Source organism: Catenuloplanes sp. NPDC051500 (genome assembly GCF_044454585.1).
Classification (GTDB): domain Bacteria; phylum Actinomycetota; class Actinomycetes; order Mycobacteriales; family Micromonosporaceae; genus Catenuloplanes.
Genome location: NZ_JBITDX010000006.1, coordinates 1 through 57,671 on the forward strand (window position 1 = coordinate 1; position 57,671 = coordinate 57,671).

The 57,671-nt window shown below is 71.0% G+C and carries 49 protein-coding genes and 1 pseudogene (1 of these 50 running past the window's edge); 17 read left to right on the plus strand and 33 right to left on the minus strand.

From position 1 onward, the window contains the following. The 9 genes from ACIA8K_RS13840 to ACIA8K_RS13880 form a co-directional block, all read right to left on the minus strand. Positions 1-2,003: ATP-dependent Clp protease ATP-binding subunit (locus ACIA8K_RS13840; protein WP_396058541.1), on the minus strand; the 2,003-nt coding region annotated here is incomplete at its 3' end. 417 nt (positions 2,004-2,420) lie between these two features. Beyond that, positions 2,421-2,774, minus strand: a complete 354-nt coding sequence (locus ACIA8K_RS13845) for an Lsr2 family protein (protein WP_033343563.1) — start codon at positions 2,772-2,774, stop codon at positions 2,421-2,423. A gap of 549 nt (positions 2,775-3,323) precedes the next feature. Then, positions 3,324-4,082 carry a type III pantothenate kinase gene (locus tag ACIA8K_RS13850; protein ID WP_396058543.1) on the minus strand — a complete coding sequence of 253 codons (759 nt, stop codon included), beginning with the start codon at positions 4,080-4,082 and terminating at the stop codon, positions 3,324-3,326. Between the two features lie 16 nt (positions 4,083-4,098). Continuing rightward, on the minus strand, positions 4,099-4,995 hold the full coding sequence (gene nadC / locus ACIA8K_RS13855; protein ID WP_396058545.1) for a carboxylating nicotinate-nucleotide diphosphorylase: 897 nt from the start codon (positions 4,993-4,995) through the stop codon (positions 4,099-4,101). Then, on the minus strand, positions 4,992-6,638 hold the full coding sequence (locus tag ACIA8K_RS13860) for an L-aspartate oxidase (protein WP_396058547.1): 1,647 nt from the start codon (positions 6,636-6,638) through the stop codon (positions 4,992-4,994). The genes nadC and ACIA8K_RS13860 overlap by 4 nt, the downstream gene beginning before the upstream one ends. Before the next feature lie 84 nt (positions 6,639-6,722). Further along, entirely contained in the window at positions 6,723-7,637 is a 915-nt protein-coding gene (locus ACIA8K_RS13865) for a septum formation family protein (RefSeq protein ID WP_396058549.1), read from the minus strand. A 146-nt stretch (positions 7,638-7,783) separates the two neighbouring features. Beyond that, entirely contained in the window at positions 7,784-8,626 is an 843-nt protein-coding gene (gene panC / locus ACIA8K_RS13870; RefSeq protein ID WP_396058551.1) for a pantoate--beta-alanine ligase, read from the minus strand. Beyond that, positions 8,613-9,557, minus strand: coding sequence for a Rossmann-like and DUF2520 domain-containing protein (locus tag ACIA8K_RS13875; RefSeq protein WP_396058553.1), 945 nt, complete (start codon positions 9,555-9,557; stop codon positions 8,613-8,615). The genes panC and ACIA8K_RS13875 overlap by 14 nt, the downstream gene beginning before the upstream one ends. A gap of 134 nt (positions 9,558-9,691) precedes the next feature. Next, on the minus strand, positions 9,692-9,916 hold the full coding sequence (locus ACIA8K_RS13880) for a phytase (RefSeq protein WP_396058555.1): 225 nt from the start codon (positions 9,914-9,916) through the stop codon (positions 9,692-9,694). Between the two features lies 1 nt (position 9,917). On the opposite strand from ACIA8K_RS13880, the gene ACIA8K_RS13885 reads away from it, so the two are divergent. Then, a complete protein-coding gene (locus tag ACIA8K_RS13885) occupies positions 9,918-10,961 on the plus strand; it encodes an SAM-dependent methyltransferase (RefSeq protein WP_396058557.1) in 1,044 nt (347 codons plus the stop codon). Further along, positions 10,958-12,121: an NADH-quinone oxidoreductase subunit D gene (locus ACIA8K_RS13890; protein ID WP_396058559.1), complete on the plus strand. Its 1,164-nt coding sequence runs from the start codon at positions 10,958-10,960 to the stop codon at positions 12,119-12,121. Before ACIA8K_RS13885 ends, ACIA8K_RS13890 begins: the two co-directional genes overlap by 4 nt. A 6-nt stretch (positions 12,122-12,127) precedes the next feature. Here ACIA8K_RS13890 and ACIA8K_RS13895 read toward each other — a convergent pair whose 3' ends face one another. The 4 genes from ACIA8K_RS13895 to ACIA8K_RS13910 form a co-directional block, all read right to left on the minus strand. Continuing rightward, positions 12,128-14,521 carry a hypothetical protein gene (locus tag ACIA8K_RS13895; protein ID WP_396058561.1) on the minus strand — a complete coding sequence of 798 codons (2,394 nt, stop codon included), beginning with the start codon at positions 14,519-14,521 and terminating at the stop codon, positions 12,128-12,130. Positions 14,522-14,635: 114 nt separating this feature from the next. After that, entirely contained in the window at positions 14,636-15,637 is a 1,002-nt protein-coding gene (locus ACIA8K_RS13900) for a glycine betaine ABC transporter substrate-binding protein (protein WP_396058563.1), read from the minus strand. Positions 15,638-15,893: 256 nt separating this feature from the next. Then, entirely contained in the window at positions 15,894-16,622 is a 729-nt protein-coding gene (locus ACIA8K_RS13905) for an ABC transporter permease (RefSeq protein WP_396058565.1), read from the minus strand. After that, a complete protein-coding gene (locus tag ACIA8K_RS13910) occupies positions 16,598-17,305 on the minus strand; it encodes an ABC transporter permease (protein ID WP_396058567.1) in 708 nt (235 codons plus the stop codon). Before ACIA8K_RS13910 ends, ACIA8K_RS13905 begins: the two co-directional genes overlap by 25 nt. Positions 17,306-17,307: 2 nt before the next feature. On the opposite strand from ACIA8K_RS13910, the gene ACIA8K_RS13915 reads away from it, so the two are divergent. After that, positions 17,308-18,291, plus strand: coding sequence for an ABC transporter ATP-binding protein (locus tag ACIA8K_RS13915; RefSeq protein ID WP_396058569.1), 984 nt, complete (start codon positions 17,308-17,310; stop codon positions 18,289-18,291). 41 nt (positions 18,292-18,332) lie between these two features. On the opposite strand, the gene ACIA8K_RS13920 is transcribed toward ACIA8K_RS13915, so the two are convergent. The 7 genes from ACIA8K_RS13920 to folP all read right to left on the minus strand — a co-directional run bounded on the left by ACIA8K_RS13920 (position 18,333) and on the right by folP (position 22,987). Further along, entirely contained in the window at positions 18,333-18,827 is a 495-nt protein-coding gene (locus ACIA8K_RS13920; RefSeq protein ID WP_396058571.1) for a hypothetical protein, read from the minus strand. A gap of 58 nt (positions 18,828-18,885) precedes the next feature. Then, positions 18,886-19,215, minus strand: coding sequence for a hypothetical protein (locus ACIA8K_RS13925; protein WP_396058573.1), 330 nt, complete (start codon positions 19,213-19,215; stop codon positions 18,886-18,888). 34 nt (positions 19,216-19,249) lie between these two features. Next, a complete protein-coding gene (locus ACIA8K_RS13930) occupies positions 19,250-20,467 on the minus strand; it encodes an ABC transporter permease (protein ID WP_396058575.1) in 1,218 nt (405 codons plus the stop codon). 152 nt (positions 20,468-20,619) lie between these two features. Then, positions 20,620-21,075 carry a DUF3180 domain-containing protein gene (locus tag ACIA8K_RS13935; protein WP_396059210.1) on the minus strand — a complete coding sequence of 152 codons (456 nt, stop codon included), beginning with the start codon at positions 21,073-21,075 and terminating at the stop codon, positions 20,620-20,622. A 210-nt stretch (positions 21,076-21,285) separates the two neighbouring features. After that, positions 21,286-21,807: a 2-amino-4-hydroxy-6-hydroxymethyldihydropteridine diphosphokinase gene (gene folK, locus ACIA8K_RS13940; protein WP_396058577.1), complete on the minus strand. Its 522-nt coding sequence runs from the start codon at positions 21,805-21,807 to the stop codon at positions 21,286-21,288. Then, complete coding sequence (gene folB / locus ACIA8K_RS13945) at positions 21,804-22,181, minus strand: dihydroneopterin aldolase (protein ID WP_396058579.1); 378 nt, start codon at positions 22,179-22,181, stop codon at positions 21,804-21,806. The genes folK and folB overlap by 4 nt, the downstream gene beginning before the upstream one ends. Further along, complete coding sequence (gene folP / locus ACIA8K_RS13950; protein WP_396059212.1) at positions 22,178-22,987, minus strand: dihydropteroate synthase; 810 nt, start codon at positions 22,985-22,987, stop codon at positions 22,178-22,180. The genes folB and folP overlap by 4 nt, the downstream gene beginning before the upstream one ends. Positions 22,988-23,430: 443 nt before the next feature. Here folP and ACIA8K_RS13955 point away from each other — a divergent pair, with 443 nt between their 5' ends. Genes ACIA8K_RS13955 through ACIA8K_RS13985 form a run of 7 tightly spaced genes read left to right on the plus strand, consistent with a single transcriptional unit; the run spans position 23,431 to position 31,868 of the window. After that, positions 23,431-23,727 (plus strand): hypothetical protein, encoded by a 297-nt coding sequence (locus ACIA8K_RS13955; RefSeq protein WP_396058581.1) that lies wholly within the window; start codon positions 23,431-23,433, stop codon positions 23,725-23,727. A 15-nt stretch (positions 23,728-23,742) separates the two neighbouring features. Further along, positions 23,743-24,105 carry a hypothetical protein gene (locus ACIA8K_RS13960; protein WP_396058583.1) on the plus strand — a complete coding sequence of 121 codons (363 nt, stop codon included), beginning with the start codon at positions 23,743-23,745 and terminating at the stop codon, positions 24,103-24,105. Between the two features lie 46 nt (positions 24,106-24,151). Next, entirely contained in the window at positions 24,152-27,622 is a 3,471-nt protein-coding gene (locus ACIA8K_RS13965) for an ATP-binding protein (RefSeq protein WP_396058585.1), read from the plus strand. Between the two features lies 1 nt (position 27,623). Then, complete coding sequence (locus tag ACIA8K_RS13970) at positions 27,624-29,561, plus strand: MFS transporter (RefSeq protein WP_396058586.1); 1,938 nt, start codon at positions 27,624-27,626, stop codon at positions 29,559-29,561. An 11-nt stretch (positions 29,562-29,572) separates the two neighbouring features. Further along, positions 29,573-30,130: a hypothetical protein gene (locus tag ACIA8K_RS13975; RefSeq protein WP_396058588.1), complete on the plus strand. Its 558-nt coding sequence runs from the start codon at positions 29,573-29,575 to the stop codon at positions 30,128-30,130. Next, positions 30,127-31,266 (plus strand): M23 family metallopeptidase, encoded by a 1,140-nt coding sequence (locus ACIA8K_RS13980; protein ID WP_396058590.1) that lies wholly within the window; start codon positions 30,127-30,129, stop codon positions 31,264-31,266. The genes ACIA8K_RS13975 and ACIA8K_RS13980 overlap by 4 nt, the downstream gene beginning before the upstream one ends. Next, positions 31,263-31,868 (plus strand): hypothetical protein, encoded by a 606-nt coding sequence (locus ACIA8K_RS13985; RefSeq protein WP_396058592.1) that lies wholly within the window; start codon positions 31,263-31,265, stop codon positions 31,866-31,868. The genes ACIA8K_RS13980 and ACIA8K_RS13985 overlap by 4 nt, the downstream gene beginning before the upstream one ends. Before the next feature lie 2 nt (positions 31,869-31,870). On the opposite strand, the gene ACIA8K_RS13990 is transcribed toward ACIA8K_RS13985, so the two are convergent. Next, a complete protein-coding gene (locus tag ACIA8K_RS13990) occupies positions 31,871-32,446 on the minus strand; it encodes a hypothetical protein (RefSeq protein ID WP_396058594.1) in 576 nt (191 codons plus the stop codon). 175 nt (positions 32,447-32,621) lie between these two features. Between ACIA8K_RS13990 and ACIA8K_RS13995 the strand changes: the two genes are divergently transcribed. Both ACIA8K_RS13995 and ACIA8K_RS14000 read left to right on the plus strand, forming a co-directional pair. Beyond that, a complete protein-coding gene (locus ACIA8K_RS13995) occupies positions 32,622-35,375 on the plus strand; it encodes an FtsK/SpoIIIE domain-containing protein (protein ID WP_396058596.1) in 2,754 nt (917 codons plus the stop codon). Further along, on the plus strand, positions 35,372-36,007 hold the full coding sequence (locus ACIA8K_RS14000; RefSeq protein ID WP_396058598.1) for a hypothetical protein: 636 nt from the start codon (positions 35,372-35,374) through the stop codon (positions 36,005-36,007). The genes ACIA8K_RS13995 and ACIA8K_RS14000 overlap by 4 nt, the downstream gene beginning before the upstream one ends. Positions 36,008-36,110: 103 nt before the next feature. Here the strand turns inward: ACIA8K_RS14000 and folE are convergent, their stop codons facing one another. The 6 genes and pseudogenes from folE to dacB form a co-directional block, all read right to left on the minus strand. Beyond that, positions 36,111-36,737 (minus strand): GTP cyclohydrolase I FolE, encoded by a 627-nt coding sequence (folE, locus tag ACIA8K_RS14005; RefSeq protein WP_396058600.1) that lies wholly within the window; start codon positions 36,735-36,737, stop codon positions 36,111-36,113. 53 nt (positions 36,738-36,790) lie between these two features. Further along, positions 36,791-38,818, minus strand: coding sequence for an ATP-dependent zinc metalloprotease FtsH (gene ftsH / locus ACIA8K_RS14010; protein WP_396058602.1), 2,028 nt, complete (start codon positions 38,816-38,818; stop codon positions 36,791-36,793). A gap of 290 nt (positions 38,819-39,108) precedes the next feature. Further along, positions 39,109-39,684: a hypoxanthine phosphoribosyltransferase gene (gene hpt, locus ACIA8K_RS14015; protein WP_396058604.1), complete on the minus strand. Its 576-nt coding sequence runs from the start codon at positions 39,682-39,684 to the stop codon at positions 39,109-39,111. 159 nt (positions 39,685-39,843) lie between these two features. After that, positions 39,844-40,869 (minus strand): tRNA lysidine(34) synthetase TilS, encoded by a 1,026-nt coding sequence (gene tilS / locus ACIA8K_RS14020; RefSeq protein WP_396058606.1) that lies wholly within the window; start codon positions 40,867-40,869, stop codon positions 39,844-39,846. Between the two features lie 104 nt (positions 40,870-40,973). Beyond that, positions 40,974-42,023 (minus strand): annotated as a pseudogene (locus ACIA8K_RS14025) (zinc-dependent metalloprotease); the annotation flags it as partial. 83 nt (positions 42,024-42,106) lie between these two features. Continuing rightward, positions 42,107-43,582: a D-alanyl-D-alanine carboxypeptidase/D-alanyl-D-alanine-endopeptidase gene (gene dacB, locus ACIA8K_RS14030; RefSeq protein ID WP_396058608.1), complete on the minus strand. Its 1,476-nt coding sequence runs from the start codon at positions 43,580-43,582 to the stop codon at positions 42,107-42,109. Positions 43,583-43,940: 358 nt separating this feature from the next. Between dacB and ACIA8K_RS14035 the strand changes: the two genes are divergently transcribed. Together ACIA8K_RS14035 and ACIA8K_RS14040 are read left to right on the plus strand one after the other, a co-directional pair. Beyond that, complete coding sequence (locus ACIA8K_RS14035; RefSeq protein WP_396058610.1) at positions 43,941-44,351, plus strand: hypothetical protein; 411 nt, start codon at positions 43,941-43,943, stop codon at positions 44,349-44,351. A gap of 1,112 nt (positions 44,352-45,463) precedes the next feature. Beyond that, the gene (locus ACIA8K_RS14040) at positions 45,464-45,970 is read left to right on the plus strand and encodes an inorganic diphosphatase (RefSeq protein ID WP_033343530.1); all 507 of its coding nucleotides are present in this window, start codon (positions 45,464-45,466) and stop codon (positions 45,968-45,970) included. Between the two features lie 65 nt (positions 45,971-46,035). Here ACIA8K_RS14040 and eccD read toward each other — a convergent pair whose 3' ends face one another. Continuing rightward, positions 46,036-47,370, minus strand: coding sequence for a type VII secretion integral membrane protein EccD (gene eccD / locus ACIA8K_RS14045; RefSeq protein ID WP_396058612.1), 1,335 nt, complete (start codon positions 47,368-47,370; stop codon positions 46,036-46,038). A gap of 108 nt (positions 47,371-47,478) precedes the next feature. Between eccD and eccCa the strand changes: the two genes are divergently transcribed. Together eccCa and mycP are read left to right on the plus strand one after the other, a co-directional pair. Further along, complete coding sequence (gene eccCa / locus ACIA8K_RS14050; protein ID WP_396058614.1) at positions 47,479-51,297, plus strand: type VII secretion protein EccCa; 3,819 nt, start codon at positions 47,479-47,481, stop codon at positions 51,295-51,297. A gap of 72 nt (positions 51,298-51,369) precedes the next feature. After that, positions 51,370-52,701, plus strand: a complete 1,332-nt coding sequence (mycP, locus tag ACIA8K_RS14055; protein ID WP_396058616.1) for a type VII secretion-associated serine protease mycosin — start codon at positions 51,370-51,372, stop codon at positions 52,699-52,701. 189 nt (positions 52,702-52,890) lie between these two features. Here mycP and ACIA8K_RS14060 read toward each other — a convergent pair whose 3' ends face one another. The 5 genes from ACIA8K_RS14060 to ACIA8K_RS14080 form a co-directional block, all read right to left on the minus strand. Continuing rightward, on the minus strand, positions 52,891-54,075 hold the full coding sequence (locus ACIA8K_RS14060) for a MarP family serine protease (protein WP_396058618.1): 1,185 nt from the start codon (positions 54,073-54,075) through the stop codon (positions 52,891-52,893). Between the two features lie 52 nt (positions 54,076-54,127). After that, positions 54,128-54,847: an NUDIX hydrolase gene (locus ACIA8K_RS14065; protein WP_396058620.1), complete on the minus strand. Its 720-nt coding sequence runs from the start codon at positions 54,845-54,847 to the stop codon at positions 54,128-54,130. A gap of 61 nt (positions 54,848-54,908) precedes the next feature. Beyond that, on the minus strand, positions 54,909-55,520 hold the full coding sequence (locus ACIA8K_RS14070; RefSeq protein WP_396058622.1) for a TlpA family protein disulfide reductase: 612 nt from the start codon (positions 55,518-55,520) through the stop codon (positions 54,909-54,911). Then, the gene (nth, locus tag ACIA8K_RS14075; protein ID WP_396058624.1) at positions 55,517-56,296 is read right to left on the minus strand and encodes an endonuclease III; all 780 of its coding nucleotides are present in this window, start codon (positions 56,294-56,296) and stop codon (positions 55,517-55,519) included. Before nth ends, ACIA8K_RS14070 begins: the two co-directional genes overlap by 4 nt. Positions 56,297-56,333: 37 nt before the next feature. Beyond that, the gene (locus ACIA8K_RS14080) at positions 56,334-57,236 is read right to left on the minus strand and encodes a CapA family protein (protein WP_396058626.1); all 903 of its coding nucleotides are present in this window, start codon (positions 57,234-57,236) and stop codon (positions 56,334-56,336) included. Positions 57,237-57,520: 284 nt separating this feature from the next. Here ACIA8K_RS14080 and ACIA8K_RS14085 point away from each other — a divergent pair, with 284 nt between their 5' ends. Further along, a protein-coding gene (locus tag ACIA8K_RS14085) for a Crp/Fnr family transcriptional regulator (RefSeq protein WP_396058628.1) crosses the window boundary here: on the plus strand, positions 57,521-57,671 show its 5' end (the start). It continues 527 nt past the right edge of the window; only the first 151 of its 678 coding nucleotides appear in the window; the start codon lies at positions 57,521-57,523; its stop codon lies beyond the right edge, outside the window.

A 57,671-nucleotide genomic window follows, 5' to 3' on the forward strand; every position in this document is an offset into this window, starting at 1 on the left:
CGCGTACCCAGGTTCGTGGTCAGGATGATGACCGTGTTCTTGAAGTCCACGATCCTCCCCTGACCATCCGTCAGACGACCATCCTCCAAAATCTGGAGCAACGTGTTGAAGACGTCCGGGTGAGCCTTCTCGATCTCGTCGAAGAGCACCACGGAGAACGGCTTACGACGCACCTTCTCCGTCAGCTGACCACCCTCGTCGTAACCGACGTAACCGGGAGGCGCACCCACCAGACGCGACACCGTGTACCTGTCGTGGAACTCCGACATGTCCAGCTGGATCAGCGCATCTTCCGAGCCGAACAGGAACTCGGCAAGCGCCTTGGAGAGCTCCGTCTTACCCACGCCCGAGGGGCCGGCGAAGATGAACGAGCCGGACGGGCGCTTCGGGTCTTTCAGGCCCGCACGCGTACGCCGGATCGCCTTGGAGACGGCCTTGACCGCGTCCGACTGGCCGACGACGCGCTTGTGCAGCTCGTCCTCCATGCGCAGCAGGCGCGAGGTCTCCTCCTCGGTGAGCTTGTAGACCGGGATGCCGGTCCAGTTACCGAGCACCTCAGCGATCTGCTCGTCGTCGACCTCGCTGACGACGTCCAGATCGCCGGCCTTCCACTGCTTCTCCCGCTGTGCCTTCTGGGAGAGCAGTTGCTTCTCCTTGTCGCGCAGCTGGGCGGCACGCTCGAAGTCCTGCGCGTCGATCGCGGACTCCTTGCCGCGGCGTACCTCGGCGATCTTCTCGTCGAACTCGCGGAGGTCCGGCGGCGCGGTCATCCGGCGGATGCGCATCCGTGCGCCGGCCTCGTCGATCAGGTCGATCGCCTTGTCCGGCAGGTAGCGGTCGGAGATGTACCGGTCGGCAAGCGTGGCGGCCGCGACAAGCGCCGCGTCCGTGATCGAGACCCGGTGGTGGGCCTCGTAACGGTCGCGCAGACCCTTGAGGATCTCGATGGTGTGGGCCAGCGACGGCTCACCGACCTGGATGGGCTGGAAGCGGCGTTCGAGGGCCGCGTCCTTCTCCAGGTGCTTGCGGTACTCATCAAGCGTGGTGGCGCCGATGGTCTGCAGCTCGCCGCGGGCCAGCATCGGCTTGAGGATGCTCGCGGCGTCGATCGCGCCCTCGGCCGCGCCCGCGCCGACCAGGGTGTGGATCTCGTCGATGAACAGGATGATGTCGCCGCGCGTGCGGATCTCCTTGAGCACCTTCTTCAGGCGCTCCTCGAAATCACCGCGGTACCGCGAGCCGGCCACGAGCGCGCCGAGGTCAAGCGTGTAGAGCTGCTTGTCCTTAAGCGTCTCCGGCACCTCGCCCTTGATGATCTTCTGCGAGAGGCCCTCGACCACTGCGGTCTTGCCCACGCCGGGCTCGCCGATCAGGACCGGGTTGTTCTTGGTGCGGCGGGACAGCACCTGCATGACCCGCTCGATCTCCTTGTCCCGGCCGATGACCGGGTCGAGCTTGCCCTCGCGGGCGGCCTGGGTGAGGTTCCGCCCGAACTGGTCGAGCACCAGGCTTGTGGACGGGGCCGCCTCGCCGGTGGCCGTGGTGGCCGCGGTGGCGCCCTTGTCCTGGTAGCCGGAGAGGAGCTGGATGACCTGCTGGCGCACCCGGTTGAGGTCGGCACCCAGCTTGACCAGGACCTGCGCGGCGACGCCCTCGCCCTCGCGGATCAGGCCGAGCAGGATGTGCTCGGTGCCGATGTAGTTGTGGCCGAGCTGCAGCGCCTCGCGCAGGGACAGCTCCAGGACCTTCTTGGCCCGGGGCGTGAAGGGGATGTGTCCGCTGGGGGCTTGCTGGCCCTGACCAATGATTTCTTCGACCTGCTGGCGCACGCCTTCAAGCGAGATGCCCAGGCTTTCCAGGGCCTTGGCGGCGACGCCCTCACCCTCGTGGATGAGGCCCAGCAGGATGTGCTCGGTGCCGATGTAGTTGTGGTTGAGCATCCGGGCTTCTTCTTGAGCCAGGACGACAACCCGACGCGCTCGGTCGGTGAATCGCTCGAACATATCCCTTGTGCTCCTCACGTGCCGTGCGCACTCGATCTTGTGAGTCGAGCAACGTGGCGGCGCCACGTCCGGACCAACACGAGGAGGGTCCGTGCCATCACTCTATCGCCGCCGACCGACTTCGCCGCTCCTCGAAGCGGCCCCATCGTTTCTGGAAAGCTCCTGAGTAACAGCGGTCAGCGACGTCTCTACCAACCTGCCACGGCGAACGCCTGTTCCCCCGCCGGCGGCAGTACGCGGAGAGCGAAATCCACAGGTCCACAGAGTTATCCACAAGGCCTGTGGTTATACACAGGTGCCTGTGGATAACGCTGTAAGCAGGTAAAACATGCACGAAGGCCCGCGACGCGGTGTGCGTCGCGGGCCTTCGACCATGTCAAGACTCCGGAGAGCCCGGACAGTGAAGCTACCGGCCGGTCAGCGCCCGGGGCCCTTCGCGTGAAACTCGTCGACGATCTCCTGCGGGATGCGCCCGCGGTCGGAGATCTCCTTGCCCGAGTTCTTGGCCCAAAGACGAATTGCCTTGTTCTGCTCCCGGTCCGCCGCCGCACCGCCACGGCCTCGTGCGGCGCGCCCACCGACAACGACACCGCCCCGGCCGACCTTAGTGCCGGCGCCCAGGTACGGCTCGAAAAGCGTCCGCAATTTCTCAGCGTTCTTCTTCGAGAGGTCGATCTCGTACTGCACACCGTCGAGGGCGAACTTGACCGTCTCGTCCGCGTCGCCGCCGTCGATGTCGTCGACCAGCTTGTGAATGATCTGCTTGGCCACGGGCCGTTATCCTTCCGAGCAAGTTTCTCCCGCAATACCTGAACAATAACTCAAAAGATGCGTCGCCCGTCAATAGGATGGGCAAGGGTCTTGTGGCGTGCCGTGCGGGGAACCGTCCAGCGGCTTTCCACAATGCCGAAGTTGAACGGATTACCTGGTCAAGCCGGTGACATGGCACCGAAGCGACATTCTCGACTGCTCGCTTGGAAGGTATTCACCCTCGATACGAGGCCGGATCGTGACCGGAAATCCGCGAGGCGCTCAAGTGCTACCTGGCGACCTGCTAGGTGGATGTTGTGTCCGCAGTCACGCCCCGTCACACCGGAACACGGAGAACGGAGCATTTCGGACTCTACTCCGCAGTGATGCCACCGGCCCGGCGGGTACCACTCTCCACGTCGCGGCAAGGATAAAGGCCGACGCCGATTCACCCCGCTTGCGTGTCCGACGGATTGCTGTCCGTCACGGAATGGGGCTAAATATCAACTCGGCGAGCGACGGGTGCACGCGAGGTCACGTACACCCGCCTGTTCTTTGGAACCGGGCCAATTAAACGTTGCGCTCGAAGACCATGCGAAGGCCGATCAACGTGATCATGGGTTCATGGTGCGTGATCGTGCGGCACTCCGCGACCACAAGCGGCGCCAGGCCGCCGGTCGCGATCACGGCCTTGACCTCACCGATCTCCTCGGTCATCCGCTCCACGATCCGGTCGACCTGACCCGCGAAACCGAAGTAGAGACCGGATTGGAGGCATTCCACCGTGTTCTTGCCGATCACCGACCGCGGCTTGGTGGCCTCCACCTTCCGCAGCTGCGCGGCGCGGGCCGCGAGCGCGTCGAACGAGATCTCGATTCCGGGCGCGAACGCACCACCGAGGAACTCGCCTCGCGCACTGATCACGTCGAAGTTCGTGGTGGTGCCGAAGTCGACAACGATCGACGGACCGCCGTAGAGGCTGTGCGCGGCGAGCGTGTTGACCACGCGGTCCGCGCCGACCTCCTTGGGATTGTCGATCGCCAGCTGCACGCCGGTGCGCACGCCCGGCTCCACGATCACGTGCGGGACCGCGTCGTAGTACTTGGCCAGCATCGTGCGCAGGTTGCGGAGGGCGGCCGGCACTGTCGAGCAGGCCGCCACCCCGGTGATCTCCACGGCATCACCGGCCAGCAGCCCGCGGAACATCAGCCCCAGCTCGTCGGCGGTGGACCGGGCGTCGGTCTTGATCCGCCAGGAGTGCCGGAGCTGGTCACCGTCGAACGTGGCCAGAACGGTGTTCGTGTTTCCGATGTCGATGCAGAGCAGCACGGTGGAAGCCTAGCGATCAGGCATTCTTCCCCGGTCGCAGGTCCATGGCGATGTCCAGGATCGGCGACGAGTGGGTCAGGCCGCCGACCGACAGGTAGTCCACGCCGGTCGCGCCGTACTCGGCCGCCACCGCAAGCGTCAGCCCGCCGGTCGCCTCCAGCTCGGCCCGGTCCCCGACCGCGGCCACCACCTCGCGCAGCAGCGCCGGGCTCATGTTGTCGCACAGCAGGAAGTCCGCGCCGGCCTCGACCGACTCGACCGCCTCCGCGACAGTGGTCACCTCCACCTGCACCGGCACGTCCGGGAACGTCTCCCGCACCCGCCGGTAGGCCGCGGTGAGTCCACCGGCCGCAAGCTTGTGGTTGTCCTTGATCATGGCGACGTCGTAGAGGCCCATCCGCTTGTTCGTGCCGCCGCCGGCCCGCACCGCGTACTTCTCCAGCACCCGCAGGCCCGGCGTGGTCTTCCGGGTGTCAAGCACCGTCGCCTTCGTGCCGGCCAGCTCGTTCGCCCAGGCCCTCGTGTGCGTCGCCACGCCGGAGGCCCGGCAGAGCAGGTTGAGCGCGGTGCGCTCCGCCGTCAGCAGCGCGCGGGTGGGTCCGGTCACGGTGGCCAGCACATCGCCCCGCTTCACAGGCGTGCCGTCTTTCGAGATCAACACCACCTCGGCGGTACGGCCGGAGGAGAGCTCGAAGACCGCGGCGGCGACCGCGAGCCCGGCCACCACGCCGTCCGCGCGCGCCACCAGGTCCGCCGTGTCGGTCTGCCCAGCCGGAATCGTGGACTCGCTTGTCACGTCGCGGTGCTCCGGGCCGAGATCCTCGTCGAGCGCGGTCCGGACGATCCGCTCGATCTCCGCGACCGGCAGCCCGGCCTCGTCGAGCGCTTTCACTGTTGCCTCAGAAAAGCTCATGATGCGATCGGCTCCCAGGTGTGGGTGGGTCTTCCGTCCTCGGCAAGTGCGGCGATCAGGTGGCCGCGCCACTCGTCCTCCGCCACGCCGAAATCCTCCCGCCAGTGGCAGCCGCGGGTCTCCTGCCGGGCGTACGCCGCGCCGGTCAGTGCGGTCGCCACGGTCAGCAGGTTCGTCGCCTCCCAGCTGGCGGTGCGCGGCGTGCCACGGCGGCCGGCCGTGGCGGTGAGCGCGGCGGCCGTGCCGACAAGCGAACCACCGGAACGCAGCACGCCCGCGCCGCGGCTCATCGCGCGCTGCAGGTCCGGCCGCGCGTTCTCGTCCACCACCCAGCCCGGCGCCGCGTCCGGGATCACCGGCTCGGACTGCGGCGGCAGCTCACGGCGGATGTCGTCGGCGATTCGGCGGGAGAAGACCAGGCCCTCCAGCAGCGAGTTGCTGGCCAGCCGGTTCGCACCGTGCACGCCGGTGCAGGCGACCTCACCACAGGCGTAGAGCCCGGGGATGCTGGTGCGGCCGTGCAGGTCGGTGCGGACGCCGCCGGAGGCATAGTGGGCGGCCGGTGCGACCGGGATCAGGTCGGTCACCGGGTCCACGCCGGCCGCACGGCAGGACGCCAGGATCGTCGGGAACCTGTGCTCCAGGAACTCCCGGCCCAGGTGCCGGGCGTCCAGGTAGACGTGGTCCGAGCCCTCGGACAGCAGCACCCGGTGGATGCCCTTCGCCACCACGTCGCGCGGGGCCAGCTCGGCAAGCTCGTGCTGGCCGACCATGAACCGCTTGCCGTCGCCGTCGACCAGGTGCGCGCCCTCACCCCGAAGCGCCTCGGAGATCAGCGGGCGCTGTACCGAGCTGACCGCGCCGCTGACGAACGAGGTCGGGTGGAACTGGACGAATTCGACGTCGGTGACCTCGGCGCCGGCCCGCAGCGCGAGCGCCACGCCGTCGCCGGTCGAGACGGACGGGTTCGTGGTGGACGCGAAGATCTGGCCCATCCCGCCGGTGGCCAGGACCACCGCGCGGCCCAGGATGGCACCGACGCCGTCCTCCTCGCCCTCGCCGAGCACGTGAAGCGTGATGCCGCAGGCCCGGCCGGACGCGTCCGTGAGCAGGTCGAGGACAAGCGCGTGCTCGACCATCCGGATCCACGGGTCACGGCCGACAGCGGCATGCAGTGCGCGCTGGACCTCCGCACCGGTGGCGTCGCCGCCCGCGTGGATGATCCGGTTGGCCCGGTGGCCGCCCTCCCGGGTGAGCAGCAGCGCACCCTCGTCGTCGCGGTCGAACTCGGCGCCGATCCGGATCAGCTCACGGACCCGGGCCGGGCCCTCCTCCACGAGCGCCCGCACCGCGTCCTCGTCACAGAGGCCGACGCCGGCCAGCTCCGTGTCGTACGCGTGCGCATCCGGCGTGTCAAGCGGATCCAGCACCGCGGCGATGCCGCCCTGCGCCCACCTGGTCGACCCGTCATCGATGTTGACCTTGGTAACCACCGTGACGTGAATTCCGCCTTCGCGAAGATGCAACGCGGCGGTAAGCCCGGCGATACCGGAACCCACCACGATGACGTCGGTGGTCTCGGTCCAGCCCGGCGCCGGGGCGGCAAGACGCGTCGGCAGAGCCGGAAGATCGAGTGGACGCATCCCTCCAGTCAACTCGACGCGCCCGCACTTGGGGAGCGCCGTCGGCGAAAAGTGGGCCTAATCGCTCGCGCTCCCCGGCCGCGGTCAGTCCGTGACCGGCAGCGCGTTCGGACCGGCGGCACGCAGCGTCTTGCTGATCTTGAGGTCCTGGAGCCAGATGTAGCAGCGGGCGCCGCGGTCACCGGTCTTCCAGTCGGCCTCGTTGGCCAGGACCGGCGCGACGCCGCTGCGGGCCGCGAGGTCGTCGTCCTTCGGCACCTTGACGTAGTCGGCGATGCGCTGGCGGCAGTTGTTGTAGAAGGTCTGCCAGGCCGCGACGTCGGTGACCTGCGGGTACTTCGTGTTGGCCGGGGCCTGCCAGACACCGACGAACTCGCCGTTGTGCTCCTTCGTACAGTCGGCCGCGGCCATCTTGGTGATCTCGAGCGTGCTCTGCACATCCATCGTGTAGCAGCCGAGACGCAGCGGCGCGTCCTCCGCCTTGAGCCCGTCCTTGGCCGAGCCCTTGCGGACCACAGTGGTGCCGTTCTCCTCGACGTTCGACCGCTCGGTCACGTCGCAGCGGTACCAGCGGGCGCCACCGGCCCAGGCCTTGTCGGACGGGAGCGCCAGGCCGAGTGCGAGACGCCCGAGCCGCCAGTCCGCACCCAGGTACGTGGCCGACTGCTTGTCACACTCGGCGAACGCGGCCTGCGCACCGCCCGCGTCCCTGGCCGGCGGCTTGTCCGCCGCGGCGGTCTCGCCGGTGAACGTCCCGACGAACGCGGTCTCGGTACGGTGATCCTGGGCGCAGTCCACAGGCGTGGAGAGCGTGCGCAACGCGACCGGCGCGAAGTCCGTCGAGTAGCAGACCCCGGCGGACGGCACGAACGACGCCGGCGCCGCGATCGCACCCCAGTCGTCGGTCAGCTCGCCGTCAACGCCCTCCGGCATGCCACAACCGGCCAGTCCGGCCGTCATCAGGGCGCCGAGCGCCAGCGCCGCCACCGAGCGTCGCATCCGAGAAACCTCCCCACGTAACCGCGCCGGTCGACCTACCCGGCGCGTGGCCCGAAACGGACCCGGATGCCTAACGTAACGTCCGGAGGGAAACCCGGCATGCCGCGTGCTCGATCGAGCATCCGGCCTGCCCGGGTTTCCGCAGCTCAGCGCAGTTCTATCGGAATGTTGTCGATCAGCCGGGTGGTGCCGGCCTTCGCGGCGACAAGCAGTCGGGCCGGGCCGTGCTCCGGCGCCGGGCCGAGATCAGGGGCGAGCAGGACCAGATAGTCCAGGCGTACCCCCGGCTCGTTCGTGATCTTCGCGTGCGCGACGGCGAGCGCGTCCGCCACCGAGCTGCCCGCGGCGGCGGCCTCCGCTGCGGCACGCAGGCCTGCGGAGAGCGCAAGCGCGGCCGACCGCTCCGCCGCGGAGAGGTACCGGTTGCGGCTGGACAGCGCCAGGCCGTCCGGCTCGCGCACGGTCGGCACGCCGATCACCTCCACCGGCACGTTCAGGTCCCGGACCATTCGCCTGACCAGCGTGAGCTGCTGGTAGTCCTTCTCGCCGAAAAATGTCAGGTCCGGGCGGGTGAGCTGGAGCAGCTTGAGCACCACTGTGAGCACGCCGTGGAAGAAGCCGGGCCGGCTCGCCCCTTCCAACTCCTCGCCGAGCGGACCCGGGTTGAGGCGGACCTGCGGCGGGCCGTCCGGGTACATCTCCCGGGCGGACGGCGCGAAGACCAGGTCGACCCCGGCCCGCGCGCAGATCTCCAGGTCGGAGTCGAGCGTGCGCGGATAGCGGTCCAGGTCCTCGGTAGGGCCGAACTGCAGCGGGTTCACGAAGATGGTGACGATCACCCGGTCGGCACGCTCCCGGGCCGCGCGCATCAGCGCCTCGTGGCCCTCGTGCAGCGCGCCCATGGTCATCACCACGGCGACGCGGCCGGCCAGCTTCGCCCGGGCGTCGGCCAGGTCCGCGACGCTGTTCACCAGCTCAGAGGTCGTCATGCGGGATGCCCTCCCGGGCGTCGGCGAGGACGTCGAGCAGCGGCTCGGCGTCGACGGGGCGGAGCCGGCCGGCGGAGATCGCCCGGTCGGCGGTGCGCCGGGCCAGCGCCCGGTAGACCGCGACGGAGTCCGGCGCGACCTCGGTCAGTTCCGCGAGGTGGCGGGCGACAGTGCCGGCGTCGCCCCGGGAGACCGGGCCGGTCAGCGCCGCATCGCCGAACGCCAGCGCGTTCTCGAGCGAGGCGCGCAGCAGCGGCGCCAGCACCCGCTCCGGATGCCGCACGCCGGCGTCGCGCAGCCGGTCCAGCGCGTCGTTGACAAGCGTGATCAGGTGGTTGGCGCCGTGTGCGAGCGACGCGTGGTAGAGCGCGCGATCGTCCTCGCGGATCCACTCGACCGCGCCGCCGAGCTGCTCGACGAGCCGGGCCGCGAACGGGCGGACGTCCGCGCGAGCGGTCACGCCGTAGGAGATGCCGCGCAGCCGGGCCAGATCCTCCGCGCGGCCGGTGAACGTCATCGCCGGATGCAGCGCGAGCGGGCGGGCGCCGCGCGCGACTGCCGCATCAAGCGTCGCGAGCCCGTGCGCACCGGACGTGTGCGCGACGACCTGGCCGGGGCGTAGCGCGCCGTCGTCCGCGAGCCCGCGGGCAACTGCCGCGATCGCGTCGTCCGGCACCGCGATCAGCAGCAGGTCGGTGGCCGCGCGGGCGACCCGGGTGGGTGGCAGGTGGGCGGCGTCCGGCAGCAGCCTGTCGATCCGCTCGGTGGTGGCGTCCGAGGCGCCGGACGCGGCGATCACCTGGTGTCCGGCCGCGGCGAGCGCGGCGCCGAGCGTGGCGCCCACCCGGCCCGCGCCGACGATCCCGACGGCAAGCGTGGCGGCTGGGGATACAGGCTTTGAGATGGCGGAGCGGCGCATCGATGCGGCCATGTCAGCGATCCAGTCCTCGAAAGGTGGGTACCGGTCGGGGCCAGTATGCGCCAGTGTTTCAGAGCTGATACAAGCGTGTGTGAAAACCTTCACCACGACCGCCCGGGACCGACCCGGACGGTCGTCGCACCCGGTCAGCGCAGGAAGCCCGCATCGACGAACGTGACGTTCGACGGGTGCACCCAGATCGCCGGGTCGTCCGCGTCGCCACTCGCCTCGTCGTCGTGCCACGCCGGCGTCTCCACGGACGCGTTAAGTCTCGCGAGCCGTTGCGGCCCATGGGCGGCCGCCGGAACCGCGGTCGTCGTCAGGAGCAGCAGGGGTACGGCCAGAGCAGCGCCCGACCGTAGGGTGTCCACGATGACGTCCCCTGAACTCGGCATGAACAGCCTTCGATGGCGTCCGGCGATGGAGACCGCGCTCTACGGGCCGGGCGGCTTCTTCACCCGGCCGGGAACCGCCGGCCCCGGCGCGCACTTCCGGACCAGCGTGCATGCGACGCCCGCGTTCGCCGACGCGCTCGCCCGGCTTCTCCTGCGGGTGGACGAGGCGCTCGGCCGGCCTGACCCTTTCCTTCTCGTGGACGTCGGCGCCGGGCGTGGTGAGCTGCTGCTGGCCGTCGCCCGGAGGCAGGGGGCAGAGTTCGGGGGGCGGCTGCGCCCGGTCGCCGTCGACCTGGCCGGGCGGCCCGAGGCGCTTCCGCCGGACATCGGCTGGGCGCACCGCATTCCGGACGCGATCGTCGGCGCGCTGATCTCCACCGAGTGGCTGGACAACGTGCCGTGCGACGTGGTCGAGGCGACCGGCGCGGGCCTTCGCTACGTACTCACCGACGACTCGCTCGGGCCGCCGGTGGCCGACGAGGACGCGGCCTGGCTGGCGCGCTGGTATCCGCCGCTGCCGCCGGGCGCGCGGGCCGAGGTCGGGCACACCCGCGATCGGGCCTGGGCCGCGGCGGTACGACAGGTCGACCGCGGCATCGCCCTGACGATCGACTATGGACATCTGCGGGACGGGCGCCCGCTGGACGGCACGCTGACCGGGTACCGGGACGGGCGGCAGGTGGCGCCGCGGGCGGACGGCAGCACTGACATCACCGCTCATGTCGCGATGGACGCGGTGGCCGACGCCGGGACCGCATCCCTCGTAGGAGCGAAGAGGGACGGGGACCCGTACCAGCTGATTGTGCAAAGAAAAGCGCTGCAGGCGCTCGGGGCCGATGCGACGCGACCACCGATCGGCCTGGCCTCCACCGACCCCGGCGGCTACCTGCGCGGGCTGGCACGCGCGTCCGAGGTGGGTGAGCTGCTCGATCCGGCCGGGCTGGGCGGGCACCTGTGGCTGGTGCAGGCGATCGGCGTGGCGCACCCATTCAGCGATGAAGATGGCAGCATGAGGGCATGAGCGAGCCTGCGAGCGAATCATCGGAGCTGCGCGAGGTGACGGTCGGGACGCAGGCCGGGCTGGACACCGCGGACATGGTGCTCAACATCGGGCCGCAGCATCCGTCCACGCACGGCGTGCTGCGGCTCAAGCTGCGGCTCGACGGCGAGCGGGTGGTCGACTGCGAGCCGATCGTCGGCTACATGCACCGCGGCGCGGAGAAGCTGTTCGAGGTGCGCGACTACCGGCAGATCATCGTGCTGGCGAACCGGCACGACTGGCTCTCCGCGTTCTCCAACGAGCTCGGCGTGGTGCTCGCGGTCGAGCGGCTGATGGGCCTGGAGGTGCCGGAGCGGGCGGTCTGGCTGCGCACCGCGCTCGCCGAGCTGAACCGGGTGCTCAACCACCTGATGTTCCTCGGCTCGTACCCGCTTGAGATCGGCGCGATCACGCCGATGTTCTACGCCTTCCGCGAGCGGGAGGTGCTGCAGGCCGTGATGGAGGAGGTCTCCGGCGGGCGCATGCACTTCATGTTCAACCGGGTCGGCGGGCTGAAGGAGGAGGTCCCGTACGGCTGGACCGGGCGGGCGAGAGACGCGATCGACGCGGTACGCAGGCGCATGCCGGACCTGGACCACCTGATCCGGCGCAACGAGATCTTCCTGGCCCGGACCGTGGGCGTGGGCGTGCTCAGCGCGGAGGACGCGGCCGCGTTCGGCGCGTCCGGACCTGTCGCGCGCGCCTCCGGGCTCGACCTGGACCTGCGGCGGGACGAGCCGTACCTGGCCTACGGGGAGCTTTCCGTGCCAGTGGTGACACGCACGACCGGCGACTGCCACGCGCGCTTCGAGGTGCTGCTGGACCAGGTGTACGCGTCACTCGACCTCGCCCGGACGTGCCTGGACCGGGTGGACCGGATCACCGGGCCGGTAAACGTGCGGCTGCCGAAGGTGGTCAAGGCGCCGGAGGGGCACACCTACGCGTGGACCGAGAACCCGCTCGGCATCAACGGCTACTACCTGGTGTCGCGCGGCGAGAAGACGCCCTGGCGGCTCAAGCTGCGGACCGCGTCGTACGCGAACGTGCAGGCGCTGTCCACGCTGCTCCAGGGGTGCCTGGTGCCGGACCTGATCGCAATCCTCGGCTCGATGTTCTTCGTGGTCGGGGACATCGACAAGTAAGGCGGGCTACCGGCGGCGGTAGTCCTCCCGGTCCCACTCGATCGCGGAGATCGCACGCTGGTCGCCGGTGAACTGGCTGACCTCGCCGTACAGGCTGGACGGGTCGAACCGCTGGGGTTCGCGCGCGGGCGGCTCGCGGTAGTCCCCACGGTCACGCTCGGCCCGCCAGTCGTCGCCGTACCGGCCGCGCGGCTCCTCATAGCGGTCCTGCGGCTCCTCGTACCGGCCCCGGGGCTCCTCGTAGCGGCCCTTGGGTTCGTCGTAACGGCCCTTGGGTTCCTCGTAACGGCCCTTGGGCTCCTCGTAGCGGCCGCGCGGCTCGTCGTAGCGGCCGGAGTCCTGGGTGCCCGGTGGCGCTTCCGCGGGACCGACGCGCCACGGCTCGTCCCGGCGGCCGCCACGCTGCTGGGTGCGCCACGGCTGCGGGTCCTCGCCCGCGACGCGGGGTATCTGGCCGGTGCGCGGGCCCTGGTCGATCGCGCGCGGGATCTGGCCGGTGCGCGGGCCTTGATCAACGACCCGGCGCATCTGCCCGGTGTGCGAACCCTGATCAGGAGCGCCGCGGTCGTACGGGTTCGGGGCGCGGTCGTCGCGGCGGACCGAGGACCAGCGGTCCTCGACGCGCATCTCCGTGCCGCTCTCGTCGGACCGGACGCTTGACCGTCGCTCGCCGACGCGCAGCTCCTGGCCCCTGTCGTCCTGGCGGACCGCCGCGTAACGGTCGCCCTCCTGGCGCACCTGTGACCAACTCGGTTCCGCGGACGCCTCAAGCGCGGGACGGTCGTACGGGTTGACCTGGTCCCGGCGGTCGTAGGGGTTCGGCTCGTCGCGATCGTTCTGCCCACCCCAGCTCGGCTGGCCGGGGCGGGCCGCGCGCCGGCCGGCCACGTCCTCCGTGGTCTCCTCGCGCTCCTGGCCGTCGCCGTAGCCACCGCCGCGCAGCTCGCGGTAGGTGGGATCGAAGTCGCGGGCGCCCGGATCGAAGTTGCGGGCCCGGCGGCCGGGGGCCGGCGTCTCCCGGCCGTAGTCGTCGCCGTAGCCGCCGCGCGGGCCGTTGAACTCGCCGGTGCCGTAGAGCGAGCCGTTGTCACCGCGCGGATCCACGATCGTCGAGCGCGTGGTGACGTGCACTGTCTCGGTGTGCCGCACGATCCCGCCGGCCAGCTGCCCGCGGCCGACCTGGGCCCGGCCGCCCGCTGCGCGCCCGACACGTGCGGAGGCGCCGGCCCGGGAGCGGGAGGACTCGTCGGCGCCGCGGTCCTGGCGTCGATCGCGGCGGTCGTCGTCCTGGTCGTAGCCGCGGGACCGGTCGTAGCGGCCGTCGTCCTCACGGGCCCGGTCGTAGCCGTCCTTCTCGTAACCGTCCTTCTCGTAGCCGGAGCGCTCGTAACCGGACCTGTCGTCCTGGCCGTAGTCGTTGTCGGCGCGGTCCTCGGCGGCCCGGCGGCTGCCACGGCTCTCGGCCGCCCGGCGGTCGTCGGGCCTGTACGAGTTCGGGCTGTAGATCTCGTCCGGCTCGACGGCGGCGGACCGGCGGCCGGTGTAGCCGCCCTCGGCCGGCTGGGCCCGGCGCGGCGTGTAGCCGTCCTGGTCGCCGCCGTAGGCGTTCTCCTGGTCCGGCGCGTATCCGCCGCTGCCCTGGCCACCGTAGGCCTTGTCCTGGTTGTACGACTTGTCTTGGCCGTATGCCTTGTCCTGGCCGTATGCCTTGTCCTGACCGTAGGCATTGTCCTGGCCGTATGCCTTGTCCTGGCCGTAGGCATTGTCCTGGCCGTATGCGCCGGCCTGGGCGTGGCCACTGTCCTGGCCGTAGCCGCGGCGGCCGTAGTCCGGCTGTTCCTCGGGCGCGGGCGCCGGCGGCGTGACGGAGGCACGGGCGTAACCCGCGGAGGCCGTCGCGCGACCAGCCGCCTCTCCGGGAGCGGGCACCCCGGGAGCGGGCACCCCGGCGGAGGCGCCGATCGCGGCCCGGGCGGGAAGCCCTTCGATCACTGCCGGGCCGGAGTCCGACGCGCCGGCCTGCACGGCGGCGGCGATCTGGGCCTGCAGCCCGTCGACCGCGGCGCCGAGCGCCTGCAGCCGCTGGTTGGAGGCGGCCTGACCGACCCGGGTCGCGTTGGCGATCTCGCTTCGCACCTCGGCGCGCAGCCGGACCATCTCCTCGACCATCGCCTCTTCGAGATCGGCTCGCGACGCACTCGATCCACCACGGAGGGTGACCGAGACGCCGATCAACGCGATCGACACGAGGACGATGAAGACGGCGAACCGCAGCGTGCCGGTGCCGTCGCCGAAGAGCAGGAGCAACGCCGCGAGAGGCGCCAAGCCGATGCCGGCCCAGAGCAGGCCCTTCATCAGGCGTGGGTTGGCCCGCTCCTCAACCGGATCAGGGGCTGGCATGGTGCTGGAGCCTACCGAGAGTTCCCGAATAGCGAAACGGTCGAAAAAGCACGATCCGGCGCCATGGCCGTCCCAGCAGGGCGGATGACGCCGGATCGAATTTAACTGAGTAGATCAGCTGGCGGCGAGCTCGCCGTCCGAGGAGAACACCAGGCCGACGGAGACCGTGCCGGTCTTGAGCGCGTTCTTCGTCTGGGCGCCGCCCGCGTCAAGCGAGCTGAACTGACCCGCCTGGAAGCTGTAGACGCTGACCAGGCCGGCCTGGCACTTCGGCCGCTGCGGGCACTCCGCCGGGCCGCCGAGCACTGTCGCCGCGCCCGAGCACTTCGTGGCCAGGTCACTGAGCGTGGTCAGCTCGTACTTGTCCGCGAACTCCTTGGTGACAGCGAACGCGTTCTGGTCCTGGGCTGCGGACGGCTTGCCGAACGCCAGGCCGACCTTGTCACCAAGCCCCGCGAGCGCGGTGGTGGTCGCGGTCAGGTCGGAGGAGGAGACCGCCGCCGCGTCCTTGCCGTTGACCTTGCCGTTCAGGAAGTCGGCGAGCGTCGCCGCGTACTCCGGGACGACCTGGATCTCGCCCTTCTCAAGCGCGGGCTCGTAGAGCTCCCGGTTGCCGATCTGCTGGACCGTGACCGTGTAGCCGGCCGCGGTGAGCGCGATGTTGTACAGCTCGGCGAGCGTCTGGTTCTCGCTGAAGTTCGCCGCACCGATCTTGATCTCGCCACCCGGGCCCTTCGCGATGCCGGTGGTCAGGCCCGCGGTGGCCGCGAACTCGTCCGCCGCCACCTTGGGCGTCTTGCGGTCCACGTCGACCGCCTTGTTCAGCGCGATCAGCTTGGTGGTGTCAAGCGACTCGGACACCTTGTCCAGCGCCGCGACCAGCTCCGGCGTCGCCGCCGCCTTGCTGATCGCAGGCAGCACGTTGTCCGTGTTCTGCAGGCCCTTGTCGTCGGTGAGCACGACGAGCGAGGTGCCCGCCACACCTGCACAGCCGGCGCCCGCCGCCGCGCTTGCCGGCGCCGCGGTGCCGGACGAACCGGCATCACCGCAAGCACTCAGAATGGTCGCCGCCGCGAGCGCGCCGAGCGCACTCAGGGTCAGACGCGTGTATCTCATATGCCCGCCTTCCGTGTCCCGGCGCGCTCCCGGTCGGGAACGGCCGCGTGTCCGACGGGCGGAATGCCTGGCCGTTGACCAGGGTTGGGACCGCCCGCGACGTCTCACCCAACATCCTTGACCACGGGTACGACAACTTTTACGGACAGTCGTCACCGGATCGTCATGATCCATATTCCAGCGCTGTTCATGATTGACACAGCACCGTCTTTATTCCCTCTGAGCTTGTCATTCTCCGCGCATCAAGCGGCGTATTTCAGGCGGTTGCCACACGACGGCGAGTCCGGCGGGCGCGACGCAGCGGGCGGGGCGTCAGCGCACGCTCGACAAGCGCCAGCAGGCCCTCGATGCTCAGCGCGAGCACCGCCACCAGCAGCGCGCCGGCCAGGATCTGACCGCCGCCGACCGACATCCCCAGACCGAACCCGGCGCTGATGATCTGGCCCAGCCCGCCGCCGTTCACGAAGGACGCCAGCGCGGCCGTGGCCACCACCTGCACGGACGCGGTACGGAAGCCGGTCGCCAGGTACGGCACGGCCAGCGGCAGCTCCACCCTGGTCAGCAGCTGGCCGCCGGACAGGCCCATGCCGCGTGCCGCGTCCCGCGCCTCCGGGTCCACCTCCCGCACGCCCGTGTACGCGTTGGCCAGCAGCGGCGGCACCGCGAACACGGCAAGCGCCAGGATCACCGGCCGCTGCCCGAAGCCGATCGCGGTGAGCGGCAGGATGGTCAGCAGCGCCACCGTCGGGATGGCGAGCGTCACATTGGAGACCAGTACCACCACGCCGCCGCCCCGGCCGGAGTGACCCAGCCAGAGGCCGATCGGCCAGGCGACCAGGCAGCCGAGCAGCACGGCGGCGAACGAGATCCACAGGTGCTCGCCCAGCCGGTCCAGGATCCCGCCCGGGTTCGTCCAGTTGAGCGGGTCGTTGAGCCAGGTGACGGCCTGACCGATCGCGTTCACCGGCGCGCCCCTCTCGTCCACGGCATGAGCACCCGGCCCGCACCGGCCAGCAGCAGGTCCAGCAGCAGGCCCAGCGCCACGCAGAGCACCGTACCGGTGAGGATCTCGGCCTTGTAGAAGTTGTTCCGGAAGCCGCCGAGGATCAGGTCGCCGAGGCCGCCGTACCCGATCAGCGAACCGACGGTGACAAGCGCCACCGTGGAGACGGTGGCCAGCCGCAGCCCGGTGAGGACCGAGGGCAGCGCGAGCGGCAGGTCCACCCGCAGCAGCCGGGCGAACCGGCCGTACCCCATCCCCTGTGCCGCGTCCAGAACCTCGGCGGGCAGCTGATTCAGCCCGGCCAGCGCGTTGCGCACGATCAGCAGCAGCGCGTACAGGACCAGCGCGATAAGCACCGATGCGGGACGCGTGGTGCCGACCAGCGGGGCGACGAAGGCGAGCAGGGCCAGCGACGGAATCGTGTAGAGCACGCCGGAGAGTGCAAGAATCGGGCCGGTGAGCGGCCGGAACCAGTAGGCGAGAACCGCCAGCGGGAGTCCGACCGCCGCCGCGAGCACAACCGCCTGGGCGGTCAGTGATACGTGTTCAACAAGCGCGGACACCACCGTGTCGGAGTTGTCCCGCAGGTACTGCCAGGAGAACCACGGGTTGCCGGGTGCATCGGCGTACTGCGCGCCCAATAACACCCATTGCCGAGAGGACATACGTGGAACCTACCGTGACTGGCGGCGACACCGCCGGACAGAAGGCCGCCACTATCACGCTCGAACAGGTCAGCAAACGATTCGACGACGGTACGCAGGCGGTCCGTGAGCTGAGCCTGGAGGTGCGGGCCGGCGAGCTGGCGGTGTTGATCGGGCCGTCCGGGTGCGGCAAGTCGACAGTACTGCGGATGATCAACCGGCTGATTGAGCCGACCGGCGGGCGTCTGCTGATCGACGGCGAGGACGTGACCAAGCTCGACCCGGTCCACCTGCGCCGCCGGATCGGGTACGTGATCCAGAACGTCGGCCTGTTCCCGCACCAGACCATCCGGACCAACGTCGGCACCGTACCCACGCTGCTCGGTTGGTCCAAAGCGCGGGTGCGGTCGCGCGCGGACGAGCTGCTCGAGCTGGTCGGCCTGGACCCGTCCGTCTACGGCGGCCGGTATCCGAAGGAGCTCTCCGGCGGTCAGCGGCAGCGGGTGGGCGTGGCCCGTGCGCTCGCGGCCGACCCGGTGGTGCTGCTGATGGACGAGCCGTTCTCCGCGGTCGACCCGATCGTCCGGGCCCGGCTCCAGGAGGAGTTCCTGCGCCTGCAGGCCGAGGTCCGCAAGACGATCGTGCTTGTCACGCACGATCTGGACGAGGCGGTCCGGCTCGGCGACCGGATCGCTGTGCTCTCCGAGGGCGGTCACCTGGAGCAGTTCGCGGCCCCGGCCGAGCTGCTCGGCAGCCCGGCGTCGGACTTCGTCCGCGAGTTCGTGGGCACGGACCGGGCGATCCGGCGGCTGTCAGTGACCCGGGTCAGCGAGGACATGCTGGAGCCGGCCGGCGCGGCGAACGGGCTCCCGGACGCGGACCTCGGCTCCACGCTCTACGACGTGCTGGCCCGGATGCTCGGCGCCGGCACGGACCGGGTGCGGATCGTTTCGGACGGGCGCGAGGTCGGCGTGCTGACCCGCGACCGGCTGCTCACCGACGTCTGAGGGATCCGGCCGGGCTCATGTCCTGAGCCCGGCCGGAGGTCTCAGCTGCGGGTGCCGCGCCAGCTGCCGAGCGTGGCCAGGCCGATGATCCAGCCGACGAAGAAGCCGTAGGTGGCACCGTCACCGGCCGCCCTGAACGCGCCGAGCAGCGACGGGTTGGACTGGATCAGCGTGGTGATCAGCGCGGCGAACGCGCCGGCGAACACGTAGGACGCCCAGCCCGCGAAGAACTGGCTGAGCGTGCCGCGGGCGCGGGCCAGCTGCGAGCCGGGGAGCAGGTAGAGGAAGAGCGCGGTGAACGCGACGACCAGGATCGCCTTCAGATCGGCGGCCAGGATGGTCTGGATCGAGTCGTCGCTGTCCAGGTACCAGCGCGGCCAGGCCAGCAGCTGGAGGAACCAGCCACCGGCCGTGCCGGCGTTCGTGTTGGCGACGGCCCAGTTGGCGTACCACGGGCTGCCGAAGACCAGGACGAGTATGAGCGCGGCGACGGTTCCCGCACCGGTTGCTGATTTATAACGATTGGTGAGAGCCATGCCGCCGTAGATTCCCAGCGGCAGGCCTCAGTCAAACCACGCAGACCTATACGTCGCTTTAGCCGTTTTTGAGCAGGTAGTCGATGAATGCTGCGCGCAGAATCGGCTCGTTCTCGCCGTACGTGGTGTGGCCGGTGAACTCCCGCCACAGCGCTACCGCGTGATCGACTGTCGGCCCGATCGAGCTCAGGCCGTCATCACGCTCGGCGGCGTCGTCCGCGTGCGGCAGGTGCTCCACGATCGACCAGAAGAACTTCAGATCATGCTGCTCACGGGCGAGCGTGAAAGCCCGCTGGCGCAGCTCCTCGGTCGGCAACGCGTCCAGTTCGGCGAACCTGGGGTGGTCCGCGCTGACGCCGGCCCCGGTCTCGGCAGATGCTCCGGTCATGCCAGCGAGCCTATCCGGACCACGGTCCCGCGGCTCAGGATCCCCAGCGGGTGCTGTCCCACGGATCGGCACGCGGGGCCGGGGACGGCTCCGGCTCGGGCGCCTGCCAGGCCGTCGCGGACGGGGGCTCGGTCCATCGAGTGTCCGGCGCGGGCGCGGGACGGCCGAACGTCTCGACCAGACGCGTGACCACCAGGCCGCCGCCGACCGCCACCGCGGCCGTCGCGTACGTCGAGATGTCCCAGTTCTCCAACTCCTGGTAGCGGAGGAAGAGAACCAGGATGGCCACGGCGAACACGGTCCCGAAGACGCCACCGCGCCGGCCGTACGCGGAGGTGCCGCCGACAAGCGCCGCGCCGAGCGCGAGCCCGGTCCACTCCAGGCCCACGGACGGCAGCACCGGCACATCGTTCCCCGCGGCGAGCAGCACGCCGGCCACCACCGCGGCGACCGAGGAGAACGTGATCGCGAGCCCGGTCACCACCGCGCCACCCACACCGCGCCGGTCAGCCGGGTCGCCGACCGGCCGGAACCGGCCCACCGTCCGCCGGACGTTCTTGATCAGGCCGAGCAGCCCGGCGATGACCGCGATCCCGGCGAAGCCGCCGAACAGGTAGATCGCATGCCGGGTCGGCTCGTAGTCACCCTGCAGGTTCACCGGGCCGGAGCGCATCTGGATGTAGACGATCACGCCAAGCGCCGCGGCCAGGCTCGCCGCCCAGCCGGGCACGTGGAAGCCGACCACGACGAACGCCAGGATCAGGCCGCCGAGCAGGCCGATCACCACGGCCACGCCGGCCGCCTCGAGCACGCCGAGATCACCGTTCTCCGCGAAGTGCAGCGCGGACGCGACCGCGACCGGGCCGATCGCCAGGTTCGGCGCGGCGGTGCGAAGCGTGGCGCCGGCACCCAGCGCGAGCAGTCCCAGGCCGGCGCCCTGCACAAGCAGCTTGTCCAGCGCGGCGCCGGTGACGGCGTCCTGCTGCCCGGAGTAGAGAAGGTAGGCCAGGCCGGCGGCGGCCAGCAGCAGCACCAGTTCCCAGAGGAAGTGGACGGCCATCCTGTCCCGGCCGACCTCGCCGTGCCGGGGATCGTCGAACGCGTCGTCAAGCGTCGGCGGCGCCACGTAGGCGGGCTCGGCGTACTGCTCCGCCTGAGCATCGTCCCGCCGGTGGCTTCCCTCCGGCCGGTACACCTGCTCGGGCTGGGTGTAGCCCCCGCGCTGCCGGTAGGCCGCCTCGTCGTACGCCATCTCGCGCGCCTCCTGTGGATGACGGCAGCACCCCGCCCGTGCCAGCGTTGTCACGTCGGTCACGCCGCGGCGGGCCGTTCGGACGCACCGTACCCGCGCGGCGGCTCGGCCGTCACCCCCATCGCTGTCTCAGGGGGTCAGGTCAAGGGTTTTCACGGTTTCTCGTCGTCCGGCCGGTCCGGCACCCGGCAGGCGCGCTCCAGCCAGAGCGCGGCCGCGATCAGCGCCACCGACGCGATCAGGCCGCTCGCCGCGGACGGCCGGTCCTCCGCCGCCGCCTTGGTCGTCTCGATCGCCAGCCAGACCAGCATCGCGCCGCTGAACCCGGCGAAGATCGCACCGGCCAGCGAGGACGCCTTGGCCAGCACCACGAACCGGACCACCACAAGCGGCTCGACCGGGTCGTGGCCGGGCCGGCGCTCGATCCGGGACCTGGTGTTCCACGCCAGATAGGCCTCGAGCACGGCCAGCGTGGCGATGATCGCGGTCGGCAGCCACGGGATGGCGAGGCCGTTCTCGCCGTAGTAGAGGCCACTGATCAGCAACCACCCGACCGCGGCCGCCGCCAGCGCGGCGACCGCCAGGGTGGAGGCCCGAGTCGGGCCCAGGGTCGGCGGTGTGGGCGCCGGGTTGGGGGCCTGCTCGCTGCGCTCGCTCACCTTGAGAACTCTAGCGCCTGGATCGGGGTGCGGGCCGGAGCGAGCCGAGGCTCAGGTGTCGGCCGGGTGTGCGGCGCGGGCGACCCCGTACCGGCGTGTCGTATGTGGGTGTCCGCGCCGTGCGGGCCGGGCCACGCCGCAGCCCCGTCATCACCCCGTTCAAGGCGCGAGGTCCAGGTCGGCCCTGGGTTCGATCGCCCCGACGTCAGCCGCGGCCGGCCCCTCCCGGAGCAGCAGATCCAGAGCGCCGTGACCTGGTACGGCGCCGAACGGGTCGATGTCGATCCAGGGGCGCAGCACGAACGCGCGCAGGTGGGCGCGCGGGTGCGGCAGCGTCAACTCCGGGTCGCCGTCCACGATCGGCGTGCCGGCGTCATCCCAGACCACGATGACGTCCACGTCCAGTGTGCGCGGGCCGAAGCGGCGGTCCGGATCACGGGTCCGGCCCGACTCCGCCTCCAGCCGCCAGGCGGTCTCCAGCCAGTCCCGCGGGCCCTTGTCCGGCGCCGCGACCATGACCGCGGCGTTCAGGTAGGACGGCTGGTCCGCGTCGCCCCACGGCGGCGTCTCGTAGACGCCGGAGACCACAAGCACATCGTCGCCGAGTCCGGCCACGGCGGCGCGCAGATGCGCGAGCCGATCACCGAGGTTGCCGCCGATCGAGAGCAGCGCGCGGGTCACGGCCGGCTCCGGCGCAGCGTGACCGAGACGTCCGCGAACTCGTGCGGGATCGGGGCCTGCGGTTTGTGCACGGTGACGGTCGCGGCCGCCACCCGGGTGTCTGCCAGGCAGGTGGCGACAAGCCGGCCGGCCAGCGTCTCGATCAGGTTCACCGGCTCGCCGGCCGTGATCGCGACCAGCCGTTCGGCCAGCTCGCCGTAGTGGACGGTGTCCGTGACCTCGTCGGAGGCGGCCGCGCGGGACAGGTCCAGCTCCAGCACCACGTCGATCAGGAAGTCCTGCCCTTCCGCACGCTCGAAGTCGTAGACGCCGTGGTTGCCGCGTACCCGCAGGCCGCGCAGCGTGATCACGTCTTTCGCCGGTTCGGCGTTCATCGGCTCAGCCCCGGCCGTCCGGTCGCGCTCCACACCGCGAGCGCGTCAGCGGTGTCCCGGACCTGGTGGACGCGCACTCCCCAGGCGCCGGCCGCGACCGCGAGCACGCTTGTCGCCGCCGTCGCCGCGTCGCGCTGCCCGCCGGCCGGCCGTGGCGTGCCGTCCGGGCCGGCCAGCAGGCTGCCCAGGTAGGACTTGCGGCTGGCCGCGAAGAGCAGTGGGAACCCGAGCGAGAGCAGGTCGCCGAGGTGCCGGGTGAGCGTCCAGTTGTGCTCCGCGCCCTTGGCGAAGCCGAGCCCGGGATCGATGATGATCCGGTCAGCGGACACCCCCGCGGCAAGCGCGGCGTCCACCCGCTGCGACAGCTCGGCCCGGACCTCAGCGACGACGTCGTGGTAGACCGCGAGCTGCTGCATCCGCTGCGAGTGCCCGCGCCAGTGCATCAGGATCCACGGTACGCCCGCGGCCGCGACCACTGTGGCCATATCGGAATCCGCGAGCCCGCCGGAGACGTCGTTCACCGCCACCGCCCCGGCCTCGATCGCGTCGGCGGCCACTGTCGCGCGGGTGGTGTCGATGGTCACCGGCACGCCTGCGGCGGAGAGCGCGCGGATCACCGGAAGCACCCGCCGTGACTCCTCCGCGGCGTCCACCCTGGCGGCGCCCGGGCGGGTGGACTCGCCGCCCACGTCGACCAGGTGCGCTCCATCGGCGCGCATCTCGATGCCGTGGGCGACCGCGGCGTCACGGTCGGCGTACCGGCCGCCGTCGGAGAACGAGTCCGGGGTGACGTTCAAGATCCCCATCACGACCGGGCCCGGGAGGGTACGCAGATCAGTCACGGGTAGACGGTATCGACCAGGCGGTTAGGCACCCGCAGGCACCGGTTCCGGCATACCATCGGGCTGCGAAGCGCCGGGCGGAAAGATGGATCTTGTCCGGATTTTCCTCGAACACATGTGCTATAACAGTGACTCACGTTCAATCACGTGCGCACCACGGGTAACGGACCTGGAAGCTTGTTCGGGACCGTGACGAGCCGTACGCTTTGCAATTGCGCAGCATTCAGACGTCGAATCTTGAGGAGTCGGGGCAAGATACTTAAAACGCCCAAGTCACCCACGAGGGAGACCCTGAAACGTTGAGCGGAACGCCGCCCATCGCTCCCTCAAGGAACGACCGTCACAAGGCTTGACAACTGCTGTTCCGCGGCACCCCACAGCCGGCCGCGGACCGGGGAGGTTCTCCAATGATCGCCACAGAGCTCGTCACGCACACGCTCGACTTGCTCGCCAACGTCTCGTCCATCGCCGCCGAGGAAGATCCCGGCATCAACACCGACGGCATCCTCACCTTCTTTGCCACCAAGATCGCTCCGATCCTGCTGGCTGCGCTCGGCGTCATCTTCATCGGCCGCGCGAGCAAGGGCGAGATCTCGAAGGTGCTGACCAGCTCCGCAATCGCCATCGTGGGCCTCGCCTTCATCGCGGGCGCCGCGACGATGTTCCTCCTGGGCGATTACCTGATCAACCTGATCTTCGAGTAAGCCGCGGGGCGGAACATGAGACTGCGGACTGACGACGACATCTACCGGGCGAGGCTCGTCTACCTCGGCCCGCCGGGGTACACGCTCCCCATCCACCTGCCGTACGCGCAGTACGGCGTCTTCGTCCTGCTGGTGCCGCTCTTCATGTTCCTGCACTGGCTGGTGTCGTTCCAGGTCGAGGTGTTCCCGGCGTGGGAGATCGCGCTGGCCATGGTCACCACCTCGCTGATCTTCCGCTACGTCGACCCGGACCGGCCGGCCCGGGTCGTCATCCGCACCGCGCTGACCGACTGGCGCCGTACCCGCGAGCCGGCCGTCGAGCAGCGGGACCCCCGCCTCGTGGCCGCCCGCATCCGCGTTCGGGAGGAGCTGGTATGACGATGTTCCCCAACCCGCGACGCACGCCCTCTGGCGGGGCGAGCGCATGACGCGGTCGTCCCAGCCGGGCTCAGCGCGCCCGGCCGCAGATCACAACGGCAACGTCGGTAACGGTAAGCAGCCTCACGGCTACGATGAGCCGGATCTTGCCGCCGAGTCCGGCTTCGCCACCAACCCGGGGCACGGGTCCGTCGCACGCTTCCAGGCACCCCAACCCGTGAGAGGCCGGCCCGCAATGACCCGCGGCGGCGACAATGCCGACATCGACTCGCCCTTCCTCGACCTCTTCGGAGGCGCGCCCGGCGAGGCGGCCACACACGTGCCGGCCGCACAACCCGCGCCCGCCGCGCAGTCACCGGCCGCGGTCCCGGCGCCACCCGCCCAGATCTCGCCGCCCGCGCACATCACGCCACCCGTGCAGATGACACCGCCCGCGCAGATGACACCGCCCGCGCAGGCGACGCCGCCCGCGCAGGCCATGCCGCCGACCGCACGGCCCGAGCCGGCCGGGGTCGGCTCGCCGAGCGCGTCCGCACGCCCCGACGGCGGGAAGCCCGGCACCCCACAGCATGCGGCCGGACGCTGGCAGACCCGTGACCGGCGCGCGTCCGCGGCCCCGCCCGCCCCCACCCGGGAGCGGCAGACCGGAAGCAGCGGCGGAGGGCGTCCACCCTCCGGTCGCGGCAGCACGACCGGGCGCCCGGCACGGCCGTTGCCGCCGCTGCCACCGCCGCCCCCGATCCCGCAGGTGCACACCGAGGTGGGCACGCGCGTACCCGTACCCCCGGCTCATGGCCTTGAGGCGGCGCTGCCGCCTGGTCCTGCCCCCGCCGCGCTCGGCGCCGCTCCCGCGGAGGCACCCAATCTGCCCGCGGTCCGGCAGGGTGACCGCCGTCCTGCGCGCAAGCCCGCCAAGGACAAGAAGCAGCAGCTCGTCATCCCGGCCCGGGCGCCGAAGAAGTTCAACGACCGCGACGCCTCCGTCGAGCTGGCGATCACCGAGATCGCCGGGCACCTGACGTTCACGCCGAACACGGTGACCGCCTGGTACTGGCTGCCCGAGGTGCGCTGGGCGTTCCGGCCGGACGCCGAGCGGGAGGCGCTGCTCTCCGCCATCTCCGAGCAGTACGCCGGCCTGGCCGGGTTCCGGCTGCACCTGCGGCGCACCAACCGGCCGTTCCCGGCCGACGAGTGGGCGCGCAACGTGGACAGCAACACGCTGCGGCCGCTGCCCGACGTGCCCGGCGGCACCTCCTGGTCCGACCACCTGGTCTCCGCGCAGCGGCACCTGATGTCGGTAAACCACTCCGAGGGCCAGACCTACCTGGGTGTCACGTTCGCCCGGCGCTCGCTCGGCGACTCGCTCAGCGAGCGGATCCTGCGGATGTTCGGCCGCGGCGTCGCCGAGGGCGAGCGGAAGAAGCTCGGGCGCACGGTCGAGCAGTTCGACGAGGTACTCAACGCGTTCGGCATGCGCGGTCGGCAGGTCACGCCCGGCGAGCTGGAATGGCTGCTGTACCGGTCGATCGCGCTCGGCATGTCGCCGCCCGGGCCGCTCTCCCCGATCACCAACGGGCAGTGGGAGCGCGGCGACATGCTCGCACTCACCGAACAGATCGAGCGGTACCGGACGCCGTACGGCTCCACAGTGAAGCTCGTCAACCGGATGACCGGCGAGGAACGGCACGTCGCCGTGCTCTCCGTCGGCCGGATGGAGCCGCTGGAGATCCCGGAACGGCACGAGCCGTGGATGCACTTCCACGAGCGGCTGCCCTGGCCGATGGAACTCTCCTCGCGCATCGACATCCTCGGGCCGAACGACTCCTTCCGGAACCTCGAGCACCGGCTCCGCATGATCCGCTCGCAGCAGCTCGACTACGCGGAGCACGGCATCGACGCCCCGCCGGAGCTGGAACGACTCGCCAAGCGGGCGCTTCACATCGGCGACGAGATGACCACCGGCCTGCCCGTCGAGTCCGCCCGCGCGCACGGCTGGCACCGGCTCGCGGTCAGCGGGCGCACCCGCGAGGAGTGCCTGGAGAGGGCCCGGCGCCTGATCCAGATGTACTCACGCGAACTGCGGATCTCGCTGCAACACCCGAAGAACCAGGACTGGCTGGCCCGCGAGTTCATCCCCGGCGAGCCGATCGCGAACACCGGATACGTCCGGCGCATGCCGGTCCGGCTGCTCGCCGCCGCGCTCCCGCAGGCCGCGTCCACCGTCGGTGACCGGCGCGGCGACCTGATCGGGCGTACCGCAGGCACCTGCCGCCGCCCGGTCTTCCTCGACCTGCACTTCCCGATGGAGATCCGGGAACGCTCCGGACTCGCCGTCTTCGTCGCCGAACCCGGCGGTGGAAAGTCCACGCTGATGGGCGCGCTCGGCTACCTCGCCGCCCGGCGCGGCGTACAGGTCACGCTGCTCGACCCGTCCGGGCCGCTCGCCCGGCTGTGCGCGATGCCGGAACTGCGGCCGTACTCGCGGGTGCTGAACCTGACCGGCTCCGAGCAGGGAACGCTGGCGCCGTACGCGCTGATCCCCACCCCGAAACGGGCCGAGTTCGCCCCCGGCGCCGCCGGTGACCGCGAGTTCGAGATCTCCGTCTCCAACGCCCGCGCCGAACGCCGCATGCTGGTCCAGGACATCTGCTCGATGCTGGTCCCGCCGCAGGTCGCCCGCCAGGCCTCCACCGCCACACTGCTGCGGCACGCGGTCCGGCAGGTCCCCGCGGAAGAGACGTCCACGCTCGACCACGTCGTCCAGACACTCTCCCAACTCGACAACGACGACGGCAAAGAGCTGGCCAACCTGCTCCTCGACACCGCCGAGATGCCGCTCGCACTGCTCTTCTTCGGCTCCCCGCCACCCGACGCGCTCGGCGCCGACGCCGCGCTCACCGTCATCACCATGGCCGGGCTGCGCCTGCCGGACCTGAAGATCGAGCGGGAGTACTGGTCGGCCGAGGAGTCACTGGCGCTGCCGATGCTGCACACCGCGCACCGGCTCGCCGTCCGGCGCAGCTACGGCGGGTCGATGTCCACCCGCAAGATGGTCGGCCTGGACGAGGCCCACTTCATGGAGGGCTGGCGCTCCGGACGCTCCTTCCTGGTCCGGCTCGCCCGCGACTCGCGTAAGTGGAACCTGTCCGCGCTTGTCGCCTCCCAGAACCCCAAGGACATCCTCGGGCTCGACGTGCAGAACCTCGTCTCCACAGTCTTCGTCGGCCGCATCGCCGAGGACCAGGAGATCGCGTCCGAGGCGTTGCGACTCCTCCGGGTGCCGGTCAACGACGGATACGAGGCGACGCTGGCATCGTTGTCGAACGTGGATACGACGTCGTCCACGCGGTTGGGCTTCCGGGAATTCGTCATGCGTGATGTGGACGGGCGGGTGCAGAAGGTGCGGGTCGACGTGAGCTACGTCGAGGGCCTCCTCGACTACCTCGACACAACACCGGCAGCGGCCGCGCCGGCTGTCAGCGGTGCGCTTGACCTCGCCGGCGATGTGGAGGCTTGAGATGGGGCGGCGGGCGGGGCGGGTCGGAGCGGTGGTGCTGGCGTTGATGGTGCTGGCGATGGGGACGGTGAGTTGGCCGTTTACGTCTCCGGCACAGGCAGCGGTGGCATCGTCGGCCGCGGCGCCAGGAGACCTCTGCAGCACGGATGAGTGGCAGGCAAACTTCCGACCCTGCGTTGATATGTTGGGGGAGGTCGCGAGCGAACGAGCACAGTGCTTGAAAGCCCCTGATCCCGAAGCTCCCGATGCTGGACTTGCGGGATGGTTCGCCAGTCGGCCGGAATCCTCAAAACAGCTTGGTCCCTCTGGATTTTATAGCAACTACGGGCATGCAGGGTACAATTTCGCCACATATGACATTGAAGGCGGATGCGCATCAACTATAATCGCTCCCGAGTATCGATTCGAGACCACTGTCGCAAACGGTGAATTTATGATCGCGACAGCGATTATAGGCGCTTCGAACGCACTCCGCGAGCGAGCCTGGGATCCGAAGACAATGTGGAGCTGGGCCGATCCATTAGTTGATCAAGCCACGAAGTCGATCTACAAGAAAGTTTTTAGTGTATTCGGCGCTATAACATTGAGCGTGGTCGGCCTCTATCTCCTCTGGCGTTCCCGACAGTCTGATATGAGCAACACTATGACGACAGCCGGGTGGGCACTGCTCGTAATGGTAGCCGTCACCGCCATCGCGGCATGGCCAGTAAAGTCGGCGAATCTGGCCGACTCTACGCTCGTCACCACTCTGAGCGTCGTCCACAATGCCATCGGACCTGCGAAGGACGATATTCCGCCAGAGAAGTGCGCCATGCCCAATCCAGACGCTTGCGTGGATAAGCGGCCACCGGCGGTTAGATCCAGCGATACCGTCACGGAGTCTATGCTCTACCGGAACTGGCTCAGAGGAGTTCTGGGTTCGGCCGAATCCGATACGGCGAAGAAGTACGGCGAGGCCCTTTACGATGCCCACGCACTCCGATGGGAAGAGTTGGAGAAGATCCGCACCAACCCATCGACGCGCGATGCGACTATCGCAGCCAAAAATCGGCAGTGGATGAAAGTAGCGGAACAGATCAAGGCTGAAGACACCGAGGCCTACACTTATCTCCAAGGCAAAAAGGGAATGGATAGAATCGGTGCAGGGTTTATTGCAATGCTGGCCGCTCTCCTGTTCGCACTTTTTGATATCACTGCCGCAGTTCTAGTATTACTCGGTTTCCTGATCTTCCGTTGGGCTGTGATCGCGGCTCCCATCCTCGGCACTGTAGGCCTATTACAACCAGCCGGCGAGGGTTTGCGGAGACTTGCGAACGCTGTCGTTGCGGCTGTCTTCAACATTGCGATCTTTGGCACCGGCGCTGCGGTCTATTTGTTCGCCGTCGACCTCATCATGAACACAACAACGTTGCCGGGCTGGCTTCAAGTAGTGTTGGTGTTCTTGTCGGGCGTGGTCGGCTGGATGCTGTTGCGGCCGTACCGGCGGATCACCCAGATGGGCGGCAAGAACAATGCGGCAGCCGATTCCTGGTCGCGGCGGGTCTTCCGAGATCTGCGCGAAGCCTCGCGGATCGGCGTCGACGATGACGATCGGGGCAGCCGTCGGATCAAACAGCGCGACGTCACGGTGGAACAGATCAACGTGCGGCCGGAAGCCCGCCTGGAGGATCCCGTGCACGCAAGCCCGCGCGCGGAGACCACGAGCGCGCCGCAGGTGCGCACCCGCCCGGACGGAGCCGAACACGCGCCCGACGTCGAGCCGGCCGTGGCCGGCGGCGACGGCGGAGGCTCAACCCCTCGTCGCACGCGCCGCCCTGCACAATGGACGGAACCGGACGTGACGGACGCACCCGCGTCGTACGCGATCTATCGGCCGGAGACGGAAAAGACGACCACCACCGCGCCGCAGACGCCGCGAGTGCGTGCCGAAGCCAGGTGAGGTGAGAACGGGTGCGCCGGTTCCTCGACCTGATCGTCAAGCGCCTGCTGCGGTCCCGGGCCGGGGTGGCGATCGTGTTGTTCGCGATCGTGCTGCTCATTGTGGGGGTCGCCCGCGGCTTCTCCGGGAACGCGACGGATCGTGGGCCGACCGTGACCTCCGGTGGTGATTCCACGGTCGCCGGGCCGTCCGTCGATCCGAGTTTCAACTACGACGGGCCGGTCTCCTCGCTGACGCCGGCGACGCCGTCGACGAGTCCGGGCGGCGCGGTGCCGGACGCGGTCGGTTATGCGTTCGCGGCGGCGTGGGTGGATCACCAGAACGTCTCCGCGGCGACCTGGTACGGCCGGCTGCTGCCGCATGCCACGAAGTCGCTGGCGGAGAAGCTGAAGGGCGTAGACCCGGTGAGCGTCCCGGCCGACCGGCTGACAGGTGAGCCGGTCGTGGTGCCGTACGCGGACAGCGTGGCGGATGTGACGGTCACGGTGGACTCCGGCACGCTCCGGCTCACGTTGGTGGCGCCGGACGGGCGGTGGCTGGTGGACAGCGTCGATTGGGAGCGAGCATGAGCGACTACGACGGTGTGCCCCGGCCCAAGCTGCGAATACGGCGCATCGCGCTGGCGGTGGCGCTCACCGCGACACTGACGCTGCTCTGCTGCGGCGGTACGGTCAGCGCGTTCTTCCTCGGCGGCCTGGGCGGGGTCGAGGATGACACGATGAAGTTGAGCGCCTCCGGCTGCGGCGAGGGTGGCCCGGTGAGCGCGACCGGCAACCTTCCGAACGTCGGCGCGTACAGCAAGGTCCAGGTGCAGAACGCGGCGGTCATCATCAACGTGGGCTCGAAGATGGGCGTGTCGCCGCGCGGCTGGGTCATCGCTATCGCCACCGCGATGCAGGAGTCCCGCCTCTCCAACCTCGGCAACCTGGGCGCCCGGAACGACCACGACTCGCTCGGCATCTTCCAGCAGCGCGCCAGCATGGGCTGGGGCACGCCGGACCAGCTGCAGAACGTGGAGTACGCCTCCACGAAGTTCTACGAAAAGCTGGTCAAAGTGCCCGGCTGGGAGAGCATGTCGCTCACCCAGGCGGCGCAGGCAGTGCAGATCAGCGCCTATCCGGACGCGTACGCGAAGCATGAGCCGATCGCCACCCAGCTCGTCAACATGCTGGCCAACGGCGCCGCACGTGCGATCCGGGTCGGCAAGGAACTGCGCTGCACGACCGCGGGCGAGATCGCGGCCTCGGGCTGGACCATCCCGGTAAAGGCACTGGTCGGATCCGGCTTCCGCACACCGGAACGCCCGGACCACGACGGTGTTGACCTGATCATTGCGAGAGGCGCGCCGATCTGGGCCGCATCAAGCGGAATCGTCACGGTCGCCGCCTGCGACAACGACCGTTCCGGCGCGAGCTGCAACGTGGACGGTTACCCCGGCAAGCTCGGCTGTGGCTGGTTCGTGGAGGTGCAGCACGCCGGCAACGTCATGACCCGGTACTGCCACATGGTGGAGCGGCCGTCTGCGAAGGTAGGCGACATGGTGAAAGCCGGGCAGGTCATCGGGCGGGTCGGTACCAGCGGTAACTCGTCCGGTCCGCACCTGCACTTCGAGGTGCACATGAACAACGACCGGTCGACGTCCGGCTCGGTCAACCCGGTGCCGTTCATGAAGGACAAGGGCGCCTCTCTGGACGGCGGCCAGTGAGCCGCGAGCCGTTACCTGAGGACCCGTTCGCCGGTCAGCCAGACTGGGCGCCGCGTCCGCCACGCGCGATCGTGCCGATGCCGGCCACCGGCGGCGGTGACCTGCGAGGACGGCGGGTGATCACCGGGTTGCCCGGCCTGGGCTGGCGTGCCGACCTGCGTGCGGACGAGCGCGTCGTGCAGGGCAGCCGGACCTACGTGCCGATCATGCAGGAGCAGGAGTGGTATCGGGCGGAGGCGGAGCAGATCGAGGTGTTCGCGCCGCTCGTGCCACAGGAGCGGGTCTGGATCGAGACTATCGGGTCGGCGCCGGCCTCGGACTCGCCACGTGACCTGTTGTCCCGGCTCGTTTCGCTTGATACTCCGGCCCACCGGGATCCGGTGGCGGTCATCGACTCGCCTAGCGTGCTGGGGCGAAGGGTGGTGCAGATGGTCGACGGCGTGGAGCGACGCGACCTGCGATCGGTCACCGAGCTGTACAACAACGCCGAGGGCGACATCTGCCTGCGAGTAGCCGCCGAACTGGACTGGTACCGCTGGGCCTGGACCGGCCAACTCCCCAAAACCATGGAGGTCCCGGTCCACCTGGCATGGCTTGAGTAATCTTAGCTTACCATTTGAGAGCCACAAACACGCCATTCGTCTTGGTCAAGAACAGCAAATCGCCAAGACTGTATGTCGCTTTGGGGAAATCCGTCCACAACTGCGGACAGCCGGATGTCCACTGACACCTGCCGACTTGAACCCGTACCCGACTCCGCAAGACTTCCCCAGGTAATTTGGAAGTCTGCCCCAAACCTTTCTTCTCGATCGAGAATGTCGGTTCTTAGAGCTTCGATTGCGGATAAATCCTGCGGATCTGAACACGAATACTGCGATGCTTGGATCGAATTGTTTTCGACTAGAAGCGCCCTAAGGTAGTTGTCAACCACCACATCGGGTGCGCTGCGGTCCGGCTTGGTCTCCTGGTTGTACCACCACAACCCGTACCCCACCGTTCCCGAGCAAAGCACTCCCATCACCGACGCCACCACCAGCAGCACCACTTTCCAGGACCGCCGCCGCTTCACCGGCTCCCCCGCAGCCCTCCCCGGCGAGTCCGCCCCCGGCGCCCCCGGCACGCTCGGCACGACCGGTGGCTGTTCCGGCGTGCTCTGCTCTTCCGGCTGGTTCTGCTCCACCCCTCGACCCTATCCACCCCCGCAACACCGCCCAACCCTCCATCCAGGACCCCGTACGACACGCCGATCGGGTGATCCCTGGTGCAACGAGGGCGGTTCGTCACCCGGCCGACCGCGACATGCCGGTTTTCCCCCTGTTCTGGGATACGGTCTGTGTCCGTAGGGAGGTGAGCGCATGGCCGACGACGAGACGGACGTCAGCCGGGCCGCCACCCTGCACAGGCAGGCCGCGGCGGTGCTGGCGGCTGCGGACGCGGGTCTGCACGCGCTGACGCCGGCGCCGGCCGATCTGCAGGCGCAGCGGAGTCTGGCGGAGCGTCTGTCCCGGGCTGCCGGCGTGCTCGCCCCGGGCTGGCTGGGGGCGAATCTGGCGACCGGCCAGGTCCCTCCGGATTCGCCGCCGCGGGTGCCGTCGTTTGTCCGGGTGGGTACGGCGCGCCCGTTGCCGGAGGCGGGTTTTCCGACTGTGGTGCCGCTGGCCGGCACCGGTCATCTGACTGTCGACGCGGACGCCCGCGACCCGCGTACGGCGGCGCTGCTGCGTGCGGTCCTGCTGCGTCTGCTGGCGACCACCGCGCCGGGTTCGCTGCTTGTGCGCACCGTGGACGGCGCCGACGACGCCGTCTTCGCCCCGTTTTCTCTGCTGGCGGATGCGGGCCTGATGCCGCCGCCGGCCACGGATCCGGAGGGGCTGCGCACGATCCTGACCGAGGCGGAGCAGTGGATCCGCCTGCGCACGACGTCACCGGATCACCGCAAGCGCGAGCCGCGGAAGGAGGAGCGCAAGGCGGAGAAGCGACTCTTCCTGCTGGTCGTCGCCGCGTTCCCGGCAGCGGCCGAGCCGGTGGATCTGCTTCGTTTCCGCGAGTTGGCCGCGCTCGGTCCCGAGGCCGGGCTGCATCTGCTGGTCGCCGGCTGGCCGCCGCCCGCGCTGGCCACCGGCATTCCGGCGCAGCCGCTGCCGCTCAGCACCCCGGTCACGCTTCGCGAGGCCTACGCCATAGTCGGCGATCCGCCCGGTGACTCGTTCGCCGCGCAGCCCAACGACGTGGGTTTGAACTCGCCGGTCCTGCTGGACGGTGATCCGCCGGCGGAGATGCTGGCCGCGGTCTGCCGCCGTCTGGCCGCCGGTCTTCTCTCGTTCGAGCGCCCGTCTCTGCGCGATCTGCTCCCGGCCGAGCTGTGGACTGAGGACGCCACCGACGGTCTGGCCACGGTGGTCGGGCGGGACGGTGAACGCACGGTCACGGTCCAGCTGAACGATCTGGCGCCGCACTGGCTGATCGGCGGCCGCCGGGGGGCGGGCAAGTCCGCGTTCCTGATCGCCGCGCTCGCCGGCCTGACCGCCCGCTACTCCCCCGACGACCTGGCCTTGTTCATCCCGCATACCCGAGCCCGGCAATCACCGATCAAGAGCACCGACCCTTCCCGGGGTACGACGTCCGCGCCGCATCTGAGGAGCTTGGAGAAGGACGCCGCTCAGGTTCTGCGTCACCTCGCCGGTGAGGTGGACCGCCGTGCCGCGCTCGCCGCCCGGCACGGCACCACCCGCTTCGCCGAGTTGCGTGCGGCGGTGGCCGCGACCGGGCCGCTTCCCCGCATCGTGTGCGTGATCGACGAGTTCGTGCCGTTGCTGCGCGACGATCCGGAGTTGCTGACCCAGCTCACCGCGATTTCCCGGGGCGCCCGTTCGTGCGGCGTCCACCTGGTTCTGACCACGCGCTCGCCGCGCGCGTTCCCGGCGATGCACGAGCGGGACGGCCTGTTCGCCCAGTGGACGGTACGGATCGCGTTGCCCGGCGGTGGCGACGTGCTGGAGCCGACGAACGAGTCCGCGCAGAGCCTGCCGATCGGCACGGCCGTGGTGAACACGGCCGGCGGTCTGGGCGGGCCGCGGAACGCCACCAGAGGCCACGAGAGACTTGTCCGCTTCCCCAGCCCGGACGCGGATCGAACGACGCTCAGCGACCTCCACAGCCGCCTCAACGCCGCACCGCCACGCCCGCGTCGTACCGAGGAGGAGACGCCGCCGGCCGTCCTGCTCGGCCGTCCGATGTCGGCCAGGAACGCGTCGGGTCCGCCGCCGCCGGTGGCGTTCCCGCTTGATGCCGCGCCCGGCCGGCACCTGGCGATCATCGGTGCCGACCCGCAGGCCCCGGACCTGCTTCATGCCGCCACCCGCAGCATCTCCGCACATCACGCGCCTGGCACCGCCCGTTTCCTGGTCTGCACGCTGATCGCGGACGCGGAGCCGCATGCGGACGCGTTGACGACCGCGCTGGCCCGCCGGCACGAGGTGGAGCAGTTGGACGCGGCGGGCCTGACAAAGGCGCTGGAGCTGGACGATCCCGCGTACCTGGTGGTTTTCGGCCTGGACGCGGGAGACAGGGTGACGCTTCCGCCGGACCGTCTGACCCGGTTGCTTCGCACCGGTCCGGCCCGCGGCGTGCATCTGCTGTCGTGGTGGCGCGGCACGCACCGGCTGACCGGTGACCTGAGCACCGCCGCGGCGGAGATCGCCGGCCTGGTTCTCCTGGATCTTCCGGCCGACGACGTCGAGTCACTTGTCGGCGGCGCTCCTCAGCACTCCGGCGCGCTCCTCCACGACCACCGCACCAGCACCACCACACCATTCATCCCCTTCCGCACGGAATCAGCCCGCACGGAACCAGCCCGCACGGAACCATCGCGCACGGAATCGGCTCGCACGCCAGCACGCACGGAACCGACACGCACCGAACCAGCACCCACGGAACCAGAACTCACCGACTCGGCACCCGTAGAGCCGACACGCGCAGCTCTGGCCCGCACGGAGTCTGTCCACACCGAGCCCACCCACACGGAAGCGGCACGCACCGAGCAGAAGCGGGCGGACCACCTCCTCCCCACCCCCAGGTCGGCCCGCCCGGCGGAGGCGAGGGAGACGTGACAGACGACGCCTGGGCCGCCTACCTGGAGGCCGCCCGCGAGCTCGACGTCGCCCGCCGGGACGCCACGGTCGCCGCGGGTCTGGACCGCCCGGTCCGCGCGGCCCATGACGAGCTGGCCGTGGTCCGCGCCCGCCTGGTCACCCAGCGCACCCGGCTGCGCGAGCTGGGCGCGGAGGAGTCCGCACTGATCCCGACGCTTGACGAGGTCACGTCGGTGTCGGTGACGATGGGTGAGGGACCGGCCGCGATACGGTCCGCGCTGCAACGCGCGCGCGCCACGGTGGAGGCCGCGGAGGCGAGGCTGCCCGCACCGGCCCGCCGGGACACGCCGCAGACCCCGGTGTGGGTACGCAACCTGGTGGTCTACGGCGCGCTGGCCGCGGCCGTGCTGGTGATCCAGTTGGCGCTGTACACGACCGCGAGCCCGGAGGCACTGCCCGCGTTCGCGCTGCTCTTCGGCGTGACGCTGCCGGTGCTGGCGTTCGCGCTGGGCTGGGCCGCGATCGGCCAGGCGTTCCCGCGCGGGGAGGACGGCCGCCCGGACCGTACCCCCGTGCTCGGTGTGTTGATCTGTGCCGCGCCGAGCGTCCTGACCTGCGTCGGCGTCGGCGTCATCGCCTTGATGCGGTAGACCGACCGGGTGTCACGGCCCGCGGCGTGGCCCAGGCACCGCCCGGCCGCACGCCGCGAACGCCTAGCGCCCGAACACCCTAGCGCCCTAGCGCCCTAGCGCCCTAGCGCCCGAGGATCAGGCTCATCGCCTCGGCGCGGGACTTCGCGTCGGTCTGCAGGCCGCCGCGGACCGCGGAGGTGATCGTCTTGGAGCCGGACTTCTGGATGCCGCGCATCGCCATGCACATGTGCTCGCACTCAAGGATCGCGATGACGCCGCGCGGCGCCAGCTTGTCCATGAGCAGGTCGGCGATCTGCGAGGTGAGTCGTTCCTGCACCTGGGGGCGCCGGGCGAAGACCTCGACGAGCCGGGCGAGCTTGGAGAGGCCGGTGATGCGGCCGTGCGGGCCGGGGATGTAGCCGATGTGGGCCACGCCGCGGAACGGCAGCAGGTGGTGCTCGCAGAGCGACATCACGTCTATGTCGCGGACCAGCACCAGCTCTTCGTGGTTCGCCTCGAACGTGGTGGTGAGCACCTGTGCGGGGTCGACGCGGAGGCCGGCGAAGAGTTCGGCGTAGGCGCGGGCGACGCGGGACGGCGTGCGCTTGAGGCCGTCCCGGTCCGGGTCCTCGCCGACCGCGATGAGGATCTCCCGGACCGCGCGCTCGATCCGGGGCAGGTCGACCGCGTCCTCGACCGGCGTGCCGGTGAGTTTGCCGTCGACGAGACGTGCCGCGAGATAGTCCAACCCCGCCGACGAGTTCTCCTCGTCGACGGGGTCGGGACGTAGACCGTTCGTGCTCAGTGCGTGCCGTCCGAGTTGTTCGTCTCGGTGGCGGACGGGCCGCTGCCGACGGTCGCCGCGGCGCCGTCCGACTCGGCCTGCGCCTTGAGCTTTTCCTTCTCGGCGGGCGTGAGCACCGGCGGGTCGGTGGACGGGCGGCGCTTGCCGAAGCCGTTGTACGGCGCCATCGGCGGGCGCTTCTGTACGCGCACGCAGATCCGGGCCATGTCCGACTGGGAGATGGTCTCCTTCTCCATCAGCTCCAGGACCATGGCGTCGAGGACGTCCCGGTACTCGACCAGGATCTCCCACGCCTCGTCGTGCGCGAGCTCGATGAGCGCCCGCACCTCGCCGTCGATCTCGGCGGCGACCGAGTCGGAGTAGTCCCGCTCGTGGCCCATGGTGCGGCCCATGAACGGCTCGTCGCCGCTGGTGCCGTACTTGACCGCGCCCAGCTTGGAGCTCATGCCGTACTGCGTGATCATCGCTCGGGCCAGCGCACTGGCCTTCTCGATGTCGTTGCCGGCGCCGGTGGTGGGCTCGTGGAAGATGAGCTCCTCCGCGGCGCGGCCACCAAGCGCGTACGCCAAGGTGTCGATCATCTCGGCGCGCGTCTGCGTGTACTTGTCCTCGGTGGGGAGCACGAGCGTGTGACCGAGCGAGCGGCCACGCGGCAGGATCGTCACCTTGTGCACCGGCGCGGAGTGCGGCAGCGCCCAGGCGACAAGCGCGTGTCCACCCTCGTGGTACGCGGTGATCTTCTTTTCGTTGTCGCTCATCGCCCGGGTCTTGCGCTCCGGTCCCGCGATGACCCGGTCGATCGCCTCTTCGAGGTAGTCGTTGGCGATTGCCCGCTTCTCGTGCCGGGCCGTCAGCAGCGCCGCCTCGTTGATCACGTTGGCCAGGTCCGCGCCGGAGAAGCCGGGGGTGCGCCGCGCGACCGCGTCGAGGTCGACGTCCGGCGTGAACGGCTTGCCCTTGGCGTGCACCCGGAGGATGGCCTTGCGGCCCTCCATGTCGGGGGCGTCGACAGCGATCTGCCTGTCGAAGCGGCCCGGGCGAAGCAGCGCCGGGTCGAGGATGTCCGGCCGGTTGGTGGCCGCGATCAGGATGACGCCGCCCTTGGTGTCGAAGCCGTCCATCTCGACCAGCAGCTGGTTGAGCGTCTGCTCGCGCTCGTCGTGACCGCCGCCCATGCCGGCGCCGCGGTGCCGGCCGACCGCGTCGATCTCGTCGACGAAGACGATTGCCGGCGCGTTCGTCTTGGCCTGCTCGAACAGGTCACGGACGCGGGAGGCACCGACGCCGACGAACATCTCGACGAAGTCCGAGCCGGAGATTGAGTAGAACGGGACCCCGGCCTCGCCGGCGACCGCGCGGGCCAGCAGCGTCTTACCGGTTCCGGGCGGGCCGAAGAGCAGCACGCCCTTCGGGATCTTGGCGCCGAGGGCCTGGTACTTCGAGGGGTTCTGCAGGAAGTCCTTGATCTCGTGCAGCTCTTCGACTGCCTCGTCCGCGCCGGCGACGTCCGCGAACGTCGTCTTCGGCGTGTCCTTGGTGAGCATCTTGGCCTTGGACTTGCCAAAGTTGAGCACCCGCGAGCCGCCGCCCTGCATCTGCGACATGAAGAACAGCAGGAGGACGACGAGCAGCAGGATCGGCAGCAGGTTCAGAAGCAGGGACAGCAGGATGTTGTCCCGGGTCACCTTGGCGTCGATCGTGCCGGTGATCTTGTTAGCGGCCTTGGCCTGCACCACGGCGGCCCAGATGTCGTCACTGACCTCGTACGGAACCTGGGTCTCGATACGGTCGGTGGTGGTCTTGTCGAAGGTGGCCTTCTCGGACAGCTCGAGCTGGAGCGTCTGCTCCTTGTCCTCGTAGACGGCATTCTTGATGCCGCCGGAGTTGAGCCTGTCCAGGATGACCGAGGTCTCGACCCGGTGGTAACTGGGGCCGCCCGTGAAGAAGGAGCTGGCGGCGATCGCAGCGGCGATCACCAGAATGATCCAGATCACCGGGCGGCGGAAGAAACGCGTGCGTTCCATACTGTTGTCGAGCGCCTGGCGCCCGCACCCTCCTGATCGTCCGGCTCAGATTCACCTATGCTGGCCCCGCCACCTCCCCAGCCAGGGAGACAACGTGACAACCGCTGACGCCGGCGGGCGGCGCCATCGGTCATTCGACGGTACACCGTAGGTAAGACGGGTGAGGTTGCGAGCCCCGTGAATGCCCGCGCGACCCGAACCGTCCCAGCGTGCCGAACAGCACGGTAATCCGGTTTTCTGAGAGTGCGCTGAACCTTCACCAGGAGTTGTTTGTCAGCTCAGGGCGTAACTCAACTGCGGGCATACACCTCGGGCTTGAGCACGCCGACGTAGGGCAGCTCGCGGTACCGCTCGGCGAAGTCGAGGCCGTAGCCGACCACGAACTCGCTCGGGATGTCGAAGCCGACATAGCGCACGCTCACCGGCACCTTGACCGCTTCCGGCTTGCGGAACAGCGCGACCACGTCGATCGAGGCGGCGCCGCGCGACTCCAGGTACTTCAGCAGCCAGGAGAGCGTGAGGCCGGAGTCGACGATGTCCTCGACCACGATCACGTGCCGGCCGGCGATGTCCCGGTCCAGGTCCTTGAGGATGCGGACCACGCCGGACGAGGTGGTGCCCTGCCCGTAGGAGGAAACGGCCATGAACTCCATCTCGCTGGACGGGCCGTGCCGGCCCAGCTCCCGCGCGAAGTCCGCCATGAACATCACGGCGCCCTTCAGCACGCACACCAGCAGCACGCCGTCGGGAGCGTCCGCGTGGTCGGCGGAGACCTGCTTGGCAAGCTCTGCGACCTTGTCGCGGATCTGCTGCTCAGAGATGATCACGCGCTCGATGTCGGCGTCGTACCAGGACCCGTCAGCCATGGCTCTAGCCTGCCCCATGAAGGTTACGAGCCGCCGCCGACCCCGGGCGTTTACGGGCGCATTCAGACCCCGAACGGTCACGCTCTCCGCATGACATAGCCTCAGAAAGCGCTTAAAACCCACAAACCCGGCGAGGGTACGGTGCCCGCCCGTCCAAGATCACCCTATTTGATCAACTTCTGTGTCGGTGGTCACGACCGCAAGCGCGTCACCGGAACGGCGTACCGCGATCCCACCGGGGAGGTACGCCGACCCCTGCCCGTGCCAGTCCACCACGAGCGCGTCAAGCGCCGACACGTGCCGCTGGGACAGCGCGGCGCCGGGCGCGCCCAGCTCCCGCGCCCACAGATGAAGCACCCGGCTGCGTATCGCGGGATCCAGCCCGGACAGGCTCCGCACCCGCAGCGCCCCACCGCCGGAGCCGCCCGCCTCGGCCAGCGCGGTCCGGGCCAGCCCGTCAAGCGCGGCCGCGTCCGCCGCCAGCAGCCCGGCCGTCCGCGCCAGGTTGCCGACCACCCGCTGCCCGAGCGCCGCCACGAGCGCGGGGAGCGCGTCGGCGCGGACCCGGCTGCGCGCGTATGCCGGATCCGCGTTGTGCGGATCGGTCCAGGCCTGCAGGCCCAGCGCCACGCAGGCCTTGTGCGTCTGCTCCCGGCTGATCTCCAGCAGCGGCCGCATCAGCAGCACATCATCCGTGCCCGGCAGTGACCGGCGCTCCCGCATGCCGGCCAGGCTTTTTATCCCCGCGCCGCGCGCGAGCGCCAGCAGCACGGTCTCGGCCTGGTCGTCCCGGGTGTGCCCGACGAGCACCGCGGCGGCGCCGTGCCGGTGGGCGACGTCGGCAAGCGCGGCATAACGGGCCTCCCGCGCGGCCGCCTCCGGACCGCCGGGCCGGCCCGCGACCGTGACGGCCGCGACCTCGACCGGTTCCAGGCCGGCGTCGCGCGCCCAGTCGGCCACGGCGGTGGCCCGCTCGCCGGAGCCGTCCTGCAGCCGGTGGTCGACCGTGACCAGCCCGGCGCGCAGGCCGAGCCGGGGCGCGACGAACGCGACAGCGGCGGCCAGCGCGAGCGAGTCGGCGCCGCCGGAGCAAGCCACGAGCACGAGTCCGTCAGTGGGTAATCCGGTCAGGGCGCGACGCACCGCCACCCGCATCTCCGCGACCGGCTGCGTGATCCGAGCCATGGAAAAACGCTAACCGGTCAGTCGCCGTCCGGCGGGGAGGCCGGGCCGGACTCGCGGGAGCCGTCACGGTCCACGGGCTGCACACCCCCGTCATCAAGCCTCGAAGCGGGCTGCGGGCCGACCCGATCCACCCAGGCGTCCGGGTCGCCCAGCTCGGACACGAGCGGCAGCGTCTCCGGCGACCGGAAGATCTCGTTGAAGCCGGCCATGCCGACGCGCTCCACCACGCCGTGCACAAACTTGCGGCCCTCCGCGTACTGCCGCATCTTCACGTCCACGCCGAGCAGCCGGCGGACCGCCTTCTCCAGCGGGTTTCCCGCCTCGCGGCGGCGGTTGAACCGGGCCCGGATCGTCTCCACGCTCGGGATGACCTCGGGACCGACACCGTCCATCACGAACTCGGCGTGGCCCTCCAGCAGCGTCATCAGCGCGGTCAGCCGGTCCAGCACCTCCTTCTGCGCGGGCGTCTGCACCAGGTCAAGCACGGAGGAGCGGCTCTCCGGGTCGCGTACCGCGTCGGAGAGCGTGCCGACCGCGCGGCGCAGCCGGTCCACGAGCGGGTCCTCTGTCGACTGCGACGCGTCCACGAACGCCTGCACCTGGCTGAGGAAGTACCCGCGCATCCACGGCACGGACGTGAACTGGGTGCGGTGCGTGACCTCGTGAAGCGCCACCCAGAGCCGGAAATCGCGCGGGTCCGCGCCGAGTTTCCGCTCGATCTCGACGATGTTCGGCGCGACAAGCAGCAACTGGCCGTGCTCGCCGGAGAAGACCTCGTACTGCCCGAGCACCCGGCCGGAGAGGTACGCCAGCACGCCGCCGGCCTGCACCGCGGTGACCCGGGAGCCGATCGCGTCCGCGATGGCGCCCGGCGCCTTCTCCCCGGACAGCTTGGTGATCAGCGGCGTGATCACTGAGCGCAGCCCGTCGATGTTGACCTGTGCCCAGTCCCGCCGGTCGACGATCCGCACCGGCGGATGGTCCACCCGGGACGCGAGCCCGGTGTATGCCGCCACGTGCCCGGCGGCCTCCTCGGTGAGCCGCCGCAGATCCGCGACGACCTCGGCGGCCTCGTCGTAGGTCACGCGTGGCCCGGACTTCCCCAGGGCACCCGCGGTGGCGGCGGCCAGATCCCAGTCCACGAACTGCGTCATGGAGTCCAACGTACCCGCGCGCGGCGAGCCCGGCCCGTCCTGATCAGCAAGATCCGCCGATGACCCCCACATCGAGACAGCCTTCAACACCCGCAGGAGGCGAGCACCGAGGCGATCCGGTCCAGCTTCCACTCCGCCTGCCACTTGCTCAGCGTCTTGAACGGCACCTCGTCCGCAAGCAGCGCGAACGCGAGCAGCCGCCCGTCCGCCGTGGTGACCACGCCGGCCAGCGCGTTGACGCCGTCGAGCGAGCCGGTCTTGGCGCGTACCGTGCCGGCGCCGGCCCGTGACTCCGGCGGCGCCGGGTCCCGGAACCTGTCGTCAAGCGTGCCCGACCAGCCGCCCACCGGCAGCCCGGAGAACATCGCGCCGAGTTCCGGGTGCGAACCGTCCGCGGCCAGCCGGACCAGCGCGGTCAGAAGCGCCGGGCTGATCAGGTTGTCCCGGGACAGCCCGCTGCCGTCGGTAAGCCCGAACCCGGTCACCGGCAGCCCGAACCCGCTGATCAGCGCGCGGGTCGCCGCCGCGCCCCCCTCGAACGAGGCCGGCTGCCCGCCCGCGATCGCCACCTGGCGGGCCAGCGCCTCCGCCACCACGTTGTCGCTGGCCGTCAGCATCACCTCGACCAGCCGCAGCATGGTCGGCGACTCCACCCGGCCCAGCTCGGCGCCGGGCGCGATCCCGGTCGCGGCCGCCGGCGACGACGCTGTCACCTGCGGCGTGGCCTGCGACGACGATGCCACAGTGCCCCGGCTCACCGCCACGTCGTCCCCAAGCAGCGCCGCGAACGCCTGACCCGCGGACAGGTCCGGCGCCGGCTGGCGTTGCGCACCGCTCGCCGCCTTCGGATTCACCCGGGCGCCGTTCGTCATCAGCGCGGTGATCGGCGCGCCGTACCCCGCTGACACCGCATCCGAATCCCAGCTCGGGCTGGTCACCGGCCCGGTGTACAGCGTCGCGTCGACGAGTACCCGTGACACCGGCGCGCCGCCAAGCGCGGTCTTCACCTGTTCGGCAAGCGCGTCCAGCCGCGCCGCGCCCCGGTAGGTCGCGGTCCCGTCGATCGCAAGCGTCGGGTCCCCACCACCGATCAGCACCACCTCTCCGGGCGCGGACCCGGCCACCACCCGGGTCGCGATCCGGTACCCGGTCCCGCGCGCGGCCAGCGCCGCCGCGGCCGTGACCAGCTTCGTCGTGGACGCGGGCGTGGCCGGATCTGTCTGCTGATATCCGTACAGCTCGGTCCCGGTCGCCACGTCCACCACCGCCGCGTGCACACCCGGCCCCAGCTCGCCGTTTGTCACAAGCGTCCCGATCGCCGCCTGCACCGCCGCCGGCGACGGCATCGGCGCGTCATCCGAGTTCGCCACCAGCACCGGACCCGGCGCCCGCTCCACGGCCTGCTCCGCAACGGTCGGCGCGGCCACCGGAACGTCCACCCCGCCCCGCCGCCCGGCCAACACCACAGTCACGGCGACCAGCACCAACGCCAGCACCGCCGCCCCCGCCCCGGCCAGCGCCTTCCTCGACCGCCACGGCGCCTTCGGCGCAACCCCCACACCACGATCAAAATCAGCCGAGGGTACGACCGAAGCCTCCCCCGGCCCGGCCGTGCCCACACCCCCCGGCGAAGACCGTGGCGGCGACACGGGCCCGGCCAGCGACATAGGCCCGGCCTGTGCCGTAGATCGGACCGGCGACACAGCCCCGCCCTGCGACGTAGAGCCGGGCTGTGACATAGAGCCGGGCTGTGGCATAGGCCGGACCGGCGACACGGCCCCCGCCTGCGACGTAGGACCGGACTGTGACATAGGCCGGACCGGCGACACGGCCCCCGCCTGCGACGTAGAGCCGGGCTGGGACGTGGGCCCGGCTTGCGACGTCGAGCCGGGCTCAGACAAAGGCCTGGTCGGCGACGTGGGCCGGGCCGACACCGATGCCGTTCCCGCGGCACGCGGCGCGCCCCCGACGGCGCCGCCCGGCGTCTTTGGAATCACCACCGTCTGCTGGTCGTCCACCGGCGGGCGGCTCGCCACCCCCGAACTTCCCGAGGCGACGGCCCCGCCGCCCGGCACCTTCGGCATGATCACCGTCGACCGGTCGTCCTCCGCGGGCCGCTTCACCGGCGAGGGCTTCGGCAGCGCCACAGTGGCCTGGCCGTCCTGCTGCGCCTGGGCCGCGCCGGTCGGCCGGCCGGCGATCCCGGCGCTTCCCGGGGCCGCGGTTCCGGAACCCGGCACCTTCGGGATGATCACGGTCGACTGCTCACCCGAGGCGGAAGGACTCGTCTGCCGTCCCTGGTCAGCACGCCCGGCCGCATTCCCGTGACTACCCGGGGTCTTCGGTATCACCACGGTCGACTGCTCTTCCGGTCGCTCCCGCCCGGCACCCGGCGCCTCGGAACGCGGCGCGGGGCGCGCTCCCCCGACGCCGGACCCCTGGCCCGGACCCTGCCTGCCGTCGCCGGGACGGCCGGTCCAGAGGTTCGGCCGCTGGTCAGCCTGCGGTTGCTGCCGCTCCGGGTGCGGCGCCTGCTGCCTGCCCGGCTTTACCGATCCCCCCTGTACCCGTTCCGGCCCGACCACGGTCGCTTGTCCCGGACGCTGCTCCGGCTGACCCGGCTGGGTTGACCCCACCTGCGGCCGATCCGGGCGCACAGCCGGCATCGACCCGGGACGCTGCTCCGGCTGACCGGGCTGCGGGATCCGGGCTGTCTGGTCCGCATCGGAGTGTGGCTGCTGCACCGCCTGCGGCCTGCCGGGATGGGCGAGAGTCGGGCGGACACCGGTCGGCGGCTTCAACGACGGCCGCGGCGAGGCATCGGGGGCCCTCACGGGAGCGGTGGGCTGCGGCACGGCCGAGGGCTGGGGCGCCGAAGGCTGGGGCACCGGGGGCTGCGCGGCCGAAGCCTCGCGCGGCGGCGTGGAGATCCGCACCGTCGGTTCGTCGCCCGCGGCGAGGGCGGACGGCACCGGGCGGGATGCGGGGGAGGCCGGAATCGGTGCCGTGGGGGTGTCGTCGTCCGGGTCCGCGGGCCCTCCGGCGTACCCCGGCGAGGTTTGTGTTTTGTTCTGCGGGACGGATGGTCCGGATGATGAGATGGGAGAGGCGGTGGAGGTCGAGGACGGCGTGGCGGAGGGTTTGGGCTGTTCCGAGGCGTTCAGGGGGGCCACCTGGGAATTCTCGGGAGATGCGGACCTAGGCGTTATGTCGTTTTTGTCCAATGAGTCGGAAGAAACCGCCGCCTGTCCGTCACGGTGCTGATCACCGTTTTCGTTGCCGTTGTGTGAATCTTGCCTCCCCACCCCAGCCCCTCCTCGTCCTAGCCCGCCGCTTTAGAGGAGACTAACGGGGTCCGACACTGCATAGGCCGTGCCCGGGGTGAGGCGTGAGCTGTGCGAGTTCCGTTAGCCAGCGTGGGCGAACGAGGGAGCGTGAGTATGGATTTCGACGTTACGGTTGAGATCCCCAAGGGTCACCGCAACAAGTACGAGGTGGACCACAAGACCGGTCGCATCCGATTGGACCGCACGCTCTTCACCGCCACCCAGTACCCGGCGGACTACGGCTTCATCGAAGGCACCCTCGGCGAGGACGGCGACCCGCTGGACGCGCTCGTGCTGGTGCAGGAGCCGACGTTCCCGGGGTGCCTCATCCGCTGCCGCGCGATCGGCATGTACCGGATGAAGGACGAGATGGGCGGCGACGACAAGGTCCTCTGCGTCCCGTTCGAGGATCCCCGTCAGGAGCACCTGCGGGACATCCACCACCTGGGCGAGTTCGACCGGATGGAGATCCAGCACTTCTTCACCGTGTACAAGGACCTGGAGCCCGGCAAGTCCGTCGAGGGCGCGACCTGGACCGGGCGGGTGGAGGCCGAGCAGGAGGTCCGCAACTCGATCGCGCGTCACCAGCGTGCGCTCGAGCAGGGCGACTACGACCACTGACGTTCATCGTCTTCGGGAAGCGCGCCGGGCCGGAAGGTCGGCGCGCTTCTCTGTACGTACCCCCATCAGCCGTTGAGGTTTCTGAGGTTGGTGTAGAGGTCGAGGACCGCGGCGGCCAGCGGGATCAAGGAGACCAGCGTAAGCGTCTCCAGGATTTCGCCGCCGCGGGCCAGGTAGAGCGACGGCGGCCGCCGTGACCAGGTCGCGCCGGCCGCCAGCACCGACAGCGCCAGAACGGTCAGCACGGCCGCGAAGAGCGGCCCACGGCCGGTGAGCGCGAGCGCGGTGAGCGTGACGACGCCCGCTACGAGCATCGGCACCCGGTGGTGGGTCGCGGCGAACGTGCGGGCACGCAGCAGCAGACCGAGCGAGGCGGCGCCGGCCAGCAGCCGCGCGGCCAGACCGCCGTGCACGGTCAGGAACAGCGCGGACCCGGCGGCCACCAGCGCGTGCCCGGCCAGCAGCCCGGTCAGGAACTCGTCGGTCCGCGCCGTTGCCGCCAGCACCGCGTCCCGGGGCGGGCGCTGCCGGGCCGCCTGGAACGGATCGTCCTCGCCGGGCAGCGCGATCGGCGGGATCGGCAGCCGGCCCAGCCGGATCGCGAGCAGCGGAAGCAGGCCGAGCGCGCACGCCGCCGCGGTGAGCAGCACCGCTGCCGCGTGCACCGGCGGGATGACGAGCGCCAGCGCGGCGGTGGCGGCGACCGGAAGCGCCGCGGTCATCGCCGCGACCGGGATGCGCAGGTGGACACCGGTGCCGACGGCTGCCAGCAGCGCGGCAAGCAGCACCGACACGGCGCCGACGAGTGTCTCCGGCGCGCCGATCCGGCCTGCCGAGGTGAACAGCGCGCCGGCCAGCGCCGCGAACGGCAGCGACAGCGCGCCGATCGTTGCGGCGGTTCCGGCGTCACCGTAGGCGCGGGACGCGGTGACGGCGGCCAGCAGCAGCGCGAGCGTCACCCCGGCCGCGGTCCCTGCGGCGGTCGGCGACGGCGTCGTGAGCAGCAACGACGGCACGAGCGAGAGTAGTAGCGCGGCAGCGGCCGCGCGGGTGGCGATCCGGGTGGCCGTGGGTGGCCAGCGGCCGGTCCGCGCGCCCGCGATCACCTCCACCACGTCGTCGTACTCGGGCGCGGGCCAGTCCACGCGGGCCGGCGTCAGGTGCAGGATCTCCCCGTCCCGGATGCCCTGTGCGCGCAGCGGGCGGCCGCCGAGCAGCGGTGCGCCGTCCGGCCGGCGCAGCAGCCAGCCGCCGTGCCGCTCACCCTCGTCGGCAAGCGACTCACCGGCGTGCCGGAGCAGGTCGGGCAGCAGCTCGGCAAGCGGGATCTGGTCGGGGAGGGCCAGGTCGACGCGGCGGTGCGGGGCCGCGATCGTGACGCGCGCGAGGCCAGCACCCATCGACGTACCCCTTGTTCGCACGGCTGCGGAAACCAGGGCACCTTACCTAGGATGAGCGGGCCACACCATCGAGAAGTGTCGTTGGCGACCGCCGGCCGGAGGACGCGCATGGCTAGCACCGTGATCGTGCGGCGTCCGCCGCGGCGCCCGGCGCCGGAGATCCCCGGCGGTGAGCTGGCCGTGGACGCGCCGCCGGAGCTGCCGGAGCCGACCGGCGGGCGCTGGCAGCAGATGATGACCGCGCTTCCGATGCTCGGCGGCTCGGTCGCGATGGCGATGATGTTCGGCCGGGGTGGGGGTACGTACTCGTACGTGGTCGGCGCGATCTTCGGCGTCTCCTCGCTGGCCATGCTCGTGACCAGCTGGGGCGGCGCCGGCCTGCCGAAACGCGCGGAGGTCGCGGCCGCCCGCCGGGAGTACCTGCGCCGGCTTGCCACGCTGCGCCGCCGAGCCCGGCAGACCGCGCTGGCCCAGCGCGACGGCCTGCGCTACCGGCACCCGGACCCGGACCGGCTGTGGTCCACGGTGGACAGCCACCGGCTGTGGGAGCGGCGCGCGAGCGACCCGGACTTCGGGATCGTGCGGGTGGCGCTGGGCCCGCAGACGCTTGCCACGCCGCTGACACCGCCTGTCACCAGGCCGCTGGCCGAGCTGGAGCCGATGTGTGCGGGCGCGCTCCGCCGGTTCCTGGACGCCTACTCGGTGGTTCCCGCGCTGCCGGTCGCGGTGTCGCTGCGGGCGTTCTCCCGGATCCACCTGCGGGACGCGCGCGGCACGGTCCGGGCGATGCTTGCCCAGCTCGCGGTCTTCCACGCGCCTGACGACCTGACCATCGCGGTCTGCGCCGGCCCGGAGCGCCGCGCGGAGTGGGAGTGGGTGAAGTGGCTGCCGCACGCGCTGCACCGGACACGTTCCGATGCGGCCGGCCCGATCCGCCTGGTCACCGGGACAGTCGGAGAGCTGGAGCCGCTGCTCGCCGAGATCGAAACCGACGCCGGCCCCGGCACCGGCTACCTGGTCGTGGTGCTGGACGGCGCCGACCGGCCCTTCGCGGCGCGGGCCGGGACCGTGCTTGACCTCGGCTCCCCGCCCCCGCGTAACCCGGACCGGTCCACGCTCGTACTCACCGGCGGCCGGCGGCTGCTCAGCCGCACCACGGAGTCGGAAACCGAGGTCGGCGTGCCGGACGCGCTGAGCGTCCCGGAGGTGGAGGCGATCGCCCGCCGTCTGGCTCCGCTGCGGCTGGCCCCGGTGGAGGCGCCGCGCACGACGCCCGGGGCGCAGGATCTTCCGGAGCTGCTCGGCATCGCGGACCCGGCCCGGCTTGACGCGCAGGAGCGCTGGGCCCGGCCCCGCCCGCAGCGGGACCGGCTGCGCGTGCCGATCGGCGTCTCCCCGGACGGGCTGCCTGTCGAGCTGGACCTGAAGGAGTCCGCGCAGGACGGCATGGGCCCGCACGGCCTGCTGATCGGCGCGACCGGGTCCGGCAAGTCGGAGCTGCTGCGCACGCTTGTGCTGGGCCTGGCCGCGGACCACTCGTCCGAGGTGCTCAACTTCGTGCTCGTCGACTTCAAGGGCGGCGCCACGTTCGCCTCGCTGGACCGGCTGCCGCACACCGCCGCCGTGATCACCAACCTCGCGGACGAGCTGCCGCTTGTGGACCGGATGGTCGACGCGATAAACGGTGAGCTGCTGCGGCGGCAGGAGCTGCTGCGCCGCAGCGGAAACATCGCGAGCCTGCGCGAGTACGAGAAGGCCCGCGCCGCCGGGGCCGCGCTCGCCCCGCTGCCCTCGCTGCTGATCGTCTGCGACGAGTTCTCCGAACTGCTCTCCGCGAAGCCGGACTTCATCGACCTGTTCGTGCAGATCGGGCGGGTCGGCCGGTCACTCGGCGTGCACCTGCTGCTGGCCAGCCAGCGGCTCGAGGAGGGGCGGCTGCGCGGGCTTGACACGCACCTGTCGTACCGGATCGGGTTGCGCACGTTCTCGTCGCTGGAGTCCCGGGCGGTGCTTGGCGTGCCGGACGCGTTCCAGCTGCCGCGCTCGCCCGGCCACGGCTACCTGCGGTTCGGCACGGAGCCGCTGGTGCGCTTCAAGGCGGCGTACGCGTCCGGCCCGCACCGGGAGACGATCGCCGGCGGCAGCACGCACGCACCCCGCGTGGTGCCGTACTCGACGACGCCGCTCCCCCGTACGCCGAGGCCCCGCGCACAGATCACCCGTACCAGCACCAAGAGCCTGCTGGACCTGATCGTCGACGCGCTGGAGGGCGCCGGCCCGCCCGCGCACCGGGTCTGGCTGCCTCCGCTCGGCGACGCGCCCACGCTCGGCGCACTGCTCGGCGAGCTCCGCCGCGACCCGGAACGCGGCCTGACCGTGGCCGACCCGGCGCTGCGCGGCACGCTGCGGGTGCCGGTCGCGGTGGTGGACCGGCCGCTGGACCAGCGCCGCGAGACGCTGTGGCTGGACCTGGCCGGCGCGTCCGGGCACGTGGCGGTGGCCGGCGGCCCGCGCAGCGGCAAGTCCACCGCGTTGCGCACGCTGATCACCGCGCTGGCGCTCACCCACACGCCGGCCGAGGTGCAGGTCTACTGCCTGGACTTCGGCGGCGGGTCGCTGGCCCCGCTGCAACGGCTGCCCCACGTCGGCGGCGTGGCCGGGCGGCTCGACCCGGTGGGCGTACGACGCACGGTCGGCGAGGTCCGGGCGCTGCTCACCGAGCGGGAGGCGCGGTTCGCGGCGCTGCACGCGGACGGGATGGCCGACTACCGGGCACGGCGGGCCCGCGGCGAGGTGGAGGACGACCCGTACGGCGACGTGTTCCTGGTGATCGACGGCTGGGTGACGTTGCGCAACGACTTCGACGACCTGGAACCGCTTGTCACCGAGGTGGCGCTGCGCGGGCTGTCGTACGGCGTGCACGTGGTCGTCGCGGCCGGCCGCTGGATGGACCTCCGCCCGGCCATCCGCGACCTGTTCGGCGCCCGCCTGGAACTGCGCCTCGGCGACCCCACCGACTCCACGGTCTCCCGTCGCTCGGCCGCGAACGTGCCGGCCGGCGCGCCCGGCCGCGGCATCACCTCGGAGTCGATGCACCTGCTCACCGCGCTGCCCGGGATCACGCCGGAGGAGATCGCGGCCGGGTGGACCGGGCCGCCCGCGCCGCCGGTGCGACGTCTTCCGGCCGAGTTGCCCTACGCCGCGGTGCGCGACGCCGGGGAGACCGGGCTGCGGATCCCGATCGGCATCGTGGAGACCGACCTGTCCCCGGCGGTGCTCGACTTCGCGGCCGACCCGCACTTTCTGCTCTTCGGCGACGGCGAGTGCGGCAAGACGTCGTTCCTGCGCGCACTGGCCACCACGATCACCGGCCGGTTCACACCCGCGCAGGCCCGGCTGGTGGTGATCGACTTCCGTCGTACGCTGCTCGGCGCCGTCGACGACGCGCACGTGCTCGGATACGGCTCGGCCGCCAAGCCCGCCCGCACGCTTGTCGAGACGGCCGCCGAGTCGCTGCGCCGGCGGCTGCCCGGCGCCGGTGTGACGCCCCGCCAGTTGCGCGACCGCTCCTGGTGGGCCGGCCCGGACCTGTTCGTGCTCGTCGACGACTACGAGCTGGCGGGCGGGCAGTCCGGCCCGCTTCAGCCACTTGCCGAGCTGCTGCCCCAGGCCCGGGACGTCGGCCTGCACCTGATCCTGGCCCGCCGCTCCGGCGGTGCCGGCCGCGCGTTCGACCCGGTCCTCACGCAGCTGCGCGAGCTGTCCGTACCCGGCCTGGTGATGTCCGGCAGCCGGGAGGACGGCCCGCTGCTCGGCGACGTACGTCCCTCAACGTTGCCACCCGGCCGCGGACAGTTGAAAACCCGCCGCGAAGGGGTACGTCTGGTACAGCTCGCGTATCTGCCCCCGGCCGAGTCCCCGGACTGATTGTCCGGTCCACCGGTTCGTCTTCGGGGAGTAATCTTCACCCAGCCGAGACGCGTAACCCGAGGTGACCATGTGAGCAGGCGTTGGAGACCGGCGGGCGCTCTGGCCCGCGTGGCCGCCGCCGTGCTCGTCGGCGCCGCGACCACGCTGCCCGCCGGCGCCCCGGCCGCGGCGGCGGTCCCGCTTGCGGTGACCGGCGACGACATACGCGACGAACAGTGGTCGCTGGCCGAGCTCGGCCTGACCGAGGCGTGGACGCGGTCGACCGGCGCCGGCGTCACGGTCGCGGTGATCGACTCGGGCGTCGACGACACCCATGTGGACCTGGCCGGCCGCGTGCTTCCCGGGTTCGACCTGGTCGGCAGCGGCGGCGACGGCACCGACGACCCGGTCGGGCACGGCACCACGGTGGCCGCGCTGATCGCCGGCGTGCCCGACGACGCCGGCATCGTCGGCATGGCGCCGGACGCGCGCATCCTGCCGATCCGCGTGCTCGACAAGCAGAACCGCTACGACGACGCCCAGGTCGTGGCGAAGGCGGTCCGCCTCGCTGTGGACAACGGCGCCAAGGTGATCAACCTGTCGCTCGGCGGCCTGGGCAGCAGCCCCGCGCTCGCCACCGCTATCGACTACGCATTCGTCAAGGACGTCGTCGTCATCGCCTGCACCGGCAACGCCAGCGCGTCCGCGCCGTCCGAGGTCTGGTACCCGGCCCGGGAGCCCGGCGTCATCGCGGTCACCGGCCTGGAGCAGAACGGCACCAGCCTCTGGTCCGGCTCGATAACCGGCGCCGAGACCGTGCTGTCCGCGCCGGCCACCGACCTCATCGGCGCCCGTCCCGGCGGCTACTGGCGGGTGCAGGGCACCAGCTTCGCCGCGCCGATGGTCGCCGCCACCGCCGCGCTGATCCGCGCCCGCTGGCCCCGGATGTCCGCCGCGACAGTTGTCAACCGCCTGATCACCACCGCCACCGACCTCGGCGTCCCCGGCCGCGACGCCCAGTACGGCTTCGGCATGGTCAACCCGGTCGCCGCGCTCTCCGACGGCCTCCCCGAGGCCCGCGGCAACGTGCTCGACGACGAACCCCCGCCCGGCGATTCCGGATTCGGCACCGCCCCCCGCACCGGCGGCAGCGTCGAGGCGGGCGGCCCGCCCCCGCCCCCGGGCCAGGGCGTCGACCCCGCTCCCGGTGGCGCGGCCCAGCCTGACGCGTCGGCCGCCCTCCCCTCCGCAGACAAGCGCGGACGCGGCCTGCTCGGCGCCGCACTCGGCGGTGGCCTGGCCCTGATGGCCATCGCCGGCCTCTACGTGATCACGCTGCACCGCTTCCCGCGCCCGGGCCGCCGCCAAGGCTCCCAGCCGCCCGGCAGGACCTCAACGGCAGACCCGGCAGTCAAGATCTGACCGCTTTCCCGCTCTGCGGGTGGTCGCGGCCCGCACGCTCCCGCGGGCAAACCTCGCGCCGGGCTCCGCTGGCGCTCCGCACGTCGCTCGGAGCCGGTCCCGCCGCTGGTCACCGAAGACCCGTGGGCCCGCCCCTTCTCCGGAGGACCGCATCGACGACGTGCGTGGAGAAGGGGCGCGGTGAGGATTTCAGCCTGCGGTGCACTCGCCGGTGTCGTTGGCGCGGGTGCGCTTCAGGCCCTCCTCGGCGACCGGGGCGGCCTCGGCGGCGGAGACGGCGTAGCCGAGGTTCGGGTTCTCGGCGGCGGCCGCGAAGATGACGCCGAGGACGTCGCCGTTGGAGTCGACGAGCGGGCCGCCGGAGTTGCCGTTCCGGACCAGGGCGCTGATCGTGTAGATGTCGCGGGTGACCTCGCGGGAGGTGTAGATGTCCGGCCCGGTGATCTTGCCGACGGCGCGCAGGCGGGCGGACTGGGCGTTGTACGGGCCGTCCAGCGGATAGCCGAGCACGATCGCGTCGTCCGAGCGGGCGCCCACGGTCGGCGCCCAGTTCATGGCCGGGGCCTCAAGGCCGGGGACGTAGATGATGGCCAGGTCCCGGTTCGGGTCGTAGACGGTGACGCGGCCGTCGAGCGGCTCGCCCTTGACCTCGACCGTGACCGAGTCGGTACCGGCCACCACGTGCGCGTTCGTCATGACCCGGTCGTCTGCGTAGACGAAGCCGGAGCCCTCCAGACGCCGGCTGCAGTCGCCGGCGATGCCGCGGATCTTGACGACCGACTCCTCCGCGTCGCGGACCACGCGCGAGTTCGCCAGGCGCGGGTCGGGCGGCTCGACCTGCGGGGCGCTTGAGTTGCCGAGGCCGCCGAAGACCTCCGGGAAGCCGCGGGTGTTGAGCGTCTGCCGCAGGCCCTGGGAGAGCACCTCGGCCTGGGCCGGCATCACCTGGTCGACGGCGCCGAGCAGGTAGCTGCTCTTGATCGAGCGGGCCAGCCACGGGACGGACGACGAGGCCAGCGGCACCGCGACCAGCCAGGCCACCAGCAGCACGGCGCAGACCGAGACCAGCGCGCCGCCGATCTCGTCCAGCCGCTGCCCGGTCTGGTTGACGATGCCGTGCCGCAGCCGGGCGCCGAACCAGCCGGCAAGCGTCTGCGCGACGACGGCGAGCAGGAAGATCGCGACGAGCGAAGCGACCACGCGCATGCCGGGGTCCGCGAACTGCGCGGCGATCAGCGGGCCGAGTTGCAGCCCGAGCAGCGCGCCGCTGAAGAACCCGGCGAAGGACAACGTCCCCACCACGAACCCCTGCCGGTAGCCACTCGCTGCGAACAGCAGCACCAGCAGGAAAAGGACGATGTCGGTCACGGACACCCGCCTAGGGTAGGTATGCCGGCCAAGGGGTGCCGGGAGCTGCGACGACGTCTCATGCGAGGGGACCGCTGACGTCGTCGGCCGGCGGCGGCGCCACCGGACCAGAAGATCTTGCCGGGGGTACGCCGAGCACCGGCCGAAGCTGGTCGTCGAGCTCGGCGATCCGGTCGCGCGGCCACGGCCGGCTCCAGCCGCCCAGGTCGAGCAGTGCGGAGAGCACGCCGGCGGTGAAACCCCAGACGACCATGCCCTGCGAGTCGAACGCCGGGCCGATCCAGCCGCTGCTGTGCCGTACCTGCAGGCGGTGGGCGGGGTCGCACAGTTCCGCGATCGGCAGCCGGGCCACGTGCGCGACCTCGGCCGGTTGCCGCGGGTGCACCGGGTGCGGCGCGTGCCACCAGGCGAGCACCGGCGTCACCACGAACCGGCTGACCGGGATCCACAGTTTCGGCAGCTCCGCGAGCACAGTGACGCTGGCCGGGTCCAGCCCGACCTCCTCGTTCGCCTCGCGGAGCGCGGTGGCGACCGCGTCGGCGTCACCCGGGTCGGCCGCGCCGCCGGGGAACGCGGGCTGGCCGGCGTGGTTGCGCATGTCGGCGGCGCGCTCGAGCATGAGCACGTCCGGCCCGTCCGGGCCCTCGCCGAAGAGCACGAGCACCGCGCTTATCCGGCCCTCACCTGTGGGTGTGGGCATGCGGGTGAAGTCCTTGGCGGTCGCGGAGACGGCCCGCTTGGCGAGCGGCGCCAGCCACTCCGGAATCTCGTCGGTCACGCCGTCCCCCCTTTCCCGCACTGAGGTGATCTACGGCTGCCACGTGTGAACCGCTCAATCATCACGGCACCGTCACGCCCAACTCATCCCGGACGAACCGGTCGAGCCCGGCCTCGTCCAGCGCGGCGGTCTGGTGCACGCCGCGCACCCCGCCGTCCGCGTCGATGAGCACGGTGGTCGGCAGGCCGGGCGCGCCGAGCCGGGCCACTGCCAGCTCGCCGAGCAGCTCCTTGTTCGGGTCGAACAGCGACGGGAAGCGGAATCCCAGCTCACGGCCCAGATCCTCGGCGGTGGACTGGCGGTCACCGGTGTCGATGCCGAGCACGTGGACCCGGCCGGCGGCCCGGTCGGCGTAGGCCTGGACGGCCGGCAGCTCGTCCCGGCACGGCCCGCACCAGGAGCCCCACAGGTTGAGCACGGCCGGTCCGCGCAGCTGCGTGAGCCGGACGATCTCGCCGCCGTTGAGACAGGACAGCTCAAGGTCGGGCAGCCGGTCCAGCAGCACGTCGCCGGGAGGTGTGGGCGCCTCGGAGGCGGGCGTGGTCAGCCCGGCGCAGTCCGCGAACGGCGACGGGCGTACCACGTCTCCCGCGGTGGTGTCGCTCATGGTCTGCCCGGTGGTGCACCCGGCCAGCGTGAGCCCGACCGCGCCGATCACCAACGCACGTCTCACGGCACGTCCGCGGTGGCGGCGGCCGAGGGCACCAGCGCGGGGTCGAGCCCGACCGCGGCGGCCAGCTCACCGGCGCGCGGCCCCTTGAGCAGCTTCACGGCGACCTCGGGCTCGGTGGGTCCCTCGCCGTACGACGGGCAGATCTTCGCAAGCGTGCAGGCGCCACAGGCCGGTTTGCGGGCGTGGCAGACGCGGCGGCCGTGGAAGATCACCCGGTGCGACAGCATGGTCCACTCCCGCTTCGGGAAGAGCGCGCCGATCGCGTGCTCGATCTTCACCGGGTCGGTCTCGCCGGTCAGCCCCCACCGGCGGACCAGGCGCTGGAAGTGGGTGTCGACGGTGATGCCGGGGACGTCGAACGCGTTGCCGAGGATCACGTTCGCCGTCTTGCGGCCGAAGCCGGGCAGCGTGATCAGGTCGGTCAGCCGGCCCGGCACCTCGCCGTCGTAGCGCGCGACGAGCGCCTCGCCGAGCCCGATCAGCGAATTCGTCTTGTTGCGGAAGAAGCCGGTGGGCCTGATCAGCTCCTCAAGCTCGGCCCGGTCCGCGCCCGCGTAGTCGGCGGCGGTCCGGTAGCGGGCGAAGAGCTTCGGCGTGACCTCGTTGACCCGCTTGTCCGTGCACTGGGCGGACAGGATGGTGGCGACCGCGAGCTGCAGCGGGTTGCCGTGGTCCAGCTCGCAGTGGGCGTCGGGGTGGGTCTCGGTAAGCAGCCGGCCGATCCGCCGGGCGCGGCGTGTCAACGCGAGCGGGGACTCGGCGGGCGTACTTGTCACATCGGCCAGCGTACGTCGAAGCCCGCGCGCGCCGCGATCAGCCGCCGGACAGACGACCCGTCTCCCCGACGACCGGCCCGCTCGCCGGGAAGTCCGCGGCCGACAGTTCCCCCACGAGCCGCAGTCCCAGAGCCGTCCTGTCGGTCACCGGGCGGCCGGCGCGGTCCGGGCGGGTCGGGGTGAACGTGCCGCCCGCCCAGGCGCCGGTCGCGTACAGCGTCACCCGGAGCACGCCGGAGGCCGCGTACCGCCCGCTGCGGGGCCCGGCGGCGGTGAACGTGCCCAGGCTGTACGCGATCAGCCGCCCCCGGTGGAACTCCATGCCGCGCAGCACGCCCGTCCCGTGCCCGAGCACCAGGTCCGCGCCCGCGTCCACCACCGCGTGGGCGAACCGCACCGGGTCGCCGCGGTTGACGCCCCGGTGCAGTTCCGCGCCCGGGACCGTCCGGTAACGGCCCGGGGCGCCCATCTGCGCGTGCACCACGACCAGGTCGGCGTCGGCGGCGGCAGCGGTCACTGCCCGTTTCGCGGCGGTCAGGTCCGTGATGCTGTGCGACCCGGAGTTGAAGGAGAACCCGAGCACCGCGATCCGGATGCCGCGGACCTCGACGGGGGTGACGCCGGCCCCGTACCCGTTGATCGTGGTGAAGCCGGCGGTGCGCAGGCCCGGTGCGACAGGCCCGCGGAGGCTGCCGGTGGTGAGGTCCGCGCGGAGCGCCCGGCGGAGTTCGGCGGGGATGTCGACGTCCGGCGCCAGATCTCCGGTCGCGGCGATCGAGACGAGCCCGGTGGGGCGGGCGCGGACCGGCGGCGCGGGCGGGAGCGGGACGAAAGGCGGAACCGCGAGCCAGAGCGGCCGGGTGCCGGGAGCGGTGCTGACCGCGACCGCGTGGACGCCGGACAGGCCTGTGGCAAGCAGGATGACCAGGGCGAAAAGCACAACAAGGACCGGTTTGCGCGCCATACTGATCAAACGCGCGGCGGCTGAATCCGCAATCGGGGCCGAAAGTCAAACTGCGGAGCGTGATCTTCGCTCTAGAGCGAGCGGTCGGCGGATGTTACCGTCCGTTGAGGTCTGGTCGGTTACGCTTCCGGATCAAGATTCCTGGGGTGCACGCCCGATTCCGGCCCGCGTGTGCCTAGACTGACTGCGCGCGAAGGCTTCACCGGCCATCCAGGTACTGACCGGTATCAAACAGCTCGGCGCTTGTGGCGGAGGTGCGCATGGACGAGGTGTTGGCCCGCAGCGGGATCTTCCAGGGGGTTGATCCCGAGGCGGCGGAGGCGCTCGCCAAGGAGATGGAGACTCTCGAGATCCGTAAGGGCGAGATTGTCTTCAACGAGGGCGAGCCCGGGGACAGCCTGTACATCGTAC

Excerpts from the sequence above, each read along its gene's own strand:
- ACIA8K_RS13955 (WP_396058581.1), top strand. The coding sequence starts at position 23,431 with ATGATCGCCACAGAGCTCGTCACGCACACGCTCGACTTGCTCGCCAAC.
- hpt (WP_396058604.1), bottom strand. The coding sequence starts at position 39,684 with ATGGCTGACGGGTCCTGGTACGACGCCGACATCGAGCGCGTGATCATC.
- ACIA8K_RS13965 (WP_396058585.1), top strand. The coding sequence starts at position 24,152 with ATGACGCGGTCGTCCCAGCCGGGCTCAGCGCGCCCGGCCGCAGATCAC.
- ACIA8K_RS13925 (WP_396058573.1), bottom strand. The coding sequence starts at position 19,215 with ATGACCGGAGCATCTGCCGAGACCGGGGCCGGCGTCAGCGCGGACCAC.
- ACIA8K_RS14040 (WP_033343530.1), top strand. The coding sequence starts at position 45,464 with ATGGATTTCGACGTTACGGTTGAGATCCCCAAGGGTCACCGCAACAAG.
- ACIA8K_RS13875 (WP_396058553.1), bottom strand. The coding sequence starts at position 9,557 with ATGGCCGCATCGATGCGCCGCTCCGCCATCTCAAAGCCTGTATCCCCA.
- folB (WP_396058579.1), bottom strand. The coding sequence starts at position 22,181 with ATGAACGCCGAACCGGCGAAAGACGTGATCACGCTGCGCGGCCTGCGG.
- eccD (WP_396058612.1), bottom strand. The coding sequence starts at position 47,370 with ATGGGTGCTGGCCTCGCGCGCGTCACGATCGCGGCCCCGCACCGCCGC.
- tilS (WP_396058606.1), bottom strand. The coding sequence starts at position 40,869 with ATGGCTCGGATCACGCAGCCGGTCGCGGAGATGCGGGTGGCGGTGCGT.
- ACIA8K_RS13910 (WP_396058567.1), bottom strand. The coding sequence starts at position 17,305 with ATGTCCTCTCGGCAATGGGTGTTATTGGGCGCGCAGTACGCCGATGCA.
- ACIA8K_RS13860 (WP_396058547.1), bottom strand. The coding sequence starts at position 6,638 with ATGCGTCCACTCGATCTTCCGGCTCTGCCGACGCGTCTTGCCGCCCCG.
- ACIA8K_RS13930 (WP_396058575.1), bottom strand. The coding sequence starts at position 20,467 with ATGGCGTACGACGAGGCGGCCTACCGGCAGCGCGGGGGCTACACCCAG.
- eccCa (WP_396058614.1), top strand. The coding sequence starts at position 47,479 with ATGGCTAGCACCGTGATCGTGCGGCGTCCGCCGCGGCGCCCGGCGCCG.
- ACIA8K_RS13900 (WP_396058563.1), bottom strand. The coding sequence starts at position 15,637 with ATGAGATACACGCGTCTGACCCTGAGTGCGCTCGGCGCGCTCGCGGCG.
- ftsH (WP_396058602.1), bottom strand. The coding sequence starts at position 38,818 with ATGGAACGCACGCGTTTCTTCCGCCGCCCGGTGATCTGGATCATTCTG.
- ACIA8K_RS13890 (WP_396058559.1), top strand. The coding sequence starts at position 10,958 with ATGAGCGAGCCTGCGAGCGAATCATCGGAGCTGCGCGAGGTGACGGTC.
- nadC (WP_396058545.1), bottom strand. The coding sequence starts at position 4,995 with ATGAGCTTTTCTGAGGCAACAGTGAAAGCGCTCGACGAGGCCGGGCTG.
- ACIA8K_RS13970 (WP_396058586.1), top strand. The coding sequence starts at position 27,624 with ATGGGGCGGCGGGCGGGGCGGGTCGGAGCGGTGGTGCTGGCGTTGATG.
- ACIA8K_RS13980 (WP_396058590.1), top strand. The coding sequence starts at position 30,127 with ATGAGCGACTACGACGGTGTGCCCCGGCCCAAGCTGCGAATACGGCGC.
- ACIA8K_RS13895 (WP_396058561.1), bottom strand. The coding sequence starts at position 14,521 with ATGCCAGCCCCTGATCCGGTTGAGGAGCGGGCCAACCCACGCCTGATG.
- ACIA8K_RS13960 (WP_396058583.1), top strand. The coding sequence starts at position 23,743 with ATGAGACTGCGGACTGACGACGACATCTACCGGGCGAGGCTCGTCTAC.
- ACIA8K_RS13865 (WP_396058549.1), bottom strand. The coding sequence starts at position 7,637 with ATGCGACGCTCGGTGGCGGCGCTGGCGCTCGGCGCCCTGATGACGGCC.
- panC (WP_396058551.1), bottom strand. The coding sequence starts at position 8,626 with ATGACGACCTCTGAGCTGGTGAACAGCGTCGCGGACCTGGCCGACGCC.
- ACIA8K_RS13920 (WP_396058571.1), bottom strand. The coding sequence starts at position 18,827 with ATGGCTCTCACCAATCGTTATAAATCAGCAACCGGTGCGGGAACCGTC.
- ACIA8K_RS13885 (WP_396058557.1), top strand. The coding sequence starts at position 9,918 with ATGACGTCCCCTGAACTCGGCATGAACAGCCTTCGATGGCGTCCGGCG.
- folP (WP_396059212.1), bottom strand. The coding sequence starts at position 22,987 with ATGGGGATCTTGAACGTCACCCCGGACTCGTTCTCCGACGGCGGCCGG.
- ACIA8K_RS13995 (WP_396058596.1), top strand. The coding sequence starts at position 32,622 with ATGGCCGACGACGAGACGGACGTCAGCCGGGCCGCCACCCTGCACAGG.